The following is a 57,671-nucleotide window of genomic DNA, read 5'->3' on the forward strand; positions in this document are numbered from 1 at the left end:
CTGCGGACTCGTCGTCACAGCGCCGGGTAGGCGTTGCGCATGAGCTCCTGGAACTGCGCGGAGAACCACTTGCCCGACAGCGGGGCGTCCGCCAGAGCGCCCGACATGCTGTTGCCGTTGCGGACGTTTCCGGTGTAGGCCGGGTCGCACATCTTGTCCGCGCCCTTGCCCTCGTTGTTCGGGATCTCCTTGCTCGCACCGTCCGACTCGCCCGGAGGCTTCATCCACACGTACGCGTCGATGCCGGACGCGGGTGCCGCCTTCGGCCGTTCGCCCAGACCAGCACCTGACTGGTTGCACCAGTTGCCGAGGTGGATGCGCCGGTCGAGCTTGCCGCCGTTGACGTAGGCGTCCACGGTGGTCTTCGGTCCGGGTCCGGTGGGACGGGCCGCGCCGCCCCAGCCGTTGCGGCTGGTGTCGATCAGCATGCCGACGTTGGCGTCGAAGCCCGCCTGCACCGCCCGCTGCCGGAACGCCTGCGCGTACGACTGCTCGTCGACGTAACGGTTCCAGTCCACCCACTTCGACTGGCGCACGGAAGTACCGTTCACCGTGTCGTCGATGGTGAAGTTCGGCTCACGCAACGCGCCGTAGTTGGCGGTGTTGGCGATGAAGCCCTGGACGTTCGCCTTGGTGCTGCCGGACGCGTTGGCCGCCTGGAACAGCAGCTCGGCCGTAGCGCCGAAGTTGTCGTCCCAGCCGATCCAGCCGTGGTGACCGATGTCCAGGTAGTTGTAGACGTTCGGGACCGCGCCGAGCTTCGCCAGTGCGTAGCCGACACCGGTGACGTAGTTCCCGTTGGCCTTCATCACGTCGCACTGCGGCACCGCGGTCGGGCGCGGCGTCACGTTGGTGACCAGGTTCGGCAGGGAGTCGATCTCCACCGTGGTCACGATCCGCAGGTCCTTGTACGCGGGCCTGGCGAGGATCGCCGCGATCGGGTCGATGTACTCCGTCTTGTACCTGTCGATCTCGGTCGCCTTGAGCTCGCCGTTCGAGGCGAGCGCCGAGCAGTCACGCCCCGGCAGGTTGTAGATCACGAACTGGATGACGAGTGGTGAGCCCGCCGCCTGGCGCACCGCCTCGTCCAGATGTCCGGCGATGCCACGGGAGTCGACGGTGCCGGTGATCGCCGCGATGCGGTCGATCCACACGCCGGTCGGCTGGTTCGCCACCCGGCTGCCACCGGGCTCGGCGGCCGCCTTGGCCGACCAGTCCGGGTTGACGTACTGCTTCGCGCCCGCGTACGGGTTGTCGACGCGGTTGCCGGGATCGGGGTTCGGGTCACTCGTCGTGGTGGTGGTCGTGGTGGTCGGTGGCTGCAGGCCCGTGCAGACCGTGCCGTTGAGCGTGAACGTCGCAGGGTCGGCGTTCGTGCTGCCGGTGTAGCTGCCGTTGAAGCCGATGTCGACGGACGCACCGGTGCCGAGGCTGCCGTTCCACGACGCGTTCGCCGCCGTCACGTCCGCGCCCGACTGCGTCCAGGTGGCACTCCACCCCTGTGTCACGCGCTGTGCTCCGGGGAAGCTGAACTTCAGCGTCCAGTTCGACACCGCGTCGCCCAGGTTGGTGATCTTCACGGCGGCGCCGAAGCCACCGCCACCCCAGTTGTTCGCCTTGTAGTCGACCCGGCAGCCAGGTGCGGCGCCCGCGGGTGCGCTGAGCGCCACCCCGAACGTCGCCACCGCGATGGCGACCGCGACTCCCGCCGCGGCCCACCGCCTTTGTCCGTTGAGCCTCATTGCCACGGATCTCCTGTCTTTCAATGGTGTTTGATCTGGACGAGAGTGCACGCGGCAGGCGTGCACTCGAGTCGTTTCAGGCCGAGGTGCTCCATGCCGGTCGAGCCCGTGATCGCGAACCCGTCGCCGAACACGAGGTCCGGGTCGCCCCGGACCTCACCCCTGGCCAGCGCGCCGCGCCAGGCTTCTTCCAAGCCCGGTCGCAGCACGAGGAGCCCCAGCTGTTCGTAGGGCGGTTTGGTGCAGGTGCCCCACTCCACGACGAACGGCCCGTAGACCTTCGCCCGCACCGGACCGGCGAACGCGGCGAAGTCCTCGCCCCTGCGCACGTCGGTGCAGTCGCCGGCGACCTGGTTCAGCCAGGCGGCGATCCCGTCGACCCCCCTGGCCGGATCCGGGGCCGGTCCGGCGCGCGCGACCACAACGGCGAGCGCGACCGAACCGGCCACGAAGAGGGCGAGGAGGACCCTCATCACGGGACGGCGCAGGAGACGCCGCTGAGCTCGAAGTTCACCGGATCGGTCACCGCACCGGTCATCGCCACGTTGAACCCGAACTCCACCGAACCGCCGGCGGAGATGTCGGCGTTGTACGAGGCACCCTTCGCGGTGGCCTTCCCGTCCGCGACGGTGATCGTGGACGACCAGGCCGACGACACCCGTTGCGTGCTGGGGAAGTCCCAGACGAGCTGCCACGCGCGCACAGCTTCCGCACTACCGTTGGCGATCTTCACGTTCGCCGTGAAGCCGCCGTTCCAGGTGCTCGGCTTGGTGTAGGTCACCGTGCACGCCCCGGCACCACTGCCGGTGCGCACCGTGGCGCTCGGCGACAACGGCGAGACGTTGCCCGCCGCGTCGACCGCGACCACGCGGAAGGTGTAGTCGGTGTTCGAACTCAGCCCTCTGACCGTGACCGAGTTCGTCGTCGACGTGGCGACCAACAGGTCACCGCGGTAGACGCGGTACTCCGACACACCGAAGTTGTCCGTCGCCGCCGGCCAGTCCAGCCGCACCGAACTGCCGGTGACCGAGGACGCGACCGGGGTGCCGGGAGCGGACGGTGCCTGGGTGTCCGGCACGCCACCGCCGAACAGCACGTCCGAACAGCTGTAGAACGCTTCCGGGCTGTCGGAGCGCTGCCAGAGCGAGTAGATGATGTGCCGGCCGGACTTGTTGGGCAGCTTGGCCTGCCAGCTGTACTCGCCGTTGCCCAGCGGTGGGTTGGTGACCTTGTCGAACGGCACGGCCTCCAGATCGGACCACTTCAACGGCTTGGTGACGTCGAAGCCGTCCTTGGTGACGTACTGCTCCCACGTGCCGGGGTGCGGCGCCCATGCGTTGTACCGCAACGTGACCGTGGCGTTCGCCGTCACCGAGGTGACCGGCCAGTCGGCACGCGCCTGGTTGTAGGCGTCGTACTTCGTGGTGGGGCCGCAGAGGTTGCCGTCCGGGATGATCTCCCGGTGCCGCCCGGCCGCGTTGCTGATCAGGTTGCCGTACCAGTCCCACAGCGGTTGCTTGCCACCGAGGGCGACCGCCTGGACGCACGCCGGGTTGGTGGGCTGGAGGTCACCGCCGCCGCTGCCTGCCCTGCCGTCCTGGTAACAGGCGTAGGTGCGGCTGGCCGGCCAGACCATCGAACCGTGCGCGAGGGCCGTCCCGCCGGTGTGCACGAGAACAGCGCCGGTGGTGGCGGCGACGAGCAAGAGCGCGATGCGTTTTCTCATCCCGATACTCCTCACCCGTAGATCTCGGCGTGCAGGGAGAACGCCGTGGCTATCTCGGCTTGCGCCCAGAAGCGGTGGTAGGTGAACGTCGGTGCCGGTCCACCGTCCAGATAGGACTGCACCTTCGGCCACTGCGGGTCGTTGCGGAACATCGACCGCATGGACAGGAACGTCGAGCTCTGCCCGATCTGGTCGCCGTTCGGCATCCGCCCGGTCCAGCCCGGCGGCACGTACGGACCCTCACCGGTGGTGGCGTTGTACGTGTCGTCGAACCGGTTGTAGTCGCTGCGGGTCTCCGGTGTCGCGATGCCCAGACTGTCCTGCTTGGACAGCAACGACGTCAGCAGCGCCTCACCGGTGGTCTTGGCCTGGGCGTTGCCCGACCTCGACGCGTAGTTCAGCAGCACCTTGGCGTAGGACGCGGCCACACCGACGTCCTGGTTGTGGTTGAGGACGCGGACCCGCAGGTTCGCGTTCGCGCCGGGGTTGGTGGCGTTCCACGTGTCCGGCGAGCCGGACCACTCGAGATCCGCGGGGATCTGGAAGTTGGTACCGGTGGTGGTGTTCGCGATGGCCCACGGCACCCACTTGTCGAGGATCTTCTTCGCGCGGGCGTCCCCGGTCATCCGGTACAGCGCCGCGGTCCGTTCGATGCCCCACACCTGGAAGCCGAACCAGCGGTTCGACGGCGGGTCGCGCCACACCGGGTGGGCGTCGTAGTACATGCCGTAGAACGTCGGCGTGCCGGAGGGAGGAGCGGCGTACTGGCCTTCCCAGCTGTTCGTGACACCACCGGCGAGACCACCGTCGGCGGACTGCAGCCACTGCAGCAGTTCCATCTGCCGGTCCAGGCTCTTCGCCCAGTCCTGCTGCCCGGTGGCGGACAACGGCTTGAGCGCCGGGACGTTCGCCAGCGCGTGTGCCGCCAGCGGGTTCTGGTAGCCCTGGTGCGAGGCGCTGTCACCGATGCGCCACGCCCAGCCGGCGCTGGTGTCGGTCGCACCGCCCCATGCGTAGTACCAGGACATCAGGTAGTGCTCGCTGCTCTTGCCCGTACCCGCGGGGCACGAGCTCGGGCTGGTGCAGTTGCCGATACGCTTGAAGTACTTGTCGAACATGGCGTACCGCAGGTAGTCGCCCATCTTCGCGGCCTTGGCGATCTCGGGCGCGACCTGGGACTCCTTGCCCTGCGCGGTCGCCCACTGCTGGGCGAGCAGTGCCACCTGCACCGCGCGGGCGTCCGCGTCCGGTGCGTTGGTGTACTTCCACTGCTTGGCGTAGGAGGAGTCCTTGGTGAACAGGTCGAGGTAACCGTTGGGGCCACCGTGCTTGAAGGTGTCGCACGACGGCTGCGGGATGGTCTCCCACACCGACTCGGACGAACCGCGCTGGTAGGTGTTGATGTAAGCCGGCGCGGTGGTGCCGTCGCCGCAACGCCCGAAGCCGTAGGTGTTGTCGACGTCGATCAGCCAGTGCATGCCGTAGACGTCATCGCTGCCGTAGGCGGCCTTCAGCTCGGCCGCGATCGGGTCCTGCCCCACCGGGATGGCGCTGTCCAGCACCGCCGGGTAGCGATCCATCCGCGGGTGTTCCGGCGCGTAGGTCGCCGGCTTCGCCGCGTTGTACTTGTCATTGGTCGGCTGGTCGACCTTCGCCGGGATGATGAACTTCTCCATCGACGCCCAGGCGGACTTGAACGGCGCCCAGTCACCGCTGATGCGGCCGTAGCTCGCTTCCAGCCACAGGTAGTAGCTGAACGCCTCGGACGTGGTCTGGTGACCGTGGTCCGGCGCCTCGACCATCAGGGTCTCGACCGAGTGGTACGGCACGAGCAGGTCGCCGAACTTGCGGAAGTACCCGCTCGCCGGGTCCTTGATCTTGTTGTACTGGTCCAGGAACGCCTTGTTGAAGTCCGAAGTGGACGGATCGAGCTCCTTGACCGTGACGCTCGCCGGGTTGTGGCCGGGCGCCGACGCGGTGAACGTGGCCGTCGCGAGCTCACCGCCGTTGGCCGCCGACGTCACCGTCACCGTCTGCTTCGCGGTGCTGGTGAACGTGAGGGTCGTCGGTGCCGCCGTCAGGTCCGCGCTGCCGGTGCGAGCGAGGGTGACGGTGACCGGCTGACTCGGTGCCGTGGCCAGCGAGACGTCGAACGTGGCCGTCGAGCCCTGCTTGACCGACAGCGTGCTCGGCGTCGCCAGCACGGCGGGTCCGGCCAGCACCTTGACCGTCGCCGGTGCGGAGATGGTGGTGGCGCCGAGGTTGTCGGACGCCCTGGCGGTGATGCGGTGATCGCCCGCGGGTGCCGTGGTCCAGCTGCCGCTGAACGGAGCCGACGTGTCCGTCGCGATCAACGTGTCGCCCGCGTAGAAGTCGACCTTCGCGATCGTGCCGTCGGTGTCCTGCGCGGTCGCCGCCAGCGGAATCGTCGCCGGAAGCGTGTAGGTGCTGCCTGTGGCAGGCGCGGTCAGCGCCACCGAAGGCGCCTGGTTGGGACCGGTGCACGCCACGCCGTTGACCGCGAAGTCAGTGGGCGGACGGTTCGCCGAACCCTTGCTGCCGTTGAAACCCACCTGCGCCGAACCACCCGCGGGAATCGTGCGGGCCCAGTCCGGATTGGTCACGGTCACCACGGCGCCGGATTGGCTGAAAGTACCGTTCCAGCCCTGCGTGACACGTTGCCCGTCGGGGAACGACCACGTCAGCCGCCAGCCGTCCATCACGTCGCCGTCGTTGCGAATCTTCGCCGTGGCACCGAACCCGGTGTCCCACTGGTTGGTGATCTCGTAGGTGACGGTGCACGCGACCGCCGCCGGGGCTGCCACAGCGGGCGCACCACCGACCACAGTCGCCACCGCGACCGCCAATGCCATTGCTCGTCGTCGAGCCATGCCGCCGCCTCTCGACCCTGGGAGCGCTCCCAGATTTCACGGCACTGTAACGCGAGTCACTTGGGCCAACCGAGGCCCGGTGTAACCGCACACCCCCCTAATGACACAGCGCAAGACACCACATGGCGCACAAACGGTTCGTCTGCCCGATTCTCTTACTGCTCTGTTCGAGTGGAATTCTGGGAACGGTCCCAGAACGAGATAGATCCCCGTAACGCCCGTTCAGCGTGGTGCGGCGACGAAGATCGGGTTGGAGTAGAACCAGAGGTCTTCCCACGGGTCCGACCTGCCGATCACGTCCAGCGCGGGACCGGCCGGATCGACCGCGGCACCGTGGTAACCGGGCGCGCTTCGCTTGCCGTCGGTGCCGCGGACCCGGATGTAACACGGTCCGTCCACGGTGATCCGATGGACCAGCTCGACGGTGCCGGTCCGCTGCCGGACGTCCCAGGACCTCACGACCTTCGTCCGCGGGGCGTGCAGCGCCGACCGGTCCGAGGCCGCACCGGTGATCGCGCCGACGATCAGGTCGACCCTGGCGAGCTCCGGCACGAAGCCCGCGAAGTTCGGGCGGTCCGCCAGATCGATCCTGATCACCGCCTCCACCACGTCGCCGCGACGCGCCCGCAGGGTTCCGCCCATCGCCACGCCCGACCCGTGCGACCCGCGCGGGCGCAGCCGGACGTCGACACCCGACACCAGATCGCCGAGGCCGACCCACATCCGGCCGGCCCGCATCGCCCGCATCACCTCGCGGTACCCGCGCTGGGAGACGCCGACCCAGGTCTTGTTGTAGGCGCCGGGCGGGAACGAGCTGTACTCCGTGATCGGGCGGCCGGCGTTGACCGGATCGGGAAAACGGCCGGTGCTGGTGAACGTGTGCCCGGCGCTGTCGTACGGGATCTCGTCGTAGGCCTGCTGGTCGAGGCGGTCGACCGGGTTCTTCACCCAGTCCCCGCACCCCTGGTGGCCGTCCGAGGTGGTGGTGATCCACCACGGCTTGCCCTCGGCGAGCATGCTGTCCCAGAGGCCGCCGACGGTGGCCGCGGCCCAGTCGAACCCTCCCCAGGTGCGGTAGCTCTCCGCGGGATAGCCGGGGAAGGAGAACTTGCCGGGGGCCGAGTCGTACAGTCCGCGGCCACGAGCCATGCCCGGTGCGGGCAGGCCCGCCGCCTGGTGGCCCGGTGCGCCCTCCATGCCGATCACGATGCCGGGCGCGGTGTCCCGCCAGTTCCTGGTCTCCTGCGGGGAGTTGATGCCGAGCCGCGACGGGTGGTTGGGCAGCACCAGCGCGTCGTCGACCCGGCGGCCGGCCACCGCGTCCTTCAGGAAGTTCAGGGCCTGCAACGCGATCGCCTCGTTGGCGGGCGTGCCGTCACGGGTGCCGTTCACCCGCGCGTCGAATCTGGTGACGAACTCCTGCAACAGGCTCGCCTCGCCCCGGCCGGGAGCGAGCATCAGCGTGGTGTGCTCGCCCGCCGGGATGTTCCACTCCAGCCCGGTGAACACCAGCACGTCCTCGTACGCGCGGCGCGCGGCCGCGATGTCCGCCGTCAGCGGAGGAACGCTGAACTTCGCGAACGGCACGTTGCCGTGGTCGGTGATCGTCAGCCAGCTCAGGCCGTGCCTGGCCGCCCGCGCCACCTGCGTGGCCACCGGGTACATCGCGTCGTTGCTGTACTGGCTGTGGACGTGGTGGTCGCCCGCGAGCCACAGGTAACCGCCTCGCCGCTCGTCGTGCGCGTGGGCCGGCGTGCTGCCGAGCACGGATCCGGCGGCGAGTCCGGTGCCGATGAGGAACCCGCGACGGTCGGTCCGCGGCGCCATCACGCGATCCGGCTGTAGATCACGCCGAGCGAGTCCACCTCGTCGCCGGAGCGGCCGTGGAAGCCGGCGATCTGCCAGCCGTCGGGCGCGGTGCAGGTGACAGAACTGGACGTCCGGCTGCCACCGGACAGGGTGCGCCCGGTGTTCGTCGCGAAGTCGGCGTAGAAGACCCTCGTGCGTCCCTTGTACTGCGCCGAGTGGAGCGTGACCGACTTCAGGTGCTCCCCCGCCGCCAGCGTCAGCTCTCGCGCGGTGCCGCCGTTGCCTCCGTGGGTGAAGGAGGTGCCGTCGGCGAACGTGAGCCCGACCTGGTCGACGCGCGATCCCGCGCGGAGGCTCACCTTGGCGACGCGCTGCGCCAGCGGAACCGAGGCGAGGTCGGTGAAGGCGTCGCCGTGCGGTCCGCCCCACGCCTCGCTGAGCGACAGCCCTGGGTTCAGCGTCCACCGGAAGTCCGCCGCGATCGGGTAGTGGTCGGACAGCATCTTGTTGTCGGCCGTGCGGAACGCCGCGTTGTCGTTGCCGTACCGGGTCAGGTCGAGCGTGATGTACCTGTTGCCGCGGAACAGGATCTTGTCGACGACCTCGCACGCGTCGCTGACGTTCTGCTCGTTGCAGCCCAGCGTCGTGCTGCCGGCGGCCGGCGGCACGCCACCCCGTTCCTCCTGCACCCAGGCGTCGGTCAGGCCGTTGGCGGCGACCAGCTCCCGGATGTTGTCGCCGGTGCGGGTGTAGCGCGTGTTGGTGTCGCCCGCGACCACCACCGCGTTGCCGGCCGAGTAGTCGGTGATGAACCGGGACAGCTGGCTGATGTTGGCCCGCCGTGCGGCCAGGTCGGCCTCGTTGTCACCCGCGTTCGTGTGCACGTTGTAGAAGTCGACCAGCACGCCCTCTGCGAGCCGCAGCCGCGACCAGGTGAAGCCTTTGGGGGTCAGGCAGTCCGTGCCGTTGCACTTGTCCCACTTCTTGCGGGCGAAGTCCGTGTCCGCGTACGGGTGGACGGACAGGGTGTTGAGCCCGTCGCCGAACGGGACGCCGCCGCTGGTGGGCGTGCGGAACGGGTGCGTGTTGTTGGCGTAGAGCGACGCGTGGTAGTTGAAGTCCTCCTGCACGTGCACGATGTCGTACGGCCTGATCCGCTGGCCGATGATCGGCGTGTTCGCCTTCGGGCTGCCGCTGGACAGTCCTTCCGGGAGTCCGGCGACGTTGTAGCTCAGCACCGAGAACGTTCCGCCGGACGGTGGTGCCGCCACGGAGGGCAGAGCGGCCGCGGACACCACGCCGGCGGCCAGTAAGCCGACAGCAGCAACAGTTCTGACCAATCGGACCATTCTCACCGCACGACTCCTGACGCGACTTCGAGCACGATGCCGCGACGCTAGAACAACGCGAGAAAGTTTCATATATCTTGGACATGACAACAAAGTGTCCACATAGCAACGGAAACCACCGAAGGTCATGCGAGCCTTCGGTGGTTTCCGTTCTGGGTGAACCGGATCAGGCGGTCGTGCCGGTGACCGCGCCGCCCGACTTGGTGACGTGGTAGGTGACCTTGGCACCACTCCAGTAGTGGAACGTGAGCGTCACTCGCTGGTCGTCCTTCACGGCGCCGAAGAAGTCCGGCGTCAGGGTGGTCTTGCTGTCCGCGTAGTTGGGCGTGAAGGTCTTGTCGAACTCCTTGAAGGACGTCCAGTCGTTCGGGCCGGCGAAGGCGCCGTCGTCGTACTTGGCCTCCATCGTGGCGAGCTGGTCGCCGCGGAAGGCGGTCGGGATCTCGAACTTCGCCGTCGTCCCCGTCGCGCCGGACAACACCGGCGTGTCATAGGTGATGACGTAGAACCGCCACGGCACGCCGTGGGAGAACTTGGCCGTCAGCACCGCGTTCGTGCCGTAGCCGCGCGAGCCGCTCAGCTTCGTCAGCGCCGAGGCGGTCAGGGTGAGCCGGTCGCCGTCGACCGTGTAGTCGCGGCCGCGCGTCAGGGCGATGTTTCCGTTGTACAGCCCGGTGAACGACGTGCCGTTGAGGTTCAGCGCGATCGTCTTGGCGGTGATGTCACTCGACTTCGCGTTGAACACCTGGTCGGTGAACGCGGTGCCGGACCGGGTCGTCCAGCTCGACCTGATCTGCGCGAAGAGCTGCGGATCGCTCCACTGGAACGACGTGCGGCCGAGGTGCTGGCCGTTGTCCCACAACATCGTGGTGATCTTCTTGGTACGCGCGTAGTAGCCGAGGTACTCGAAGAACTTCAGCTTCTCGCCCTGCTCGATGGTCCCGGTGTGCCGGTCGAACCCGAGCAGGCCGTACTCGCCGAGGATCACCGGGATGCCGCGCGCGATGAAGCTGGTGTGCACGCGGTCGAACGAGTCGGTGATGTCCTTCTGGACTCCCGCGTCGAAGCGCGTCCCGCCCGCGATGTTCACGCTGAACGGCCAGTAGCCGTAGTAGTGCACGGTCGCGGCGATGTTGGGGTCGCCGAACCCGCGGATCTGCTCCACCACCGGGTCGATGTACGCCTGCTCGGACGACGTGTGCATGGTCGGCAGCACCAGCAGGCGGGTGGCGTTGTTGCCGCCCGACCGGCGCACGATGTCGCGGAACGACGCGTTCAGCTCGTTGTTCAGCTGTATTTCCTGCGGCTTGCCCGTGCTCCCGGTGAACTGCGGCTCGTTCCAGCTCTCGAACGTCAGCTTGGGCCCGAACTCGGCGAAGGCGCCCGCCAGCTGCGTCCAGATCTTGTTGAACCGGGTGAGCACGAGGTCGTGCTCAGCAGGCATCTTCCAGATCCACTGCCACGAGTCGTGGTGAATGTTGACCAGCACGTACAGATCACGCGCCAGCGCCCAGCGGACGACCTCCTTGACCCGGGCCAGGTACCCCGGCTCGATCGTGCCGTCGGACGCCAGGTGCGCGCTCCAGGTGACCGGAAGGCGGATGCTCTTGAAGCCCTGCGCCTTCACGTTGTCCAGCAGCTCTTCGGTGATGCGCGGGTTGCCCCACGACGTCTCCTCGCTGCCGGTCGAGTCCAGCGTGTTGCCGAGGTTCCACCCCGGTTCCATCGCCGCCACCTGCTCCGTCGCGGTGAGCTGCTTCCCGCCGTGGACGCACGTGACACCGTTGAGCGAGAACGACAACGGCGCCGTGTTGGCGTGGTCCCAGGTGCCCGTGAACCCGAACTTCACCGTGGCCTGCGACGCGATCCTGGCGTTCTGGGCGACGTTGGCGGCGGTGACCTGGCCGTCCTCCTCGGTGATCTTCGCGTTCCAGGCGTTCCCCGCCTGCTGGCCGGACGGCCACTCCCAGCGCAGCTTCCAGCCGTCGACAGCGGCACCGAGGTTGGTGACGGCGACGTCGGCCTTGAAACCGCCCTGCCACTGGCCCGTCACCGAGTAGGTGACCTTGCAGCCGGTCTCCGCTGCGACGGCCGTCGCCGGTGCCACGGCCGTCGCCAGGACCGTGATCCCGGCCAGCGCGGCACCGAGAACTGTTCGTGTGTTGCGGCGTGCTCCGAACATGAACCCTCGCAATCAGTTGGACGGCTGGTAGTCGAACCAGTCGAAGTGGACGGTGCCCTCGGCCGCGTACATGCCGATGACGCGGCCGGTGAAGCCGCCGGCCACTTCGGTCGAGAGGTACTTGCCGTCGAGCGTGGCGAGCTCGACCGAGGTGCCGTCCTGTTCCTCCACGCCGAACGAGAGCGTGTCGGGCCCGGAGCGCGCGTCCCGCAGCTCGCGCGCCTCGTCGACCCGCACGACGAGAACCACCGGCCCGGCCGGTGCGGGCCGGGACGCGACCACGGTGCGCACCGGGCCGATGCGGGCGAGCACCCGAACCTCGCCGGATGCCACCTCGATCTCGTAGTGGTGGTCCTCGTCCAACCGGACCGCGAGGCCGCCGCTGCCCTGCGCGGGATCGATCAGCGCGCGGGCACGGCACGACAGGTGCTGCTGGCGCCGGCCGGCGAACACGGCGGCGGGATCGTCCAAAGAGGACCCTCTGGCGTGCAACGTCAGCCAGCCGGAGCGTTCCTTCGTGGTGCAGTGCTGCTCGGAACGGTCGCGCAACGACACCCAGCCCGGCTTGAGTTCGTTGTCGTCGAAGTCGTCCCGCTCCGGCACCGCGGGACCGGGGGCGGACACCAGTTCCCCGACCACGGGCCAGTCGTCGACCCAGCTCACCGGTGCCAGGAAGGTCTCCCGGCCGAGCACGTGCCAGCCGGGGGTGCCGCCGCCGGGCCGCACGCCGAGCAACACCAGCCACCACGCCCCGTCGAGGCCCTGCACCAGATCGGCGTGGCCGGTGTTCTGGACGGGCTCGTAGGTGCTGCGGTGGCTGAGGATCGGGTTGGCAGGGCACGGTTCGAACGGGCCGTCCGGCGCCGGGCCGCGGGCGATCGAGACGGCGTGACCCCGTTCGGTGCCGCCCTCGGCGATCAGCAGGTACCAGTGGTCGCCGATCCGGTACAGGTGCGGCGCTTCCGGTGCCTTGGCGCCAGGCGTGCCGGACCACAGCGGGCGCGGCTCACCGAACGTCTCACCGGTGGCCGGGTCGATGCGGTACTGCCGCACCCCGGCGACCGTGCACCAGCAGTTGCCGTCGTCGTCCCAGGCGAGGTCGGGATCGATGCCGCCGACGTCGGGCAGCGGGATCGGGTCGGACCACGGCCCTGCCGGATCGGTGGCGGTGAAGATCATGTTGCCGCCGCCGTGGCTCACACTGGTGACGATCAGCCAGAACCGGCCGTCGTGGTGGCGCAGGGTCGGCGCGTAGATCCCGGCTGAGGACGGCGTCTCCGCGGTCAGGACCAGCTGGCTCGGCCGGTCCAGCGCGTTGCCGATCTGCGTCCACCGCACCAGGTCCCTGCTGTGGAAGACCGGGATGCCGGGGAAGTACTCGAAGCTGGAGCACACCAGGTAGTAGTCGTCCCCGACCCGGCACACGCTGGGGTCGGGGTGCATTCCCGGGATCACTGGGGTGGTCACCCGTCAACTCCTCTGGTCGTGAGCCGGTACAGGACGGCCGAGGGCGCGGCGGGCATCGTGACCGCGAGTTCCGCGGTCTCCGAACGCCACTGCGCGACCGCGGGCGATGCGGCCGGGTAGAGCCGCTCCACCACGACGTCCACATCGGACAGATGCGGCAACGCCAGCGTGGTGGAGTCCTCGCCGGACCGACGCCAGACGGTGAGATAGGTCGTGGTGGAAGTGCGCATGGCGAGGGCCAGCCACGGGTCGTCCCAGCCGGGAAGGCCGAGCGGCCAGGCAGGAACCGCCCGCGGCAGATCGGCGCGGATGGTCCGGTAGACGGCCACGGCTTCCTGGACGAGCGCACGCGCCTCGGGTTGAAGCTCCGTGATCCGCCCCGACAGGTGGATCCGGCCGAGCAGCGCGCTCGCCATGGTGAAGGCGACCTCGTCGAGCGAGTCCTCCGGCTGCGGGTAGGCCCAGACCGCGACCTGCTCCGGGGTGACGGCGGTCGGCGCGGAAGCCGCGATGGGCGCGTAGCGGTCGAGGTTCTGCTGGTCGCTCGTGGACTGCAGTTGCAGCCGCGACAGCAGCGCGTGGTCCATGCGCATGCCGCCGGACGCGCAGTTCTCCAGCACCAGCTGCGGATGGCGGTCCAGGACGCCGTCGAGCCAGTCGAGGTGGGCGCGGTTGTGGCCGAGCAGGCCGTCGGCAGGGGCCTCGCCGGCCCGCGAACTGGTGCCGGAACCGGGGTTGATGTTGTGGTCGAGCTTCAGGTAGCCGACGCCGTACTCCCCCACCAGGCGGTCCACCACCTCGTCCAGGTGGGCGCGGGCGGCGGGGTGACGCAGGTCCAGGTGATAGCGGACGCAGTCGTTGACCCGCACGCCGTCACGGCGGAAGAACGCCTCCTCCGGCAGGGTCGCGGCGAGCGGGCTGTTGACGCCGACGACCTCCGGCTCCAGCCACAGACCGGGAATCATGCCGCGCTCGCGGATGTGGTCCAGGACCTCCTGGAGGCCGCCGGGGAAACGGGTGCGGGACGGCTGCCACGCACCGACGGTGTCCCACCAGCTCTCGTTCTCCTCGGCGTACCAGCCCGCGTCGATGACGAAGTACTCGGCGCCCGCACCGGCCGCGGCGTCGATCAGCGGCAGCAGCTCGGCCGTGGTGGGGTCGCCCATCAGGCAGTTCATGTAGTCGTTGAAGATGACCGGCAGGCCGTCGTGGTCGGGGTGCGGCCGGCGGGTCGCTCGGCGGTAGCGGGTCAGCGCGGCGAACGCGTCGTCCGGGCCGCCGTCCGCGCTGAACGCCAGCGCGGCGGGCACGGTGCGGAACTCCTCACCTGGTGCCAGCACGCGGCTCCAGCCGTGGTCGTGGTCTTCCGGGCCGAGCAGCGCCACGTAGCCGTTGCCGTCCTCCTCACCGCACTCCCAGCGCCAGCCACCACCGTTGTGCTCGATCTGCCACACCCACGTCCGGCCGGTCCGGCGATCCGTGAGCCCGCCCATCGGCAGGTGGCCACAGCTGGACCAGACACCCCGTCCGGCGAGGACGAACGCGCCCTTGGGGCGGGCCGCGTGGTGCCGTCCGCCCCGGTCCGGCGAGGTCAGGCGCATCGGCTCGCGCCGCCACCGGCATTCCGCGAGCCAGTCGTTCTCCGCCCACAGCACGTCGGCGCTGTCCGGCCGCAGACCGCATGCCACGAGGGAGGTGACCGACTCCAGGCGCAGCGGAGCACTCCCTTCGTTGCGCACGACGACTTCGCTGCGCAGCACCGGAACGCCGTCCGGCGAACGGTAGGTCACCTCGGCGACCAGGCCGGTCTCCTCGTCGCCGAGCTCGACGACGAGCACCCGCCAGTCCTTTTCGGACAGTGCGCGGTGGTCCCGGTACCGCAGCCGCCCGCCGATGGCGGTGCCGACCAGGCGGCTGCTCGACCAGATGCTCCCGTGGTTCGCGGTCATCACGTCCACCAGCGGCAGCGGTGCGGCGGACCCGTGCTCTCCCGGCAGGGTCAGCCTGACCACGCCGTCCTCGGCGATGTCCAGCACGCAGTCCAGGGCCTCGTGGCCCCAGCGGATCGTGGTCACCGCGGCTGTCCTTCCCGCAGCACGGCGCATCCGCCCGGCGGCAGTTCCCGCACCGGTCCGCCCGTGAGCAGGTCGTGCGCGTTTCCGGGCAGGGAAACGGGTTCGGCGCTGTGGTTGAGCACGACGTGCCAGCGGCGGCCGTCCTCACCCCGGCGGGTGACAGCTTCGGCGCCGGACGGCAGTCCCGGCAGCACCGGCCTGACGCCGGCGGCGTCCAGCAGCCTGGCGACCAGCGCCGCGTAGTCCGCGTCGTCGAGTCGGGTGGACAGGTACCAGCCCTCTCCCCCGCCATAGCCGTACCGGGTGAGCGCCGGGGAGTCGGCGAGCATGCCGTGGGTGTAGGCGACGACCGTCTCGGCGCCCACGGTCCGGACGGACTCGCTCCAGGCGGTGGCGTGCGAGCCGTCGGAGAGGGTGACCCGCTCGTCACGGCCCAGTGGCCGGTACTCCTCAACGCGGATTCCCAGCGCCTCCCGCAGCGGTGCGGCCGGATAACCACCGAGCCGGGCGTGCATGCGGTCGTCGACGACCCCGCCGAAGTGCTGGAAGAGCAGCGTGCCGCCGCCCGCGACGTAGCGGCGCAGGTTCTCCGCTCCGTTGTCGGACAACAGGAACAGCGCTGGGGCCAGCACCAGCCGATACGGGCTCAGGTCTGCTTCCGGGTGCGCGAAGTCGGTCACCACGCCGGCGTCCCACAACGCGCGGTGGGCGCCCCGCAGCGCGGAGTGGTAGTCGAGCTCGGACGAGGGCAGGCCGTCCGAGTTCATCGCCCACCACGCGTCGGAGTCGTGCAGCACGGCCACCTGGGCCGTGACGGTCGATCCCGCGAGTTCGGCGAGCCGGGCGACGGCCGCGCCGGTATCCGTCACCTCGGCGAAGACCCGGCTGTCCGGACCTGCGTGCGGGACCATCGCCGAGTGCCACTGCTCGGCGCCCGCCTTGGACTGGCGCCACTGGAAGAACAGCGCACCCTCCGATCCGCGCGCGATGTGGCCGAGGGAGTGCCGCAGGATGTCGCCGGGTTCCTTGGCCAGCGTCCGATCGCCGACGTAAACGGTGCTGGTGCCCTGTTCCATCAACAACCACGGCGCGCCACCCGCGAGCGAGCGGGCGCGGTCGGCCGCGAAGGCGACGTCCGCGGCGGCACCCAGGCCCGGCCGGTCCGGGTAATGGTCGATCGCGACCAGGTCGACCTCGCGGCCCAGCGCCCACAGGTCGACGTTCTGGTAGCCGGGCTGCATCATGTTGGTCGTCACCGGCCGGTCGCTGTGCGCGCGGATCGCGTCGCGCTGCTCGGAGTAGGCGGCGATCACCTCGTCGGAGAAGAACCGGCTGAAGTCCAGCGTGAGACCGGGATTGCGGTGCCACTGGGTGGCGCGCGGCGGCAGGATCTGTTCCCAGCTGCCGTACCGCTGGCTCCAGAAGGCCGTCCCCCACGCCTCGTTGAGCGCGTCCAGCGAACCGTGCCGCGCCTGCAACCAGACCCGGAACGCGGCGGCGGTGTGCTCGCACCAGCACAACGTGACGTACTCGTTGTGCACGTGCCACAACGCCAGCGCCGGGTGGTCGCCATAACGTTCCGCGAGAGCGGAGGCGATGCGCCGGGCCGCCTCGCGGTAGGCCGGAGCGCTGAGGCAGTAGGTGTCGCGGCTGCCGTGGACCAGCCTGGTGCCGCCGGGGGTGACCGGCAGGGCGTCCGGGTGCGCCAGGGTGAACCACGGGGGCGGCGAGGCGGTCGGTGTCGCCAGGTCGACGGCGACACCGTTGGCGTGCAAGCGATCCAGGTGCGCGTCGAGCCACCCGAAGTCGTAGCGGCCCTCCTCCGGTTCGAGCAGCGCCCAGGAGAACACGCCGACCGTGGCCAGGTTGACCCCGGCCCTGCGCATCAGCTCGTCGTCCTCCTTCCACACCGGTTCGTCCCACTGCTCCGGGTTGTAGTCGCCGCCGAAGGCCAGCCCCTGCAACCGTTCGACCAGACGACGGGTCGTCATGCGTCCTCCTCTCGCACGGGCAGACGGGCGCCGTCGCGCAGGAACAGCGGGATGCGCTCGATCGGGGCGGCGACGGTGACCGTCCGCCCGCCCTCGTGCTCCTCGCCGGTCCACGCGTCGGTCCACCGGGAACCGGCGGGCAGGTAGACGTCCCGCTCCCTGCCGCCCGCCTCGGTGATCGGAGCCACGAGCAGATCGGGACCGAGCAGGAACGCGTCCTCGACGTCCCACGCTCCGAGGTCGCCGGGGAACTCCAGGAACACCGGCCGCATCGGCGGCACACCGGTGTCGGCTGTCGTACGCATCTGCTCCATCACGTAGGGGCGCAGGCGTTCCCGCAACCGGAGGTGCCCGGCGAGGATTTCGTAGGCCTCTTCGCCGTAGGACCAGACCTCGTTGGCCAGCCCGGTCATCGCGGGCTCGAGCACCTGCTCGTCGCCGCGGAAACCGTGCAGGCGGAACAACGGGCAGAAGGTGCCGTACTGGAACCAGCGCACAAGGACCTCGCGGTAGGCGGGGTCGTCCGGATCGCCGCCGTGGAAGCCGCCGATGTCCGTTGTCCACCAGGGGATGCCCGACATCATCACGTTCAGGCCGGCCTTGATCTGGGTGCGCAGCGAGGCGAAGTCCGTGGCGATGTCGCCGGACCACAGCGCGGCGCCGTACCGCTGCGCGCCCGCCCAGGTGGAGCGGTTGAGCGAGATGATCTCGCTCTCCCCCGCCGCACGCAGTCCGTCGTGGACGGTGCGGGCGTTCTCGCGCGGGTAGAGGTTTCCCACCTCCAGGCCGGGACCCTCGTGATAGCGCAGGTTGTACTGGTGGCCGGGCTTGAGCTCGGGTTCACCGGCGTCCAGCCAGAACACCTTGACGCCGAGCTCGTGGTAGCCGCGCCGGATGCGTTCCCACACGTACTCGCGGGCCTCGGGGTTGGTCGCGTCGTAGAAGGCGACCTGCGCGGAGTACGCGCCGAGCCCCTTGTCCGGCCAGTCGGCGTGCGCCATCGGCCCGAACTCGGTGCCGATGAACAGACCCTGGTCCAGCATCGGGTGGTAGTTCTCGCTCGCCGGGCTCACCGACGGCCAGACCGACACCATCAGCTTGACGCCCATCTCGTCCAGCTCGCGCACCATCGCCGCCGGGTCGGGCCACTCGGCGGGGTCGAACTTCCACTCGCCGAGGTGCGTCCAGTGGAAGAAGTCGCAGACGATCACGGACAACGGCAACCCGCGCCGCTTGTACTCGCGCGCCACCTCCATCAGCTCGTCCTGGGTGCGGTAGCGCAGCTTGCACTGCCAGAAACCGGATGCCCACTCCGGCAGGTCCGGCGAGTGCCCGGTCGCGTCGGCGTAGCGGCTCAGCACGTCCGCCGGCTGACCGGCGGTGAACCAGTAGTCGATCTGGCGGGCGCTGTCGGACACCCACCGCGTGCCGGTCTCCGCCAGTTCCACCCGCCCGATCGCGGGCGAGTTCCACAGCAGGCCGTAGCCGCGGTCGGAGATCAGCAGCGGGATGGTGACCTCGGCGTTGCGCTGGACGAGGTCGATGACCGCGCCCTTCTGGTTCAGCATGCCGTGGGTGTGCTGGCCCAGACCGTAGAGCCGTTCTCCTCGATAGGAACGGAAACGCTGCTCGAGCCGGTGGTGGCCGTTGCCGGTGGCGGTGGCGAGGCGCGGTCCCGGCCACCAGAAGTGGGCGGGCTGCTCGGCGAGGAGCTCGGTGCCGTCCTCAGTGCTGAGGAACGTCAGCCTGCCCGCGGACGCGCCGAGCTCCGGGGTGAGCTTGCCTTCGGTGTCGGCGTCGATCCGGACGGTCAGCCTGCCGTTGACGAGCGTCGCGTGGTGCTCGGCAATCTTGATCTCCGCCGCGCCACCCTCCGGTGGTGTGGCGAGCAGGGCTCCCGGCAGGCCGTCGAGCAACGGCCCGCCCGGCGTGGCCCTGACCCGGACGGCGTCCTGGCCCCACACCTCGACGCGGAGGGTCTCGCCCCTGGCGCGCCACTCGAGTGCGTTGCCGAGGTCTCGGAAGTGCATGGGCATGCGCCACTCCTCGCGGATTGTCTTCGGTGTGGGTGAAGGGGACGGCGGTCGTCAGGCCGGGACAGCGGTGGTCAGGGCCGGCATGGCGGTCGTCAGGCTGGCCCGGCGGCGGTCAGGGATCGCCACGGGCCGGCCCGGCGGTGGTCAGGACAGGGACAGCGGTGGTCAGGGCCGGCACGGCGGTCGTCAGGCCGGTACGGCGGCGGTCATGGATCGTCACGGCCGGCTTGGCGGTCTGTCAGGGCCGGCCGGGACAGGCGTGGTCAGGTCGTCACGGCCGGCTCGGCAGCGGGCCGGCGCCGGTCAGGGCCGGCGCGGCGCGGGCCCGGTGCTGTCCCGGATGGTCAGTGCGGGCGTGAGCAGGACCCGTTCGTCGGCGGGACGGTCGCCGCCGGCCGCCGTGATGAGCCTGCGCACGACCTGTTCGACGGCGACCCTGCCGAGCGTCTGCGCGGAGCCGGTCACCGCGGTGAGCCTGGGCGCGAACTGCTCGGCGAGCTGGTCCTGGCAGAGCGCGATAACCGAGGTGTCCTCCGGCACGGTCCGTCCGCTCATGCGCAACAACGTGAGCAGCGGCCCGATCGCACCCTCGTTCTGCACCACGAAACCGGTGGTTCCCGGCCGGTCCGCGAGGACGCGGGCGAGCGTCCCCGCGGTGCTCTCGTAGGTGCCCTCGCACGACCGGTGCAAGAACCGCAGACCGCGCTGCTCCGCCCGGTCGCGGAAGCCGGTGAGCGTGCGCTCGGCGTAGCCGGCGTGCCGGTGGTAGACACCGGAGCCGTAGCCGATGAACGCGATCTCGCGGTGGCCCAGATCGGCCAGGTGGTCCGCGCACACCGCACCGGCGGCGGCGAAGTCGTGGTCCACACAGGACAGTCCGCGGCCGTCCTCCGCCAGGCCGATCAGCGCCGCCTGGGTGCCCTGGGCCCGCAGCACCGGGATGCGCTCGTCGTCCAGTTCGACGTCCATCAGGATCACGCCGTCGGCCAGGCCGCTGGCCGCGATCCGCTTCACCCCGGCCGGCCCCTCGTCGTTGGTGATCAGCAGGACGTCGTAGCCGTGCTGACGGGCCGCCATGGTCACCGAGATCGCGATCTCCATCATGACCGGGACGTAGACGTCGGTGCGCAACGGCACCATCAGCGCGACGACGTGCGACCGCCGGGCGGCCAGTGCCCGCGCACCGGCGTGCGGGTGGTAGCCGAGCTCCCGCACGGAACTCTGGACCCGGCGCTGGGTCTCCTCGGAGATCGAGCGCTTGCCGCTCAGCACGTAGCTCACCGTGCTGGACGAAACGCCCGCGTGCCTGGCCACATCGGCAATGGTCACCATGTGCGTCAACCCTTGATCGCGCCGGTCAGGACACCCGTGCGGAAGTGCTTCTGCACGAACGGATAGACGATGAGCAACGGCACGAGAGTCAGCACCACCACGGCCATCTGCAACGCCAGCGGCGCGGTCTGGGACAACGCGGTGCCGAAGCCCGAGTTGACCGAGCCCGGCATGCCGTTGCCGCGGTTGACGTACGTGTAGAGCACGTACTGCAGCGGCCATTTCTCGCTGTCCGTCGGCATGTACATCATCACGTTGAAGAAGGAGTTCCAGTAGCCGACGCCGTAGAACAGCGCCATCACCGCCGTGACGGCACGCGAGGTCGGCAGCACGATCGACCACAGGATCCGCCAGTCGCCCGCACCGTCGATCCGCGCGGCCTCGATCAGGTCGAGCGAGGTGCTGGAGTAGAACGACCGCAGGATCAGGATGTTGAAGACCGAGATCGCGCTCGGCAGGATCAACGCCCACAGCTGGCCGTAGCCGCCCAGCCCGGTGACGACCAGGAAGGTGGGGATCAGGCCGCCGTTGACGAACATCGTGACGATCAACAGCGTCAGCAGGAAGCGGTGCGCGAACGAACGCGACCGGGACAGGCCGTAGGCGCACATGACCGAGACCACCATCGACACGAGCGTGCCGACCGCCGTGATCCCGAGGCTCACCACCAGAGCGGTGCGCACCGTCGCGTCCTGCAGCATGACCCGGTAGGCCTCGAAGGTCAGCTCGTCCGGCCAGAGCACGAGACCGCCCGCGCGGTTGACCGCGCCCTGGGTGGACAGGCTGGTCACCACGATGATCCACAACGGCACCAGCATGATGAGCAGCACGCCGGTGAGGGTCACGCCCTTTCCGGCCTCGCCGGCGAGCGTCGGCGGTTCCTCCCAGGCCGGGCGGCTGCCGCGGCGCTTGCGGCGCACGGGTGGTTCCGGCGCGATCGCAGCCTCGCTCATGCGTTCGACAACGCTGAGTGTGTCGGTCATTTTCGGTACAACCCGTCTTCACCGAAGGCGTGCGCCATCTTGTTCGCACCCCAGATGAGCAGCAGCGAGATCACGCTCTTGAACAGGCCCGCCGCCGCGCCATAGCTGTAGTCGCCGGTGGCGATGCCGTAGTAGAACGAGAAGGTGTCGAGCACGTCGGCCGTGTCGTAGCCCACCGCGTTGCGCTGGATCAGGAACTGTTCGAAGCCCACGGTCAGCGCGTTGCCCAGGCGCAGCACCAGCATCAGCACGATGACGCCGCGCAGACCGGGCAGGGTGATGTGCCACAGCCGCCGCCATCGTCCGGCACCGTCGGCCGCCGCCGCCTCGTAGAGGTCGGTGTTGATGGCGGCGAGCGCGGCCAGGAAGACGATGATCCCCCAGCCGGCCTCCTTCCAGATCACCTGGGCGGAGACCAGCAGCGCGAAGGTGTCCGGGTTCGTCATGACGTCCCAGGTACCGATGTCGTTGTTGCGCAGGACGTGGTTGAGCGCCCCCGCACCGCCGAGCATCTGCTGGAAGATCGTGATGGCCAGCACCCACGAGAAGAAGTGCGGCAGGTAGACCACGGACTGGATGAAGTTGCGCACCCGCAGCGACAGCACCGAGTTGAGCAGCAGCGCCAGCGCGATCGGGACCGGGAAGAACAGGACCAGCTGGACGAAGCTCAGGTACAGCGTGTTCTGCACCGCGTTCCAGAACAGCGGGTCGCCGAACAGCCGCTGGAACTGGTCGAGACCGGCCCAGGTGCTGTACCAGATCCCGGCCAGCGGGTCGTACTCCTGGAACGCGGTGACGAGCCCGAACAGCGGGACGTAGTTGAAGACCACCAGCAGCATGACGGCGGGCAACGTCATCAGGATCAGCGACCGGTCGCGGCGCAGCCGCACCCGCCAGCTCAGCCGCGCCGGTCGCCTCGTGCGGTCCGGCGGCGCCGTGGTCGTCGTGGTCGCGGTGGTCACTGTCCGGTGCCGTGCTTCTGCAGGACGTTGTCGTTCGTCCACTGGATCAGCTTGTCGCCACCACCACTGGACTTCCAGCTGGCCACGGCGTCCTTGACCTCGGACACCTTCTTCTTGCCGTGGTAGCAGTCCTTCATCGCGTCCTCGACCTGCTGACCGGCGTCGGCCGTGGCCTGCGCCTGGGGCATGCTGATGTTCATGTTCCAGAACACCGGCTTGACCAGCGCCTTCACGTTGGCGGCCTGCCAGGAGGTGTAGTCCCTGGTGACGATGTCCGCGCCGGGGTTGTTGACCACGTTGGACGCCGCGGCGAGGAACGGGTAGGTCTTCGCCTGGACCTCCTTCTTGCCCGCCTCGGTGGCCGTCGGCACGCCGTCGACCATGGTGAAGTGGGTGCCCTCGACGCCGAAGTTGACCATCGTGAACTCGGCGGAGCCGAACGGCGCGGCGAGGTAGTTCGCGACGGCGAGGCACTCCTCGATCTGCTCCGGCTTCAGGTTGATGTTGAGGTAGCTCATCATGTCGGCGCCCGCGCCCATGTAGACCCGCGGTTCGCTCTTGCCGTCGGCGGCGAAGATGTTCAGCCCGCCACGCCGGTAGCTCGGGTTGGCGGCCTTGCCGGCCTGGGCGTCGGCGAGGTTCCACGCCCCCGTGCCACCACTCGTGATCAGCGTCTTGCCGCCGTAGAACCGGGTGTTGCCGTTGGCGTTGTCACCCGCCAGCGCGTCGGGGTGCACGTACCCGGCGGCCGCGAGCCGGTTGCACCAGTCGAGTGCCGCGAGGAACTCCTCGGTCTCGTACACGTGGACGAGCTTTCCGTTGTCCACCCGCCACTTCAGCGGCGCGCCGAAGGAGGTGTAGATGTAGCGGTAGACGTCGTCGAACGCCCACACGCCGTTCTTGGCGTCGGTCAGCTCCTTGCCGAGGTTCATCAGGTCGTCGGCGGACTTCACCTGGTCGGCCTTGATGCCCCTGGCTTCGAAGACGTCCTGGCGGTAGTAGAGGAGGCCGGCGATCTGGAAGCCGGTGGCGAACGACGGGATCCCGTACAACTTCTCGCCCCAGGCACCGGTCCGCCACGCGGAGGTCGGGATGGCCGCGAGGTTGGGGTACTTCTTGATGTTGTCGCCGGACAGGTAGGGCGTCAGGTCCGCGAGCTGGTTCCCCACCAGCCCGCCGACGTTCATCTGGGAGTTCCACCAGGCGGGGAGCTGGATCCAGTCGGGCAGCCGCTTCGAGGCCGTCATCGTCGGGATGATGGTGTTGTAGGTGTTGCCGTCGGCCGGTTTCATCTCCAGCTGGACGCCCAGAGCCTTGTTCATGGCCTGGTAGAACGAGTTGTCGGCCGGCGGAATGGTCCCCCACAGCGGCGTGACCGCCGCGTACTTGCCGCCCTTGCCGGGAACGCCGGACACGGTGGCGACCCGGTTGGCGGGGTAGCTCAGGAAACCGGGGTTCGTCATCACGTCGGGGCCGCCCGCGATGGACGGGATGTCCGGTTTGATCGACGTGTTCGGCACGTAGGCCGGCAGCACGGCCTTGAGGGCGGCCTCGGAACCCACACCCGCCCGCTGGGCCGGTCCGCTGCCGCAGGCGGACAGCAGCGGCCCCAGCGCGACGAGCCCTGCAGCCGAGACGGCGGCGTTGAGGAAGCTTCTGCGGTTCAACTCGTTGCCCATGACGGAACCCGATCCTTCGTCGTCGAAGTGTCGAAGCGCTTAAACAGATGCCGGGGAGGCTAGTGACGCACGTCGCACTTAACAAGCCCGTTGACAGCGGAAACCTGTTCGTGCCACCGTCGAAACGCTTCAACGCTAGCTCCGACCTGAGGGGTTACCACGTGGTTTCCGAGTCTGTGCCCGCCGTCGATCGGCTGCCTTTCCACGATCCGGCGCTGCCGACGCGCAAGCGCATCGACGACCTGCTCGGGCGACTCACGCTCGACGAGCGGATCGGGATGCTGCACCAGTACTCGCCGGCCGTGCCCCGGTTGGGAGTCGCCGCGTTCCGCACCGGGTCGGAGGCCCTGCACGGCGTCGCCTGGCTGGGCGTCGCCACCGTCTTCCCCCAGGCTGTCGGGCTGGGCGCCACCTGGGACGAGGAGCTGGTGCACCGCGTCGCCGAGGCCACCTCGGTCGAGCTGAGGGCGTTCCACTACCACCGGTCGCCCGCCATCGGCACGGGCGCGAACAGCCTGCAGGCATGGGCGCCGGTGCTGAACCTGCTGCGCGACCCGCGCTGGGGCCGCAACGAGGAGGGCTACTCCGAGGACCCGGTGCACACCGCACGGCTCGGAACGGCGTTCTGCCGGGGACTGACGGGCGACCACCACCGGTTCCTGCGCACGGCCCCGGTGCTCAAGCACTTCCTGGCCTACAACAACGAGGACGACCGGTGCGTCACGTCCTCCGGCGTGCGCCCGCGGGTGCTGCAGGAGTACGATCTCGCGGCCTTCCGCCCCGTGGTCGCCTCCGGCGCGGCCACCGGTGCCATGGCCGCGTACAACCTGGTCAACGGCCGTCCGTGCCACGTCACCCCGCTCATCGAGACGGAGCTGCGCCGCTGGGCGGAGCCGACCGGCCACGAGCTGTTCGTGGTGAGCGACGCGGAGGCACCGTCCAACCTGGTCGACCCTGAGCACTACTTCGACGACCACGCCGAGTCCCACGGGGCCGCGCTCAAGGCCGGCATCGACAGCTTCACCGACCACGGCGAGGACAGCGCCACCCCGTTCCGCAGGCTGCGCGAGGCACTGGACCGCGGCCTGATCGACGAGGCCGACGTGAACCGCGCGGTGCGGCGGCAGCTGGAGATCCGCTTCCGCCTCGGCGAGTTCGACCCCGGGCTCGACCCGTACGCAGGCATCGGCCCGGACGTCATCGACTGCCCGGAGCACCGCACCCTCGCACTGCGGGCCGCGACCGAGTCCGTGGTGTTGCTGCGCAACGACGGACTCCTGCCGCTCGACCCGGACCGCACCCGGCGCATCGCCGTGATCGGCCCGCTCGCCGGCGTGCTGTGCGAGGACTGGTACAGCGGCACGCTGCCGTACCAGGTCACGGTCGCGAGTGGACTCGAGGCGGTGTTCGGCGGCGAGGTGGTCGTCGCGGACGGCGCCGACCGGGTGGCGCTGCGCTCGCGCACCAGCGGCGAGCTGCTGGACAAGACCGCGTTCGACGTCGCCGACTGGGGCGACGGGGTGCTGACGCTGCGGTCCGCGGAGACCGGCCGCTACCTGAGCCTCAAGAGCGCGGACGACTCGCTCGTCGCCGACCAGGACCAGATCAAGAGCTGGGACGTCCGCGAGACGTTCCGCCTCGTGCCGTCGGAAGATTCCGTGCTGCTGCAGAACGTGCTGACCGGCCGGTACGCCGTGGTCGATCCGGTCGACGGCCGGGTGAGCGTCAATGCCGACACACCGGAATCCGCCGAACGCTGGGAGCGCGAACTGCTGCGCGACGGCACCGCCGAAGCATTGGCCGCCGCCGTGTCCGCGGACGTCGCGGTGGTCGTCCTCGGCAACCAGCCGCTGATCGACGGCCGCGAGACCGAGGACCGCGCGGGCATCGCACTGCCCGCGGCCCAGGAGTCGTTGCTGCGCGAGGTGGCCGGAGTCCGCAGGGACACCGCGCTGGTCGTGATGAGCAGCTACCCCTACGCCCTGGACTGGGCCGACGAGCACCTGCCCGCCGTGGTGTGGACCTCCCACGGCGGGCAGGAAACCGGCAGGGCGGTGGCCGCCGTCCTGCTCGGCGAGGCCGACCCCGCCGGGCGCCTGCCGCAGACCTGGTACCGCGGCGACGACGAGCTGCCGCACCCGCTCGACTACGACATCATCAAGGCGGGCTGGACCTACCAGTACCACCGCGCCGCGCCGCTGTACCCGTTCGGCCACGGCCTCTCCTACACCGACTTCGCCCACCGCGACCTGATCCTGTCCGCGGACACCGTCACCGGGAACAGCGCGATCGACGTCTCGGTGACGGTGTCCAACACCGGCACCCGCACCGGCAGCGAGGTGGTCCAGCTCTACGTCCGCGCCCTCGACGCCCGCTACGAGGCACCCCGGCTGCGACTCGCCGACTTCCGCAAGGTCTCCCTGTCCCCCAAGGAAAGCCGCGTGCTCACCTTCCGGCTGTCCACCGACCAGCTCACACACTGGGACGTGGCAACGGGTGCGTTCACCGCCGACCCCGGCGCCTACGAGGTGCTGATCGCCCGTTCCGCCGAGGACGTCGTGCTCACCGCGCCGCTCACCGTTGCCGGCCCTGCTCCCGCACCGCGCGCCGCCGTGGACCGCCGCGTCCTGGCCGCCGACTTCGACGACCACGACGGCGCTACCTTCGTCGACGCCACCCGCACCACAGGTGACGCGATCACCCCTGCCGACCCCGCTCAGCCCACGACCCTGTGGTTCTCCTCCGCAGACCTGTCGGGCGCGGTCCGGGTCGAGGCCGAGGTGTCCCGGGAGAGTGATGCTCCCGGCGACCGCCTGGAGTTCTGGACGGACGAGGGGCTGCTGGCGGAGATCCCGGTGCCGGTCACCGGTGGCCGCTACGAGTGGGCGACCGCGTCGGCCACGCTGCCCGCGCCGTTGTCCGGGGTTCACGACCTGCGGGTGAGGTTGCACGGCACCTTCCGCCTGGCCGCGTTCCGCTTCTCCCGCTGAGACCGGTGGCCCGCCACTCCGGCGACGGCGGGCCACCACCCAATCGATCCAGGTCGCACCGCACCTGGCCGAGACCGGTGGCCCGTGACCGGCGGGAAACGGGCCACCACCACCTTCAGGCGTGTGCAAGTACCACCGACTGCGAGTCGGCGGTACTTGCACACGGCCACATCCACCCCAGCCGAGCCTCAGCGGCCGGCCGCCGTGGCGAGGCCGGGCACCACCCCTTGAAGGAGTCACCCGATGCCGTTGACGGACGCCAGCCTCGACGAGCTCACCGGCTACCGCCCACATCTGCCGGCGCCACCGGACTTCGACGCGTTCTGGACCCGGACCCTCACCGAGGCGCGGGCGGGCGGCGGCGCCGTGAAGGCCGAGCGGGTCACCGACCGGCACCTGCTGCGCACCGTCGAGGTCAACGACGTCCGATTCCCCGGCTGGAACGGCGAACCCGTGGCGGCCTGGCTGCTGCGACCACGCGAAGCAGAGAGATCGATGCCCGTCGTCGTCACCTACGCCGGCTACACCGGCGGGCGCGGCCTGCCCACCGACCACCTGCTCTGGTCCGCCGCCGGGTACGCGCAGCTCGTCGTCGACAGCCGCGGCCAGGGCCACGAGACGCCTGACCGCGGTGAGGGCGACGGCACGCAGTGGGCCAAGGGCTTCATGACCCGCGGCATCGACTCCCCCGAGAACTACTACTACCGGCGGCTCATCACCGACTGCGTCCGCGCCGTGGACGCGGCCGGCGAGCTGCCAGGGCTGGATGCCGAGAGGGTGATCGTCGCGGGTGGCAGTCAGGGCGGCGGGCTGGCGATCGCGGTGGCCGGGCTGACCCGTGTCGCGGCGGTGCTGGCGGACGTGCCGTTCCTCTGCCACTTCCGGCGGGCGGCGGAGATGTGCGGCGACGGGCCCTACCAGGAGCTCGCCGAGTACCTGCGCTGGCACAGCAGGCATCGGGTGAACGACACGTTCGCCACGCTGTCCTACTTCGACGGGGTCCACTTCGCCCAGCGCGCGCTGGCGCCGGCGTTGTTCAGCGTCGGGTTGATGGACCCGGTCTGCCCGCCGTCCACCGTCTACGCCGCCTTCAACCGGTACGCGGGCGGGGACCGGACCATGACCGTGTGGCCGTTCGCCGACCACGGTGGCGGGCACGGCTCGAACTCGGTCACGCAGCTGGAGTGGTTGCGCGAGCGCGGTTTGGTGCCGGAAGTGCGGTAGCGGCCGGAGCCTCCCCAGCACGAATGGCGCTGTCCGCGGGAATTCCCGTGGACAGCGCCATCGATGCTCAGCCGAAGGAGACGGAGTAGCTGTTGGTGGTGAAGTTGAGGCCACCGCTGGACGAGGTGATCTCGTAACCGAACTGCACGGAGCCCACGGTGACGTCACCGAACCAGCCCTGGCCCCGGATCCAGTTCATCACGGCTTTGATGTCGACCGTGCCGGAACCCGTGTTGGACGTGCGGACGAACGAGAACACCGCGTTCGAGCCGTTCGAGCCGCGGTGGACGTCCCAGGTGTGGCCGCCCACCGAGATCGTCGTCAGCCGGGAGCCGATCGGTCCCACGGCGCCGACCTTGTTCATCCACAACATGATCTCGTAGGCGTTGTTGTCAGCCCAGATGTCGTAGGCGGTCGTGTAGGCACCGGAGCCGGGGTACGAGACGTTGAAACTGCTCGACAGGCTGCCGAGCGAGCTCAGCCTGCGGTTCACCTGCCTCTCCGAGTGCGGATAGGACTTGATCCCGCCGGTGTTGGGGTGGTTCGCCCAGACACCCCAGTTGCTGTAGGAGTTGGCCCAGACCGTCTGGGGTCCGTAGCCGTTGCCCCAGACGTTGTTGCGCACCGTGTATCCGCCGTTCGACCAGGTTCCCCACCTGTCGGAGGAACTCCAGGTCGCCGCCAGCGCGCTGCCGGTACCCAGTGAAACCGTCAGCACGGCCACCGTCGCGACAATCAACGCACGCATCATCTTGATCATTGATTTTGCCCTTCCGCACATCATTGAACGGAATTCACACCACACCACTGCGAACCGAATCGAAACGCTTCGACCAGCTATTCAGAATCTGGCACAGCCGAAATCCCGGCGTCAAGAGAACTTCCGCAGTTCGACGAATTCGCTCAATCCGGCATCGATTTTCGACGGATGTTCGACGGCGTCCGGCCACAGGGGACACCGCCCGCGCCCGGCGCCGGGCTCCGCGCCGCCGTACGAGAACTTCCCGCGCCGCACTACGATGATCGCCACTTGCCGACGCGCGATCCGAGGGGCGGGCATGATCACGATCAAAGAGGTCGCCCGCCACGCCGGCGTCTCGATCAGCACGGTCTCGTACGTGCTCAGCGGAAAACGGAGCATCTCCGAAGAGACGAGACGGCGAGTCGAGCAGAGCATCGTCGAACTCGGCTACCACCCGAACGCCGGTGCGCGTGCGCTCGCCTCGAGCCGGTCACGTGTGATCGGCCTGATCGTGCCGTTGCGGTCCGACCACAACATGCCGGTCATCATGCAGTTCGTCTCGTCGATCCTGGCTTCCGCGCGCGACTACGACTACGACGTGTTGCTGCTGACCAAGGAGGCGGGCCCCGGCGAGGCACATCGGGTCACCGCGCGGTCCATGGCGGACGCGATCATCGTGATGGACGTGGAGAGCGCCGATCCGCGCGTGCCCGAACTGCGCACGGTCAACGCGCCGGTGGTCCTGCTCGGCATGCCCGACGACCACCAGGGCCTCAACTGCGTCGACCTCGACTTCGCCTCCGCCGGTAGACAGATGGTGGGCCATCTCGCCGATCGAGGGCACCGCTCGATCGCGCTGATCGGCTCACCGCCCGCCGTCTACGAACGCGGCACCAGCTACGCCGCCCGGCTGCTGGCCGGTTTCCAGCAGGAGACCGCCCAGCGGAACCTGCCTGCCTCGGTGCACTCGTGCGCCGCGGACTACGAGGCGGTCTCGGCGTGCCTCGACGACGTGCTGAGTCCCGAACGCGGCACCACCGGTCTGGTCGTGCACAACGAGGCGGTGCTCGGCCCGTTGCTGCTCGAACTGCGCCGCCGATCGCTGAAGGTGCCGGCCGACCTGTCGGTGATCACGCTGTGCCCCGATGACATCGCGCGGAACCTGGCCGTGCCGCTCACCTCGATCTCCGTGCCCGCCGACGAACTGGGCGCGATGGCCGTCGAGATGGTGACGGGCCGCCTCGAGCGGGAGCAGGCGCCGGAGATCCGCCTGCTCCAGCCGCGGCTGACCGACCGCGGCAGCACCTCCACCCGCTGACCACGGCCGCTGCTCAGCCCGCCGCGACGATCCGCCACTGCTGGTTGGTGCTGTTGCTGTCGCTCCACTGCCCGAGGTTCGCGGTGCCCGACGCACGACCCATGCCGTCCAGGTAGAGGCCGGTCGCACGGTTCCTGACGCGCACGTCATTGCCCCTGCTCTTGCCGGTCACCACCATCCACTGCTGGCTCGTGGCCGTGCTGCCAGGGCGCTGGCTCGTGTCGGAGCCGTTGGACGTGCGGCCGGCGCCGTCGAGGTACAGGCCGGTGACCGCGTTCTTGAACCGGACGTAGGAGCCGGTGTTCTCGACGATCCACCGCTGACTGGCGCTGGTGCCGCCGCTGCCCTGACCTGCCGTCGAGTCGGTGGTCCTGCCGAGACCGTCGACGTACCAACCGGTTCCGATGTTGCGGACCTCGACCGTGGTGCTGCCGCCCTCGCCCACACCCCAGGCGTAGCGCAGCTGCTGCAGCCCCGACGGGTTCGTCAGCGACAGCGCGATGTTCTGGCCGCTGCCGCTCCTGCTGGTCATGCTGTACCAGTCACCGTCGCGCAGGCCCGGCCAGTACACGCTGCCCATCCCGAGGCTGCGCAGCTTCGCGCTGACGCCCCTGATGTAGTCGGCCATGTAGGACCCGCTGGGGATGCTGTAGTCGACCGCGTCGAAGGACACGCCGTTCTTGGAACCGGGACTCATCGGTCCGCCCCACTCGGTGGCGATGGTGCGGCTGGCGTAGTTGCCGATGTAACCACCGATGTGGTTCGCCCACTCGGTTTCGCTCTCGTAGCCGGCGAAGAACGAGTAGTCGTGCACCGCGAGCAGCGTGCCGTTCAGCCTGCTGTCACCGCCGACCGCCGGAACGTTCTGGGCGAGGCCGGCGCCGTCGAGGATCACCCTGCCGCGCGGGACAGTGGAATACCTGCCCAGCCAGGAGTTGTACATGTTGTTCAGGTCGCCGGTGCTGTAGCCGTGCGGTTCGTTGATGACCTCGAAGTAGGCGTTCGGGTTACCGCCGTACTTCGCGATGACCTTGTCCCACATCTGGTCGAACGCGCTCGTGCTGGGCGGCCGGCCGCCGGTGTGCGCCCAGTACGCGAAGATCACGTTGCCCTTGGCGAGCGCGGTGTCGATGGCGCCGGTGTAGGTGCCCCAGTAGTTCGCCACGGTCGGCTCGTTGATCGGGATCCGCACCGTGTTGGCGCCGGTGATGGAGTACATCTGGCCGACGACGCGGTCCGCGACGGTGGCCGCCGAGGAGTAGGTGTCCGACGCGCTGAGCCCGGACGGGTACAGCACACCGTTGACGAAGTTGTCCCTCTGGTCGGCCCAGTTCACGCCCCTGAACTGACTCGTGGAGGCCTGGGCCTGGGGCGAGACGGCGGTGACCAGGCCTGCGGCGAGCAGCAGCGAGGCCAGCAACCGCAAGATGGTAAGCGCTTTCCAACGACTCATCAGCTGCTCCACAACGTTGTGTCACTCATCGCTGTCGTGCGAACGCGGGCCGTGCCCGGCGTGCACCATGAGAGCAGCCAGGTGAAGTCGACGTCAACAAGATGAGCATGCTTATCTTGTTGCCAGCTCAATACCTCTGGCACCGCCCGTGACCTTGGACGATTGCCTGTTCGACGGGTTGTTCTGCTCGTTCGATGCGCATGTACCCTGGTTTCGACAGGCGAAAAGTCGTACTCATGAAGGAGCTGTCTCGGTGGATGCCGATGCCGCGTACGCCCCGCCCGCCGCCTACCGGCCGGGCTACGAGCTGGTGGCCGAGCGGATCCTGCAGCTCATCGCGGAGCTGGAGCTGCGCCCCGGTGACCGCATGCCGACCGAGAACGAGCTGGCCGGCCGGATGGGGACCAGCCGGACCGTGGTGCGAGAAGCGGTGAAGATCCTCTCGGCGCTCGGGCGGGTGCGCGCGCACAAGGGCCGCGGGCTGTACGTGGCCGACGACGAGGGCATGCTCGGTTCCTCGCGGTGGGGCGGTTTCTTCCTGCCCACCGACCTCGACCACGTCTACATGCTCTTCGAGTTCCGCCGGGTCCAGGAGACCGCGGCCGCGCGCCACGCCGCGACCCGTGCGACCCCCGCCGAGCTGCGCGCCATCGAGCTCGCCTCCGACCTGTGCCGCGAGGGGCACGTGACCGGGCAGCCGGCGCTGTTCGACCGCGGGGACGACGAGTTCCACCTGGCCGTCGCGGCCGCGTCGCACAACCAGTTCCTGGTCGCGTCGGTGCGCGAGGCCCGCCGCCTGCAACGCCAGTCCAACATCATCGGGATGAACGGCGCGGTCGGCAGCCACACCGCGGAGGCGGTGGAGGAGCACACCGCGATCTACCAGGCCATCCGCGACGGCGACCCGGAGGCAGCCGCCGCGGCCGCCGCCGTGCACGTGGACAGGACCCTCGAGGACTACCGCAGGGAGATCCAGCGCCGCGTCTTCGGCTGACCTGGACCCGCCTTCCGAATGTGTGCTACAAACTTTCCGGTGTTCAGTGCAATGAATCGCACTAACCGTCACCGGACGTACGTGCCTGACGCCGTGAACGTGCCGTCGCCACCGGCCGCTCCCGGACTCATCCCGGCATTGCCGATCGCCACCGCACCGCGCCCTCCAGGGCGAAGATCCTGACTGTCCACTGAGGACCAACCGGAGCCGCACCGCCGTCGGCGCCCGGTGATGACGCACGACCGGTGTGCCTCAACGCCGGAGAACTCGATTAACCCCACCTTTCAATGATGAAACGAGGGTTGCGATGTTCAACAGCCACTCCCTGCGACGGCGGGCTCGTTCGGCGGCAGCCGTCCTGGCTGCCGCAGGACTCACAGCGACAACCCTCGCCGCCTTTCCCGGCCCTGCCGCGGCGGCGGCGAGCACACTCGGTGCCGCGGCGGCACAGAGCGGCCGGTACTTCGGGGCCGCGATCTCCCAGAGCCACCTCGGCGAATCGGCGTACGTGAACACGTGGAGCACGGAGTTCAACAGCGTCACGCCGGAAAACGAGATGAAATGGGACACCGTCGAGCCCAGCCCCAACCGGTTCAACTTCGGACCGGCCGACCAGATCGTCAGCCAGGCGCGCAGCCGCGGCATGTCGGTCCGCGGCCACACCTTCGTGTGGTACCAGCAGATTCCCGACTGGGTGAGGAACCTGAACGGGAACGACCTGCGCGCCGCGATCGCGAACCACATCAACCAGGTGGCCGGTCACTGGAAGGGCCAGATCCACTCCTGGGACGTGGTGAACGAGGCGTTCGAGGAGAACGGGTCCCGCCGCCAGTGGTTCGTCCAGCAGCGGCTTGGCGACGGCTACATGGACGAGGCGTTCCGCACCGCCCGTGCCGCCGATCCCAACGCGAAGCTGTGTTACAACGACTACAACACCGACGGCATCAACGCGAAGAGCACCGGCATCTACAACATGGTGCGCGACTTCAAGTCCCGCGGGGTGCCGATCGACTGCGTCGGCTTCCAGAGCCACCTGAGCTCCGGCGCGAACCTGAGCAGCTACCAGGCGAACCTGCAGCGCTTCGCCGACCTCGGCGTCGACGTGCAGATCACCGAACTGGACGTCGGCGGCTCCGGCGCCGGCCAGGCCGCGACCTACCGCACGGTGATCCAGGCGTGCATGGCCGTGACCCGCTGCACCGGCATCACTCCCTGGGGCGTCACGGACAAGTACTCGTGGCGCAACGACACCCCGTTGCTGTTCGACGGCAACTACAACAAGAAGCAGGCGTACACCGCGGTGCTCGACGCGCTCAACAGCGGCGGCGGTGGTGGCGGCAGTGGAACGCTGCGTGCCGTGGCCGCCGGCAGGTGCGTGGACGTGCCGAACTCGGCGACCGCACCCGGCACGCAGCTGCAGATCTGGGACTGCCACAGCGGCACGAACCAGCAGTGGACCCGCGCGTCGTCCGGTGAGATCACGGTCTACACCGGTGGCTCCAAGCGGTGCCTGGACACCTCCGGCACAGCGGCAGGCTCGAACACGATCATCGCGAACTGCACCGGCGGCAACAACCAGAAGTGGAACGCCAACAGCAACGGCACGATCACGAACGTCCAATCAGGACTGTGCCTCGACGTCAACGGCGCCGCGACCGCCAACGGCACCAGGGTGATCATCTGGTCCTGCAACGGTGGCAGCAACCAGCAGTGGACCGGCCTGACCGATCCCGGACCCGGGCCCGGCCCTGGCCCCCTGCCGTCGCGCTACACGTGGAGCTCGAGCCAGCAGCTGATCTCACCCAAGTCCGACGCGACGCACAACATCGCCGGCATCAAGGACCCGTCGGTGGTCTACCACAACGGGAAGTGGCACGTCTTCGCCAGCGTGGCGAACGCGGCGGGCTACAACATGGTGTACCTGAGCTTCACCGACTGGGCGCAGGCGAGCGCGGCCTCCCACTTCTACCTCGACCGGTCGGGGATCGGCGCGGGCTACCGGGCGGCGCCGGAGGTGTTCTTCTTCGCACCGCAGAACCTCTGGTACCTCGTCTACCAGGACGGCAACGCCGCCTACTCGACCAACCCGGACATCAACAACCCGGCGGGGTGGACCGCGCCCAGGCACTTCTACCCGGAAATGCCGAAGATCATCCGGGACAACATCGGCAACGGGTACTGGGTCGACATGTGGGTCATCTGCGACACGGTGAACTGCCACCTGTTCTCCTCCGACGACAACGGTCACCTGTACCGGTCCCAGACCCCGGTCGGGAACTTCCCGAACGGCATGAGCGAGCCGGTCATCGCCGCCCAGGACCCCGACAGGTACAAGCTGTTCGAAGCGGCCAACGTGTACAAAGTGGACGGTTCCGACCAGTACCTCCTGCTGGTGGAGGCGATCGGGGCACAGGGCAGGTACTTCCGCTCCTGGAAGTCCGGCAGCATCTCCGGACCGTGGACGGCGCTGGCCGACGCGGAGGCCGCCCCGTTCGCGGGCCCGGCCAACGTCACGTTCCCCGGCGGCGCCTGGACCCGCGACATCAGCCACGGCGAGATGATCCGCACCGGCACCGACCAGACGCTGACCATCAGCCCGTGCCAGATCCGCTACCTGTACCAGGGCCGCGATCCGAACTCCGGCGGCGACTACAACAGCCTGCCGTGGCGGCTGGGCCTGCTCACGCAAACCAACTCCGCTTGCTGACCGGCTAGGAGACGACGTTGTCCAACACCCCAGACGCCCCGGACGAACGCGCGCCTGCTCACCGGCGCAGGATCCGCAGGCGCACGCTGCTCGGCGGCGGACTCGCGGCGCTGGCCGCCCCCTCCCTGGCCGGGCCCGCTTCAGCAGAAACCACGGCGACCTCAGCGACCTCGGCTACCGGTGACGTCGGCGCGGCGGCGTGGGTCGACCCGCCCAACGGCTATCCCGAGTGGAACAACAACATCGGGTACTTCCAGGTCAACTCCCAGCCCGCGCACGCCACGTTCATGCCCTACGCCGATCTCCAGCAGGCGCTGGCCGGAGACCGCACGAACTCGCCGTTCCGGCTCGACCTGACCGGCACCTGGCGGTTCAAGCACGTCACCCGCGCGGCCGACCGGGACCAGAACTTCTGGCGCACCGACTACAACGACAGCAACTGGGCCACTCTCCCGGTGCCGTCCAGCTGGCAACTGCACGGCTACGACAACCCGATCTACACCAACGTCCCGTACCCGTGGTGGGGCAACAACGGCCAGAACGAGAACACGCAGCCGCCGTTCGCGCCGTCGCGGGTCAGTCCCGTCGGCCAGTACCGCAGGACGTTCACGCTGCCGCCCGCCTGGCAGGGGCGCCGGGTCAACATCCACTTCGAGGGCGTCAAGGCCGGGTTCTACCTGTGGGTCAACGGCACGAAGGTGGGGTACCGCGAGGGTTCGTACACGCCGTCCGAGTTCGACATCACCGATCAGGTCAGGGCGGGCTCGAACCTGATCACGGTCGAGGTCTTCAAGTTCCCCGACGGGGACTGGCTGGAGGACCAGGACATGATCCGGCTGTCCGGCATCTTCCGGCCGGTCTGGCTCTACTCGCTGCCCGCCGCGCACCTGCGCGACTTCACGATCACCACGCCGCTGCGGGACAACTACACCAACGCGGACCTCGCGGTGGCGGTGGCCGTCCGCAACAACGGCGGCCAGCAACCGGGCACGTTCACGGTGGAAACCCAGCTGTACGACCACAACCGGCAACCCGTCTGGCCGGAACCGTTGCGCACACCGGTGAACTCCCCCTCGCCGGGCCAGGAAGCGACCGCACGTGGTTCCAAAGCGGTGCAGGGACCGAGACTCTGGTCGGCCGAGCACCCGAACCTCTACACCGCCGTGCTCACGTTGCGCGACCCGTCCGGCGCGGTGACCCAGACCGTGTCGGCACGGGTCGGTTTCCGCGAGTTCGCCCTCAAGAACGGCCTCATGCGGATCAACGGCCAGCCGGTGTCGTTGCGCGGCACCAACCGGCACGAGATGGACCCGGACCGCGGGACCGCGCTGACCCGTGAGGACCAGATCCGCGACATCACGGTGATGAAGCGGCTCAACATCAACTCGGTGCGCACGTCGCACTACCCGAACAACACGGTGTTCTACGACCTCGCCGACGAGTACGGCCTGTACGTCGTCGACGAGGTCAACCTGGAGACACACGGGATCCGCGACAGCTACCCCGCATCGAGGTCGGACTGGACCTCGAACGTCCTCGACCGCGCGGCCCAGATGGTCCACCGGGACAAGAACCACGCGTCGGTGATCATCTGGTCGCTCGGCAACGAGGCCGGTGGTGGCAGCAACTTCGTGACGATGCGCGACTGGATCCGCGCGGCCGACCCCACCAGGGTCATCCAGTACGAGGGCGACAACCGCCCCCAGGTCAGCGACATCCGCTCCGCCATGTACGAAAGCCCGGCAGGGGTGGCGAACCGGGCGCGGAACACCTCCGATACCCGGCCGTACGTGATGATCGAGTACACCCACAGCATGGGCAACTCGACCGGCAACCTCAAGGAGTACTGGGACATCATCCGGGCCAACCCGATCCTGCAGGGCGGCTGGATCTGGGACTTCGTCGACCAGGCCCTGACCTGGAAGGCCTCGTCCGGCGCCACGTACCTCGCCTACGGCGGCGACTGGGGCGACAACCCGAACGACGGTGCCTTCTGCGGCGACGGCATCGTCACCCCCGACCGGCGGATCAGCGGCAAGGGCGTCGAGGTCAAACAGGTCTACCAGGCGATCAACGCCGACAACGCGGGCGCCGCGGGCACCGTCCGGATCACCAACGAGTACCTGTTCACCAACGTCAACGAGTTCGTCTGCACCTGGGCACTCGTCGCCGACGGCGCCGTTGTCCAAAGTGGAGAGCTCACCGCCGAGCAGGCCAACATCCCGCCGCTGTCGAACAAGACGGTGCAGGTACCCATCCAGCGCCCGGCCAACCCGGCGCCCGGCGAGGAGCACTTCCTGCAGCTGTCGTTCAAGCTGCGGACGGCGACGTCGTGGGCAGGCGCCGGTTTCGAGGTGGCCAAACAACAACTGCCGGTCAACTTCAGCAGCCCACCGGTCGTGCCGACGCCGGTCACGTCGGTGCCGGTGGTGACCGCCACCGAGACCGGCGACCGCATCACCGTCACCGGCCAGGACTTCAGCGTGGTCATCGCCAAGGCGTCCGGCCTGATCACCTCCTACGACGCGATGGGCATGCGGCTGCTGAACTCCGGCCCGCAGCCCAACTTCTGGCGGGCGCCGACCGACAACGACGTCGGCAACGGCCATCCGAACCGCAACGGCACGTGGCGCAACGCCGGCGCCAACCGGACGGTCAGCAGGGTCGTTCTCGACCGGCCGTCCGACCGCGCGGCGCGGATCACCGTCAGCGGCACCCTGCCGACCAGCACCGTGTCGACGTTCACGACGACGTACACGATCTACGGCAACGGTGAGATCAAGGTCGACAACCTCCTGCACCCCGGATCGTCCGGCCTGCCCTACATCCCCGAGGTGGGCACGATGCTGTTCGTGCCGGGCGAGCTCTCCCGGCTGCACTACTACGGCCGCGGCCCGCACGAGAACCAGTGGGACCGCAAGACCGGCTCCGACGTCGGCGTGTACTCCTCGACCGTCGCCGAGCAGTGGACCGGTTACCTCCGGCCGCAGGAGAACGGCAACAAGACCGACGTCCGCTGGGTCGCCCTGGTCAACGGCGCCGGCCGCGGCCTGCTCGCGTCCGCCGAACCGCTGCTGGAGGTGAACGCGTCCTACTTCACCCCGGAGGACCTCTCCAAGGGCGTCCGGCACGACTACCAGCTGACCAGGCGGCAGGACGTGGTGCTGCGGCTGAACCTGCGGCAGACGGGCGTCGGCGGCAACGACAGCTGGGGCGCGCACCCGCTCGACACCTACAAGCTGTTCCCCAACCGGGACTACACCTACACGTACCGGTTGAAGCCGTTGCCCGACGTCGGCCAGGCGCTCGCGCTGACCCGCAAGCCGGTCGGGACCGCCGGTGGTGGCACCGGCACGGTGCAGCCAGGGGTGGACTACCGGCTCGTCGCCCAGCACAGCAACAAGCTGCTCGACATCAACGGCGGTTCCACCGCGGCGGGTGCCGCCGCGATCCAGTGGGCGGCCACGGGCGGGCAGAACCAGGTGTTCGACTTCCTCGACTCCGGCGGCGGCTTCTACCGGGTCCGCGCCCGGCACAGCGGTCTCGTGCTCCAGGTCGCGAGTTCGAGCACCGGCGCCGACATCACGCAACAGACCGACAGCAACTCGACCAGCCAGCAGTGGCAGGTCGTCGACCAGGGCCTGGGCGTGATCAGCCTGGTCAACCGGCAGAGCGGTCTCACCATGGACGTGTGGGAGGCCTCGACCGCCGACGGTGCCCGCATCTCGCAGTGGACCGCCGGCAGCGGACTGAACCAGCGGTTCGGGCTGCAACGGTTGTAGCGCCGGTCCGGACGTCCGGGAACGCCCGCCGCACGAGCTCTTGGCCGTGCGGCGGGCGATCTCACCTGCTCGTGGTGTGGGCGCCCTGCCGCGCTTCGTGATGGGCCGCCATCCGGACGGGCGCGTTGACCACGCCGAATCCGCGGTAGTCACCGATGCGCTGGACCACCTCGAAGAACACCCGCGCGCCTGCCAGTTCGGTGTAGAAGTGCAGGTACTCGCCGCGTTCGTCGCGGTCGTAGAGCACGGAATGCTTGCGCAGCGCGCTGATGCGATCGGACGGCAGGCCGGTGCGTGCGGCGAGGTCGTCGTAGTAGTTGCCCGGGATCTCCAGCAGTCGCGCACCCAGCTGCCGGAGCGCCTCGGCGGACGCGATCGCGTCGGCGGTCGTGAACGCTATGTGCTGGGGCGATTCGACCGCGGGCGCCCAGCCTCCGCGCCGGACGAGAGCCGCGTCCAGGGTGAGCCGCACGCCTCCTCCGCTCACACCGCGGCCGCGCACCAGGCCGAACGGTGCCGCGAACTCCGCTGTGGCGCCCGGTTCCAGGCCCAGCACGGAACGGTAGAAGAGCGTGGCCTCGTCGAAGTTGTCGAACGGCTGGGTCAGCGCCACGTGGTCGATGCCGGTGATTCCCGCGTCCGGGGCCGATTCCCGGGTCGCCACGAAGTCGCCGCGCCAGTCGTTGTCGGCGCACAGGAAGATCTGCGTTCCGTCCGGGGTGGCGATGGCGGTCAGCGGGGCTTCGCCGGGGCCGGCCGTCCGGGACAACGGTGGTGCGAGCAGGACCTTCGCCCGCTGCGCCGCGGCGGCCGGGTCCGGCACGGAGATGCCGAGTGCGCCGATCGCGCCGGGCTCGCCGTCCGCGTTGACCAGCACGCGTGCTTCGCCCTGCGTCCACAGTTCCACCGGCTTCGAGCGGTGCACGCCCGCTCGGGTGAAGCCCAGCGCGGCCAGGTTCGTCTCCCCCACGACCTCGGCGAAGGCGTAGCCGGACGGGACGGGTGCGGCAGGAACGTCCAGCAGGCCCAGGGAATCCCGCAGGCTGATCAGCGACCGCATCGCGTCGACCGCAGCTCGGTGGGGGTCCGACTGGCGGAAGACGTCGTTGAACACCTCGAGCGAGAGCGGTCCGCGATAGCCGGCGTCGAGCACGTTGCGGGTGAACGTCGTCAGGTCGAAGTCGCCCTGTCCCGGGAAGAGGCGGTGGTGGCGGCTCCATTGGAGGACGTCCATCGGCAGCGTCGGCGCGTCGGCGAGCTGCAGGAAGAAGATCTTCTCGCCGGGGATCGCGCGGATGGCCCGCGGATCGTCCCCTTTGGACAGGATGTGGAAACTGTCCAGGCAGACGCCCAATGCCGGGTGAGCGGCGCGGCGGACGATTCGCCACGCGTGTTCGTAGCCGTTGACGAACCGGCCCCAGGCGAGCGCCTCGTAGGCGATGCGCAGGCCTCGTTCGCCCGCGCGCGTCGCGAGCAGGTGCAGTTGTTCCGCAGCCAGATCGTCGTCGTCGATGGCGTCCTGCGAGACCGACGAGCACACCAGCACGGTGTCCACGCCCAGTTCGGCCATGACGTCGAACTTGTGCTCGGCGCGGCGCAGGTTGGCGGCGAGCACGTCCGGCGGCACGGCCTCGAAGTCGCGGAAGGGCTGGTACAGATCGATTTTCAACCCGAGGTCGGTGCAGCGCCGCCGGATCTCCTCCGGAGCACGGCGGTCCGCGAGCAGGTCGTTCTCGAACAGCTCCACGCCGTCGAAGCCCGCTTCGGCGGCCGCGGTCAGCTTGTCGTCCAGGGTGCCGGAAAGGCACACGGTGGCGATGGCGGTGCGCGGGTCAGGACGCATGGGCGGGTTCCCCCTCCAACTCCTCGAAGTGCGCGAGCATCCGGTCCGCGTCCGGCTCGACGCCGGTGAACAGCCGCAGCGACTCGGCAGCCTGGAGCACGACCATCCCGCCACCGTGCAGCACCCGGCAGCCCCGCGCCCGCGCTGCGGCCAGAAGCGCGGTCTCCAGCGGCCGGTAGACGATGTCGGCGACCCAGAGTTCGGCGCGCAGCAACGACTCGTCGATCGGCAGTCCGGGATGTGCCGCCATGCCGGTGGGAGTCGCGTGCACCAGGCCGTCGGCCGTCCGGACGGCATCCGGGGTGCACAGGACGGCCCGCTCGGAGCCGAACGTGCGCCGCAGCGCCGTGACCAGGCTGTCGGCGCGGGCCGGGTCGACGTCGCAGACACCGAGGCGGCCGGTGCCGAGCGACAGCAGCGCGTGTCCCACCGCGGCGCCCGCCCCGCCCGCTCCGAGCAGGACGACGTTCTCCATCCGCGCGTCCGGCAGGCCCCGGCTCAGGCTGCGCGCGAAGCCCGTCGCGTCGGTGTTGTGGCCGATCGCCCTGCCGTTCTCGAAGACCACGGTGTTGACGGCGCCCAGCGCGGCGGCCTCCGGGACGATCTCGTCCAGGTGCGGCAGGATCTTCTGCTTCGCCGGGTGGGTGATGTTGAGCCCGTCGAACCCCTCTGCCCTGGCCGCGGCCAGCACCTCACCGATCGGTTGCCCGATGACGTCGAGGTCGAGCAGCCGGTAGCTGTAGCGCAGCCCGAGCTCACCGGCCTCGCGCTCGTGCAGCGCCGGGCTCAGGGACGGACCGATACCGGAGCCGATGAGACCGATCAGGTAGATGGACACCCGACCTCCCACTTAATGTACGAACTAGTGAGTTAACGCTAGCGCACCGAGTCGCCCGCAGGAAGGGTTCGACTAGAGTTGGCTGGTCATCCGCAGATCGAAGGGGGCCCGGTGGCAGCACCGTCGTCCGACACCGAGCGCCAGCGAGACAAGGACCGCACGCGCGCGGACATCCTCGACGTGGCCACCCGGGAGTTCGCGGACAAGGGCTACACGGGCGCGCGTGTCGACGAGATCGCCGAGCGCACGAGCACGACCAAGCGGATGATCTACTACTACTTCGGCGGCAAGGAACAGCTCTACATCGCCGTGCTGGAGCAGGCCTACCTGGCGATCCGGGCGCTCGAGGCCGAGCTCGACGTCGAGCACCTCGAGCCGGAGGACGCCATCCGCCGCCTCGCGGAGCTGACCTTCGACCACCACGAGGCGCATCCCGACTTCATCCGGCTCGTCAGCATCGAGAACATCCACCGCGCCGAGCACATCGCCCGCTCGGAAGTGCTGGCGGGGCTCGCGAACCCGGCGCTCGACGGCCTGACGCAGATCCTCGAACGCGGCCGCGCGGCCGGGCGGTTCCGCGACGACGTCGACCCGCTCGACGTGCACATGGTGATCAGCTCGTTCTGCGTCTTCCGGCTCGCGAACCGGCACACGTTCGCCGCGATCTTCGGGCGGGACATGCTCGACCCCGGCCGCCGCGAGCACTACCGGCGGATGCTCGGCGACCTGCTGATCGACTACTTGACCAGCTGAAAGCAAACCCTTGACACGCGGGGGTGGCGTATCCCATTTTGTGTTAACTAACTAGGTCGTACATGGGAGTACGCCGTGACCACATCGATGGCCCGCAAGACTGCGCTGGCAGCCTGGATCGGCAGCGCCCTCGAGTACTACGACTTCTTCATCTACGGCACCGCCGCGGCACTGGTGTTCAACAAGGTCTTCTTCCCCGCGGCCTCGCCGGCGACCGGGACCCTGCTCGCGCTCGGCACGTTCGGCGTGGGCTATCTCGCCAGGCCCCTCGGCGCGTTCATCCTCGGACACGTCGGCGACCGCTTCGGGCGCAAGAAGGTCCTGGTGTTCACGTTGCTGCTGATGGGCGTGGCGACGTTCGCCGTCGGCTGCCTGCCCACCTACGGTTCGGCCGGCGTCCTGGCGCCGGTCCTGCTCGTCGTTCTCCGCCTGCTGCAAGGACTTTCGGCGTCGGGCGAGCAGGCGGGCGCGAACTCGATGTCGCTGGAGCACGCCCCGGAACACCGCCGCGGGTACTTCACCAGCTTCACCCTGAGCGGCACGCAGGCAGGGCAGATCCTCGCCACCGCGATCTTCCTGCCGGTCGCCGCGCTCCCCCAGGAAGATCTGCTGACGTGGGGCTGGCGGGTGCCCTTCTGGTGCAGCGCGGTCGTCGTGGTCGTCGGCCTCGTCATCCGCCGCCGGATCGACGAGACCGCCGAGTTCAAGCGCGCCAAGGTGGCCAAGCTGCCGGTCGCGACGTTGTTCCGGACGCACTGGGCCGACGTGCTGCGAGTCGTCCTCGCGGCCACCATCGCCTCGGTCAGCACGATCTTCACCGTCTACGCCCTGAGCTACGCGGTGAACACGATCGGCCTGGCACGCACGTCCATGCTGTGGGTCGGCGTCCTCGCCAACGTCGTCGCGCTGGCCGCGATCCCGTTGCTGGCAGGGCTTTCGGACCGGATCGGCCGCAAACCGGTGTTCCTCGCCGGCTGTGGCGCGTGCGCGATCCTGATCTTCCCGTACCTGTGGTCGATCTCCATCGGCGCGTACGGCCTGGTGCTCGCCCTCGGCATCCTGATGTTCGGGGTGGCCTACTCCGCGATCAACGGCATCTGGCCCTCGCTGTACGGCGAGATGTTCAGCACCGAGGTCAGGCTGTCCGGCATGGCGATCGGCACGCAGTTCGGGTTCGCCATCGCGGGCCTCGCCCCGAGCGTGGTGTCGGCGATCGGCTCCGGCCGCGACGACTGGATCGGTGTCGCGATCTTCACGGCGGCGGTGTGCGCGCTGAGCGCGGCCGCGATCGCGACGGGGCGTGAGACGTCCAAGGTCCCGACGGCGGAACTCGGTCGCCTGCCGCAGGAGTCTTCCGCACCCGCGGCTGCTCGCGTCTGACAACGCAAGCCGGGTTGCGGACCACGTTCCGCAACCCGGCTACACGTCCGCACAGCTGGACTCGCCCGGCAGCAGCGGCCGGAACACGACGATGAACGACGTCTCGCCGATGCGGAACCGCGTCCCCTTCGGCACGTCGCGCGCGAGCCCCTCCACCTCTGCCGCGTCCAGCACCACGCAGGAGCCGGGATCGACCCGCACGTCAGGCCGCGCGAACGGCCACGGGCGCGCGTTCTGTGACGAGTCGGGTGCCCACGCCACGGCGGCGATCTTCGTCGGCCGGTAGGGCGTCGCCTGGCCGTCCACGTGCAGCGTCGAGTGGAAGTCGGCCAGCTCGCCCTCCGGGTTCACGGCCCTGGTGACGAACCGGTGGCCGCCGGAGTTCAGGACGAAAACCTGCGTGTACCCGTCGATCACCGAGTTGTTGGGGATGTCCTGGTCGCGGTCGAGTCCCGCGTCGTGGGCGTCCTCGTAGAAGTCCACCGCCTTCTCGTGTCCTATGTGGACCACCTCGGCCGTCTGCAACGCACCCGCCGGCGGTCCCGGCCGGATCACCGTGTCATCGCCGTAGAGCGTGAACTCCGGCAGCTCCGCGGGCCTCGGGCCGGGCATGCCGACCAGTTGCTTCGCCTGCAGCGCAAGCCCGTCCGGCACGGCGGGAGCGTCCGCCCCGCAACCGGCCAGCACGATCGCACACACCGCCAAGGACCACCGCATTCCCCTCATGGTCAGGAGACGGAAAATGTCCGCCTTCCGTTGCGCGCATCGCGGGGCATGATGGGGACATGACTGAACCGGACTACACCGAAGACGGCGTGCCGACGTTCGACTTCGTCCGCGACAAGATCGAGGGCCGCCACTTCACCAGCGAGGCCGCCACCGAGCTGGCCGGCGATCCGCAGCACACCCAGGACCAGTTCGAGCAGCGCGAGGAGGCCGGCCGCGACCGTCTGGAGGAGATCCGCAAGTCGATGCGCGGCGAGTGAACGGGGGTGCCGGATAACGCCCGGACATGGGGAAATGGCATTGGCAGGGCCTGGCGGACCGCGCCGAGACTGGCCGGACCCTGCCCCTGCCCCGAGAGGTCCTCCCGATGGCTGTGCGGATCCGGCGAACGTTCTCGTCGGCCACCCTGTTGCTGTGCGGTCTGTCCCTGTGCTGTCCGGCTGCGGCGCGCGCGGACGACACGATCGGCTCCGACGGCTACGTGCACGTCGCGCCCAACGGTGTCGTGCTCGGCGTCGACCCCTACTACCCCACCGACGGCAACGGCGGTTATGACGTCGCCGACTACACCGTCGACCTGTCCTACGACCCCGCCGCCCGGTTCCTCAACGCCAGGGCAGTCGTCCGCGCCACCACGACGCAGCGCCTGAGCCGGTTCAACCTGGATCTGCGCGGCCTCACGGTGGCCTCGGTGAAGGTCGACGGGGTGCCGGCGTCCTTCGCGCGGGCGAAGGAACACGAGCTGGTGATCACGCCCGCCACCGAGCTGGCGGCGGACGCGTCGTTCACCGTCGAGGTGGTCTACTGCGGACGCCCGCAACCGGAGTTCACGCCTCGGGGCGCCACCGGGTGGCGCACGACGTGGTCGGGCGGTGCGGTCGCGGCCGGCGCGCCTCACTCGGCGGCCACGTGGTTCCCGGTGAACGACACGTCGGCGGACAAGGCGACGTTCCACCTCAACGCGGGCGTTCCGGCCGGGTGGAGCGTCATGTCGACCGGCGTGCGCACGTCCGTCCACAAAGGAGTGCACTCCTGGGTGGAGGACGTGCCGATCACACCGTCCGCCACGATGATCGCGATCGACCGGTTCACCGTGCGCGAGTCGGCCCTTCCGGCGGGCACCGCCGTGCTGGACGCCTTCGCGAACGGCGCCGGCACCTCACTGGCCGGGAAACTGCCCGCGGTGATGGAGTTCCTGACCGGCAAGCTGGGCCCCTATCCGCTACCGGCCACCGGTGGCGTGTACCTGCCGGACCGGCTCGGCTACTCGCATCCGTCGCAGGGCCGCCCGGTGCACAGTGGCGCCGCGGACCAGTTGGCGCTGGTGCAGGCCCTGGCATCGCAGTGGTGGGGCAACCAGCTCGCCATCAAGATGTGGAAGGACCAGCCGATGGTCGAGTCGTTCGCCCGGTACGCGGTGTGGTTGTGGGACGAGGCGAACAGCGGCCCCGCCGTCGAACAGCGTTATCAGGACGCGCTGCGCCGGGCGGGCTCGGACACCAGGTTCTGGGGACGCCAGCTGGCTGATCCGGGCGTGGGCCGGGAGTTCTCGGTCACCGACAAGGGCGTGCTGATGGTGCACGCGCTGCGCAAGCACATCGGTGACGAGAAGTTCTTCACCGTGCTGCGGGAGTACCCGGAGATCGCGGTGCTGCTCAACCAGGGCTGGCACGACTGGGAGCTCTACACGGCGGCGGTGGCGGACCAGGACCTCACCGCGTTCCACGAGGCCTGGGTGCACGGAACGACCCTGCCACCGGCAGAGCTCCGCTGACGGTTCCGGCGGCGGTGTGCCCTCCGTTCGCGGAGGGCACATCGCTTCGCGAAGTCAAGCCAGGTAACGGGAGTAGACCGGCGAGGCCTCGCACTCCAGCCGGTAGGCCAGCGCCGCTTCCGCGAGGACGTCACGGGCGAAACCCGCGACCTCGCTCTCCTTGTGCCACACCAGCAGGAATCGTCGTGACAACGCGTCGTCCGCGAGCAACCGGGCGGCGACCTGCTGATGGCCTTCGCACGCCGCCTGCGACAACCCCACGGCGCCGTTGCGCACCGCGGCCACGGTCGTGCCGTAGGACTCCGAGACGTACCGCACGCGGGGCGTGAAACCCTTGCGGCGACAGGACCTGTGGAAGTACTCGTGGAAGCGGGACGAGTCGGGCGGAGGCAGCACCCACTGCTCGTCCGCCAGCTGCTCCAGGCCGATCACCTTGTGCCGGGCCAGCGGGTGGTCCTCGCGCAGCAACACCAGCGTGCGATCGTGCGCCACCACCCCCAGGTCGACCGACGCGGGCGCGATCGCCTCGAACCCGGGATAGTCCTTGACCACACCCACTTCCAGTCGCCGCCGCGCCACCATCTCCACGACGAGATCCCGGCATTCGCTGTCGAACAGGGACGCGCCGGGCGCGTGCGGCCGGTGACCGTCGACGATCGCGGGCAGGTGGCACAGCACCGGTGAGCACACCCCGCCGACCCGCACCGGCTCGGCGGGGCTGGTGCGGACCTCGATGTCCCGCACCAGTCCCTCCATCATCGGCAGCACCGCGCTGATCCGGTCGAGCAGCAGTTCGCAGGTGGGGGTCGGGGTGACCGCGGTGCTGTGGTGGCCGCGGTCGAACAACCGTTGCCCCAGCGCGTTTTCGAGGCGTTTGAGGTTGCCGCTGACGGCCGGTTGGCTGATGCCGAGCCGCACCGCCGCCTCGGACAGGCTGCCGGTCTCGCCGATCGCCCGCACGAGCCGCAGGTGGTGGACGTCGAGTTCCATGCCGTCACTTCCCCGTCAGCGGTGAGTGTCGACCCGGGATCCGGGCACCGGCCGCATGATCCCGGCCGTCCTGCCGATCGCAGCGTACAGCGCGAAGGCGACCACGACGGAGTTGATCGTCGGGATGCCGACCGGCACGAGGAAACCGACGGCCGTGCCCGCCGCCCAGCACACCAGCGCGGCCGGAACCCAGTCCGGCGGGGCGGCGGGCAGCTCTCCCCTGCGCCGCGACTCGTCCAGCTCCGCGCGCCAGGTGCGCACCACGAAGTACTCGGCGATCATGACGCCCGCGACCGGAGGGGTGATCACCCCGATCCAGGTCAGGAACACCGTGAAGTGGTCGAGGATGCCGAACGCGGACAGCAGGGTGCCCAGTCCGCCCAGCCACAGCGTCGCCGCCGACCGGCTGATCTTCTTGCGCAGCAGCACGTCCACGGTGTTCACCAGGCCGAGCGACGCCGAGTAGAGGTTCCAGTCGTTGATCTTCAGGATCGCCGAGATCATGATCAGCGTGCCGACCACGCCCGAGCTCGACATCACGATGCCCACCACGTCCGCGCTCCGGGAGGCGTGCGCGAGCAGCACCCCGGTCAGGCCGATCAGGTACTCGCCGAGGGTGACGCTGATCAGCGTCTGCTTCACGACGTCGGCGGTGCGCCGGTTGAACCTCGTCATGTCAGGGGTCATGACCGCGCCCATGATGAACGCGCCCGCGACCAGCGTGGTGCCCTGGGCGAGGCTCAGCGCCGGGCCCGGTGCCGGCATGCCCACCAGGTCGCCGAGGTCGTGCCGGCGCAGCTCGGACACGATCGTCCAGCCGGTCAGCAACAGGAACGCGGGCACCGTGAGGTAGGCCGTCCACGCCATGGTGTGGAAGCCCGCCACCACGATCACGGTCACCGCGAGGCCGCCGAGGATCGCCCACGCCCAGACCGGCGGGCCGCCCATGAGCCGGTGCAGGCCGTGCGCGAACACGTCGTTCTGCACGCCGAACCAGCCGGCGAGGCTGAGCGTCACCAGCAGGCCCACCAGCGCGGACCCGCGGGCACCGAACCCCGCCCAGCGGGCCAGCACGGACGTGGACACGTTCTCCCGCACGCCCGCGACGCCCATCAGGACGGTGACGATCTCGAGCATCACCGACCCGAGGGTGATCGCGAGCACCGCGTCCCAGAACGTCATGCCGAGGCCGAGGGTGGCGCCGAGCAGGAACTGGTGGAACGCGGACACCTGCCCGAACCGTTGCACGGCAACGGAAACCCACGACCTGCGGGCCTCGGCGGGGAGCCGGCCCAGCGAGTAGTCGTCGTGTGCCACCGTCACACCACCTCGTCGCCGGGCCGCAGCACGACGAAACCCTGTGCGGGGTTCGGCAGCCAGGCCAGTTCCCTGGCGTAGAGCCGTTCCAGGAACGCGACCCGCTGGTGGTAGGCGAACACCGAGCTGCCGACGCCCGCGATCGCCGGGGTGTCGATGAACATGGGCAGTTCCGCCAGGAAGTACCGCACAGCGCAGCGCAGCTGGTCGTCGGTGGGCGACTGTCCCTCGGGCAACCGGCGGTCGAGCACCCAGCGGGTGGCCTCCAGGCAGTCCGCGGCGAACACGTCGTCGGTCATGAACCAGGCGTGCGCGTCCCGCAGCAACTCCCGGTACACGTCGTTGCGGGCGAGGGTGGCGCCGTCGAGCAGGTGCTCCTCGGGGTCGGTGACGCCGGCCTCGCGCAGGGCGCGGCAGATCTTGTTCACCACGTACTGGCCCTGCCGCGCGGCCTTGTGCTGGGCGCGGCCGGGGGCGTACCCGAGTGCCTCCAGGGTGTGCACGGCCGCGCGATCGGGCACGAAGAAGTGGAACCGCTCGAATTCCCGCAACGCCCACCGGGCGAGCGCGGTGATGCGTTCCACCGTGAAATAGCTGTTGAACGGGCTCACCCCGACGCACACGTGCCTGCCACTTCGCAAAGGGGCGGCGCAGTGCTCGGTCAGCGGAGTTGTCAGCAACACCGTCGACTCCGAACAATAATTCACAGGGACAGGGAAATCCGGATTCGACCACTATCGGCAGCCCCGGAACCGGTGGGTACTGCCGGAAGGTCATGCCACGGCCTTATGTGACAGCGCGCGTCCGGTCGTGCCTAATGAGTGACATGGAGCTTCAGGTCCGGCATCTGCGGGTGCTGGTCGCCATCGCCCGCGCCGGCAGCCTGAACCGGGCGGCGGGCGAGCTGCGGCTGGCCCAGCCCGCGCTCAGCCACCAGCTGCGCCGGATCGAACAGCTGGTGGGTGAGCGGCTGTTCGACCGCGGCACGCGCGGCGTGCACCCCACCCGGATCGGGAAACTGGTGCTCGCCCGCGCCGAGGCGATCATCCCGGCGTTCGACGAGCTCGACCGCGACTTCCGCCGGCAGGAGCCGTCCGGTGGCGGCCTGCGGATCGGCTGGAACGACAGCGGGCTCGTGTCCGGCCTGCTCGGCTGTGTCGAACGGCTGTTGCCGGAGCACGAGCTCACCAGCCGTGCGGACCTGTCACACAGCAGGCTGGTCACGCAGGTCGCGGGTGGGTGCGTCGACCTCGCGCTGGCGATGATCTGCGGACCCCGGACGCTGGCCGTGCCCGACGAGGTGCGGGCCGAACGAGTGGCCACCGAGCCGTCGTTCGTGGCACTGCCGGCACGGCACCGGCTCGCCGCCTCGTCCGTCGTCGACCTGACCGAACTGGCGCAGGAGCGGTGGATCGTGTCCAGCTGCGGCGACGGCTGCCGCGTGGTGTTCCGCGAGATGTGCCTGGCGCACGGGTTCACCCCGCACATCGCGCACGACGTCGACGCGCTGCGGCACCGGCTGGTGACCGGCGCGCACGGGGTGTGCCTGGTGCAGCCGACCACGCAGGAACCTCCCGGCATGGTGATCAGGCCGCTGGCCGGAGATCCCATGACCGTGCAGCACGTCCTGCTCTGGCGGGCCGACCACCCGCTCGACGACCGGTTCGCCGAGGTGCACCGCGCGGTCATCAGTGCCTACGAGCAGCTCGTCGCGGAGAACGACCGCTATCGCGAGTGGCTGGATAACGGCACGGCATAGCCCACTGACAGTGGGAGCGAATCCTTGGTCCGGCCACACTCGGAATCGGCGCAGAATTCTGCGCGAACCGTGCCGGAAAGGGACCTCTTCGATGTTGTCGCTGATCTCGCGAGAGGAACTGCGAAAAGGAATCGACGCGGGCACGCTCGTCGTGGTCGACACCATGCCCGCGGCGTACTACGAGATGGAACACCTGCCCGGCGCGGTGAACATCCCCGGATTCCCCTACGACCAGGCGGCCGAGCTCACCGACCGGCACGCACCCGACGTCCTGCCGGACAAGGCCGCCGAGATCGTCGTCTACTGCGCCAACGTGCCCTGTCGCAACAGCGAGCTCGTGGGGTCCCGGCTGCTTCAACTGGGTTACTCGAACGTGCGCAAGTACCGCGAGGGCATCGAGGACTGGGTCGGTGCGGGCCTCGCCACCACCTCCGGTTGAGCACGCGCACCTCCCTGCACACCAAGGAGTTCTCATGTCCCTGCTCAAGAACTGGCTGCGCGCGGGCGTCGCGGCCGTGGCCGTCGTGGCCTCGGTCCTGCTGGCCGCGCCCGCTCAGGCCGCCTCACCCGTCCAGATCAGCGCGGAGAACGTCGTCCAGGTGACGTCCGCCAACTACAACGAGGTGATGGAGGTGTCCAGGACCAAGCTCGTCGTCCTGGACTTCGGCGCCACCTGGTGCCCGCCGTGCCGCCAGCTCAAGCCGGTGATCGAGAAGCTGGCCGCGCAGTACGGCGGCAGGTTCCTGCTCGGCGAGGTCGACGCGGACACCAGCCGTGATCTCGTGTCCCGCTACCGCGTCCAGTACCTGCCCACGCTGGTGCCGGTGCGCAACACGGCGGAACTGCCGGGCTCACGCATGATCGGCTTCCGGGGCGAGGCCGCCGTGCGGGCGTGGATCGACGCCCAGCTGGCCAAGGGCTGATCTCCCTCTTCCGCCCCGGCACGGGCCCTGCTCACCGTGCCGGGGCGGTTCCCACGTGAGAGGAAACCCTTGTCCCAGCACACCTTTCCTCGGAGAACCCTGCCATGGCAAGCGTTGCTCGCACTGACCCTGACGGTGCTGCTCGGCTGTCTCACGGAGGTGCTGCCCGCGGGGTTGCTCCTGGCCATGTCCGAAGACCTGCGGGTGTCCCCGTCCGCCGCCGGGCAACTGGTGACCGGCTACGCCGTCACCACCGCGATCACCGCGATCCCGTTGACCGCCCTGACCTCCCGGCTGCCGCGCAAGCGGGTGCTGGTGGCGCTGGTGCTCGGGTTCGTCGCGACGAACTTCGTGATCGCCCTGTCCCCGGGCTACGGCCTGATCCTGTGCGCGCGGGTGGTCTCCGGCGCGATCACCGGCGTGATGTGGTCGCTGGTCGCCGTGTACGCGATGCGGATCGCGCCACCGGGACAGGCCGGGCATGCGCTGGCGATCGCGATGGCGGGCACGCCGGTCGGGTTCGCGGTGGGGGTACCCGCCGGCACCGCGCTGGGCGAACTGGTCGGCTGGCGCTGGTCGTTCGCGGCGATGGGGTTGATCGCGGTGCCGCTGCTGTGCTGGATCCTGCTCGCGGTACCGGCGGTCACCGCCGAGCCCTCTTCCACCGCGCGGGCAGCTCTGCCGATGCTGCGGCCGATCCTGCTGATGGTGTTCGCGTACTCGTTGGGACACAACGTTCTTTACACCTACCTGGGGCCGGCGCTGGCCAGGCTGGCGCAGGAGGAGCTGCTGAGCACGGCGTTGCTGGTGTTCGGTGCCGCCGCCGTCGGCGGAATCCTCGCGGTCGGATCCACAGTGGACCGGACACCCCGCGCGGTCCTGGGCTGGTGCCCGTTGCTGACCGCCGCCGGGATCGTCGTGCTGGCGGTGTCCGACGACGCCGCCACGACCCTGGTGGCCTGCGCGGTGTGGGGCCTGGCGTTCGGCGGCGCCCCCGCGGCGTTCCAGTCGGTCACGGCCCTGATCGCGGGACGGGACGCCGATCGGGCCCAGTCGCTGACCATCGCGGCCTGGAACGGCGCGGTGGCAGGGGGTGCCGCGGTGGGAGGAGTGGTGCTGGACACCGCGGCACCCGCGTTGACGTGGACGGCGGCCGCGCTGATGGCCGTGCCGTTCTGGGTGGCGACCCGGCTTCCTGTTCCGGGGAGCGCGTGGCACGCGCACGACCCTCGCGCCGTCAGAAGACCGAGTCGTCCCAGGTGGCGGTCAGGTCCTTCGCGATCACCGTGATCGTGCCCGCGTGGAACGCGAGCTCGTGACTGACGCCGTGGTCGTGCGGCAGGATCTCGTCCAGTGCGAGATCACCCAGCCGCACGCCCGCCGGTTGCCGCTCCCCCACGTCGATGGAGAAGCTGCGCACGTCCTCGTACCGGATGACCAACGCCGGCGGGTACGGGCCCGGCTGCGGCTCGAAGCGGAAGGCGATCTCCACGCCGACGGTCTGGTAGTCGTCGGAGTAATTGATCCGGTCGACCAGCAGGTCCTTGACGCAGCGCGCCGCGGAGAAGTCGTAGTGGTCCGGATCCGTCGCGAACCGGCGCGCGCCGTCGGGCAGTTGGGCGGCGAAGTCCGGGAGGTGCTGTTCGTACGGGAGATAGTCGTACGGGAAGACGATGTACTTCACTTGTTTTCACACTTCTTCGACAGGCGGGGCCGCTTCCACTTGTCGCCGGTGACGTCCGCCGAGCCCTTCTCCGGCAACCTGTCCCCCTTGCGCAGCAGCTCGATGGACATGTTCTTCAACCTACCCTCGATGTGCGGCGGGACCTCGCCGGGATCGGGGATGCGGCTGAGCCGGTGCTTCAGGAACCAGCCTTCGCTGCCCCAGACACCGATCTCCTGCCCGTTGCGGTAGACGTGGAACTCGAAGTCGTGTGAACCGGCGATCGGGAACACGTCGAGGCCCAGCGTCCAGCCGTCGTTGTGGTTGTACCACTTCCTGGGCAGCGCTCCGCCGAGGCCGTAGGGGTCGATCCACGTTCGCGGGTTGACCACGTAGGCATGGCAGTCGTCGCCGCCGTTGATGCCCAACGGGTCCGTGGACGTGAAGCGTCCCGAGGCCGGGTCGTAGTAGCGGGCGTAGTTGTAGTGCAGGCCGGTTTCCTCGTCGAAGTACTGGCCGGGGAACCGCAGCGGCGTCTGCGCGTCACCGGCGGGCGGGCCGATCGGCTCACCCCACACGGTGGACCGGGCGCGCCAGGCGATCCTGCCGTCCGGGTCGACCAGTTCTGTCGGTGTGCCCACGACGTCGGTCACGATCGCGTAGAACCGCTCGTCCACCCATTCCTGGGAGGGAGCTGCCCTGCGTTCGGTCTGCGCCACCGGTTCGAACCTGCCCGGCGCGAAGTCCCAGCTCGTCGCACGGCCGTCGGAGCGCACCTCTTCGGCCACCACCGGACCGTCCCAGGCGAAGTCGGTGCGTTCAGCCACGGTGCCGTCCGCGGCGAGCTTCTCCTTGGCCACCCGGCGTCCCAGCGCGTCGTACAGGTAACGCCAGCGCGTGCCGTCGGGGGTCGTCACGGCGATCAGCTGGTCCTCGGCGTTCCACTCGTAACGCCACGTGTCCGGCTTGCGCGACAACCGCTTCTTCTGCCGGATGACCATCCGGCCTTGCGGGTCGTAGGAGAACCTCATGTCTCCCACCACCATCACGAGCGTCTCGTCGTATTGCCTGGCTCCCCGTGAGTCCACGCTCGGAGATGTCGCGGACGTCACGCAACCAGTGGTGTCGTAGGCGTACGTCTCCTGCCAGCCCTTGCCTCGTACGGCGGTGACGCGGCCGATCGGGTCGAGGTCGTAGTGGCGGGTGCCGGCCGGGCCGTCGGCCATCACGGTGACGTGACCGTCGGCGCGGTAGCGGAAGGTGCGCTGCTGCACGGCTTGCCGCCCCTCCGGCGTGTGCACCACCTGCGACACCAGCCGGTTGTTCCGGTCCCAGGTCTGCGCCATCGCCACACCCGTGTCCAGCAGGCGTTCGATCTCCCGGCCCGCCGGGTCGTAGTCGAACGTCATGACCCGTCCCGAGGTGCGCAGCCGGGCCGGCTGGTCCGCGTCGTGGTAGTCCCACCGGCTCAGGGCACCGGTCGGGGTGAGCCTGCTGGTGCGCCGGCCGAAGGTGTCGTAGGTGGACCGCACGGTGCGGCCGTTGACCGTCTCCGCGACCACCCTCCCGGCGGCGTCGCGTTCCAGTTCCAGCACCACGTCGCCGTTCGTGGCGCGGATCAGCCGCTGCGCCGCGTCGTAGGAGAACGTCGCCATGGCACCGCCCGTGCTCCGCTCGACCACATCGCCGAGCGGGTTGTGCCGGTAGGAGGTGGTCTGGCCGAGCGCGTTCGTCCTGGCCGTCAGCTGCCCCGCCGCATCACGCTCGTAGCGCAGTGTCCTGCCGTTGAAGTCTGTCTCCGCCACAAGCGCGCCACGTGCGTCGTACTCGTAGCGCCACACTTCTCCCTTGGCGTTGGTCACCGACACCAGGCGCAGCTCGCTGTCGTACCCGTACGCCATGCGGGACCCGTCCGGCGTCGTCTCCGCCGAGACCAGGTCGAAGTGCGTGGTCTCGATCCGGGTGATCCCGCCGATCGCGTTGGCGTGTTCCACGGCGTTGCCCTCGCCGTCGTACTTCCACCGCTCGACCGTGCCGTCCGGCATGGTGTGCGACAGCAGCTGTCCTTCGACGGTCCACGTCAGCTGCCGGGTGTTGCCGGCGGGATCGACGACCTGGCTGACCCTGCCGAAGGCGTCCCGCACGTACCGGGTGGTCGCGCCGTCGGGGCCGATCAGCATCAACGGCAGTCCGGCGGCGTTGCTCACGACACGGCGGACCGCACCGGACGGATCCACGACCTGGCTCACGGTCCCGCGGGCGTCGCGTTCCATCGTCGTCACGGAACCGCCGGAGTCGGCCAGCGCGACGACGTTCCCGCGCTCGTCGTAGTCGATCCGCCGGGTCAGTCCGTCGGGGCCGGTCACGGTGATCGGCTGACCCCACTCGTCGTACGTGGTCCTGGTCTGCCGGCCGTCCGGGCGGGTCAGCGTGACGAGGTTGCCCATCTCGTCGTACTCGTACCGCGTTTCGCGGCCGAGCCCGTCCCGGGAGACGAGTGGCCGGTCGTAGCGGTCCCACTCGTTTGACGTCGTGTTGCCGAGAGCGTCGACGACGCTCGAGAGCTGCATCCGCTCGTTGAAGTGGTAAACCGTCTGGTGTCCCAACGAGTTCGTGTACGTCGTGACGCCCGGCGAGTACTCGACGGAGCACGCCAGCGCGTCGCCGGAACCTTCCGTGCGGACACATCGGCCGTGCTCGTCGTAGGAGTAGCGATACCACTCGCCGTTGCGGTCCTGCCAGCGCACGATTCGGCCGGCCGGGTCGTAGTCGAAGCGCATGGCCCGCCCGGACGAGTTCACGACCTCGGACAGCCTGCCGTTGTCGTCGTAGCGGTACCGCAGGAGATCGATGCTCTCGCCGCCGGACTCCAGGCTGAAACCGGTGATCCGGCCGCCATCGCCGGCCACGGCCACCCGATAGCCGCCGGAGTGCGTGATGCCGGTGACCACGCCGTCCGCGTCGCGGGTGAACTCGATCCAGTTGTCGTTGCGGTCCACAACGGACCTCAAGCGCGCCACCGGACCCGTCGCCTGGAACCTCAGCGTCAGTCCCGGTGGCAGGCTGAGCGCGTACTCGTCCGCCGAGATCCGCTGCAGCGCGTGCCGGGCACCTTCGACGGGCATGACCGCGGTGCCGTCCTGGGGCGGCGTCGGGTACACGAGGAGAACGCCGTCCTCCGCCGCGAAGCACACGCCCAGGTCGTCGATCTCCAGCCGCTGGTCGAAGGTCGACGACCAGGAGCTGCCCAGGGACTGCCCGGTGAGGTGCGAGGACAGGTGGGTGCGCCGCACGACGAGCGGCAGTGCTCCCGGCAGCTCCAGATCCGTCTGGGTCATCAGCATCTCGCCGGTGGCCAGGTCGATCGGGTCGGCACCGGTGCACTTGCCGTCGTTGGACCGGCCGGTCTCCCGCGGGTCGTCGGCCTTGCCGCGCAGATCGGAGTCCTTTGTGGAGGGACGATCCGGATCGGTGCCGGTCTTGGTGCTGCTCGGCTTGGTGGTGTCGTGGTCCGTGCCGCTCGGTGAGGTCGTGTCGGTCTTCGTGGTACCGGGGCTGTTCGGGTCGGGTGACGTCGTGCTCGACGGCGTGGTCGTGCTGGACGGCGAGGTGGTGTCCGGTGGGCGGTGCACGTCCGGCGTGGACGACGGTGTCGTCGTGTCCGCGCTGGAGGCACTGGTGCCATCGGGTTTGTCCGGGTGTTTCGTGTGCGGGTCGACGCGCGGTTTCGCGGACGGCGAGCCGGCCTTCGAACCACGCGGCGGCTTGAGCCGCTTGGCGACCTTGGCCAGCATCCGGATCAGCTCCGGCAGCTTCTTCGCCAGCTTGGCCAGCGAGCGCACCAGCTTGCCGATGACCTTCACGACCTTCTGCAGGACGTTGCGGATCAGCTTCACCGCCGCCCGCGCCGTTCCGGGGCCGGGCGGCAGCACCGCTTCGATCAGCCCGGACACCAGCGCCGCGATCAGGTCGCGCACCATCACCCGCACCGCGGCGACGACCTCGCCGGCCATCACCACCGCGGACGACACCCCTGCGCACGTCTCCGCGGTCGTGCGCAGCGCGTCGACCCGATCCGTCGCCGCGGCCCGGTAGGCGTCGGCCGCGGCGCCCGACCACTCCGCCAGGTCGGCGGTGACAGCGGCCTGCAGGTCCTCGGCGACCGCGTTCATCCGGTCGGCGACGTTCTGCCACGTCTGCCCGAACGACTTGACCGTCTCGGGGTTGCCCGCGAGCTTGTCCAGCGCCTCCTTGAGCGGCTCGAGGTGTTC

The 57,671-nt window shown here is 69.4% G+C and carries 39 protein-coding genes (1 of these 39 running past the window's edge); 14 read left to right on the forward strand and 25 right to left on the reverse strand.

The genetic code is table 11. From position 1 onward, the window contains the following. Positions 1–14: 14 nt before the first annotated feature. The 15 genes from ACWGE0_RS38355 to ACWGE0_RS38425 form a co-directional block, all read right to left on the reverse strand. Positions 15–1,742: a glycoside hydrolase family 6 protein gene (locus ACWGE0_RS38355; RefSeq protein ID WP_452265779.1), complete on the reverse strand. Its 1,728-nt coding sequence runs from the start codon at positions 1,740–1,742 to the stop codon at positions 15–17. Between the two features lie 20 nt (positions 1,743–1,762). After that, positions 1,763–2,215, reverse strand: coding sequence for a hypothetical protein (locus ACWGE0_RS38360; RefSeq protein WP_452265780.1), 453 nt, complete (start codon positions 2,213–2,215; stop codon positions 1,763–1,765). After that, on the reverse strand, positions 2,215–3,468 hold the full coding sequence (locus ACWGE0_RS38365) for a lytic polysaccharide monooxygenase (protein WP_452265781.1): 1,254 nt from the start codon (positions 3,466–3,468) through the stop codon (positions 2,215–2,217). The genes ACWGE0_RS38360 and ACWGE0_RS38365 overlap by 1 nt, the downstream gene beginning before the upstream one ends. Before the next feature lie 11 nt (positions 3,469–3,479). Further along, complete coding sequence (locus ACWGE0_RS38370; RefSeq protein WP_452265782.1) at positions 3,480–6,341, reverse strand: glycoside hydrolase family 48 protein; 2,862 nt, start codon at positions 6,339–6,341, stop codon at positions 3,480–3,482. Between the two features lie 240 nt (positions 6,342–6,581). After that, positions 6,582–8,186: a PHP domain-containing protein gene (locus tag ACWGE0_RS38375; protein WP_452265783.1), complete on the reverse strand. Its 1,605-nt coding sequence runs from the start codon at positions 8,184–8,186 to the stop codon at positions 6,582–6,584. Next, a complete protein-coding gene (locus ACWGE0_RS38380; RefSeq protein ID WP_452265784.1) occupies positions 8,186–9,508 on the reverse strand; it encodes a jacalin-like lectin in 1,323 nt (440 codons plus the stop codon). The genes ACWGE0_RS38375 and ACWGE0_RS38380 overlap by 1 nt, the downstream gene beginning before the upstream one ends. Before the next feature lie 175 nt (positions 9,509–9,683). Further along, positions 9,684–11,699 (reverse strand): cellulase family glycosylhydrolase, encoded by a 2,016-nt coding sequence (locus ACWGE0_RS38385; protein ID WP_452265785.1) that lies wholly within the window; start codon positions 11,697–11,699, stop codon positions 9,684–9,686. Between the two features lie 12 nt (positions 11,700–11,711). Then, a complete protein-coding gene (locus ACWGE0_RS38390; RefSeq protein WP_452265786.1) occupies positions 11,712–13,166 on the reverse strand; it encodes a glycoside hydrolase family 43 protein in 1,455 nt (484 codons plus the stop codon). After that, positions 13,163–15,241 (reverse strand): glycoside hydrolase family 36 protein, encoded by a 2,079-nt coding sequence (locus ACWGE0_RS38395; RefSeq protein WP_452265787.1) that lies wholly within the window; start codon positions 15,239–15,241, stop codon positions 13,163–13,165. The genes ACWGE0_RS38390 and ACWGE0_RS38395 overlap by 4 nt, the downstream gene beginning before the upstream one ends. Then, positions 15,238–17,232: a beta-galactosidase gene (locus ACWGE0_RS38400; protein ID WP_452265788.1), complete on the reverse strand. Its 1,995-nt coding sequence runs from the start codon at positions 17,230–17,232 to the stop codon at positions 15,238–15,240. Before ACWGE0_RS38400 ends, ACWGE0_RS38395 begins: the two co-directional genes overlap by 4 nt. Continuing rightward, entirely contained in the window at positions 17,229–19,268 is a 2,040-nt protein-coding gene (locus ACWGE0_RS38405) for a glycoside hydrolase family 31 protein (protein ID WP_452265789.1), read from the reverse strand. The genes ACWGE0_RS38400 and ACWGE0_RS38405 overlap by 4 nt, the downstream gene beginning before the upstream one ends. Positions 19,269–19,571: 303 nt before the next feature. After that, positions 19,572–20,600 carry a LacI family DNA-binding transcriptional regulator gene (locus ACWGE0_RS38410; protein ID WP_452265790.1) on the reverse strand — a complete coding sequence of 343 codons (1,029 nt, stop codon included), beginning with the start codon at positions 20,598–20,600 and terminating at the stop codon, positions 19,572–19,574. Positions 20,601–20,605: 5 nt separating this feature from the next. Further along, complete coding sequence (locus ACWGE0_RS38415; RefSeq protein WP_452265791.1) at positions 20,606–21,583, reverse strand: carbohydrate ABC transporter permease; 978 nt, start codon at positions 21,581–21,583, stop codon at positions 20,606–20,608. Beyond that, positions 21,580–22,545: an ABC transporter permease gene (locus ACWGE0_RS38420; protein WP_452265792.1), complete on the reverse strand. Its 966-nt coding sequence runs from the start codon at positions 22,543–22,545 to the stop codon at positions 21,580–21,582. The genes ACWGE0_RS38415 and ACWGE0_RS38420 overlap by 4 nt, the downstream gene beginning before the upstream one ends. Further along, positions 22,542–24,224, reverse strand: coding sequence for a hypothetical protein (locus ACWGE0_RS38425; RefSeq protein WP_452265793.1), 1,683 nt, complete (start codon positions 24,222–24,224; stop codon positions 22,542–22,544). The genes ACWGE0_RS38420 and ACWGE0_RS38425 overlap by 4 nt, the downstream gene beginning before the upstream one ends. 161 nt (positions 24,225–24,385) lie before the next feature. On the opposite strand from ACWGE0_RS38425, the gene ACWGE0_RS38430 reads away from it, so the two are divergent. Beyond that, positions 24,386–27,214, forward strand: a complete 2,829-nt coding sequence (locus ACWGE0_RS38430; RefSeq protein WP_452265794.1) for a glycoside hydrolase family 3 C-terminal domain-containing protein — start codon at positions 24,386–24,388, stop codon at positions 27,212–27,214. 243 nt (positions 27,215–27,457) lie between these two features. After that, positions 27,458–28,438, forward strand: a complete 981-nt coding sequence (locus tag ACWGE0_RS38435; protein ID WP_452265795.1) for an acetylxylan esterase — start codon at positions 27,458–27,460, stop codon at positions 28,436–28,438. A 67-nt stretch (positions 28,439–28,505) separates the two neighbouring features. Here the strand turns inward: ACWGE0_RS38435 and ACWGE0_RS38440 are convergent, their stop codons facing one another. Beyond that, positions 28,506–29,198 carry a glycoside hydrolase family 12 protein gene (locus ACWGE0_RS38440; RefSeq protein ID WP_452265796.1) on the reverse strand — a complete coding sequence of 231 codons (693 nt, stop codon included), beginning with the start codon at positions 29,196–29,198 and terminating at the stop codon, positions 28,506–28,508. 259 nt (positions 29,199–29,457) lie between these two features. Here ACWGE0_RS38440 and ACWGE0_RS38445 point away from each other — a divergent pair, with 259 nt between their 5' ends. Further along, complete coding sequence (locus ACWGE0_RS38445) at positions 29,458–30,498, forward strand: LacI family DNA-binding transcriptional regulator (RefSeq protein WP_452265797.1); 1,041 nt, start codon at positions 29,458–29,460, stop codon at positions 30,496–30,498. Positions 30,499–30,511: 13 nt separating this feature from the next. On the opposite strand, the gene ACWGE0_RS38450 is transcribed toward ACWGE0_RS38445, so the two are convergent. Beyond that, positions 30,512–31,951 (reverse strand): RICIN domain-containing protein, encoded by a 1,440-nt coding sequence (locus tag ACWGE0_RS38450; protein ID WP_452265798.1) that lies wholly within the window; start codon positions 31,949–31,951, stop codon positions 30,512–30,514. Positions 31,952–32,204: 253 nt separating this feature from the next. On the opposite strand from ACWGE0_RS38450, the gene ACWGE0_RS38455 reads away from it, so the two are divergent. The 3 genes from ACWGE0_RS38455 (at position 32,205) to ACWGE0_RS38465 (ending at position 39,434) form a co-directional block, all read left to right on the forward strand. After that, complete coding sequence (locus tag ACWGE0_RS38455) at positions 32,205–32,945, forward strand: FadR/GntR family transcriptional regulator (RefSeq protein WP_452265799.1); 741 nt, start codon at positions 32,205–32,207, stop codon at positions 32,943–32,945. 307 nt (positions 32,946–33,252) lie between these two features. Continuing rightward, a complete protein-coding gene (locus ACWGE0_RS38460) occupies positions 33,253–35,652 on the forward strand; it encodes a non-reducing end alpha-L-arabinofuranosidase family hydrolase (RefSeq protein ID WP_452265800.1) in 2,400 nt (799 codons plus the stop codon). Between the two features lie 17 nt (positions 35,653–35,669). Beyond that, entirely contained in the window at positions 35,670–39,434 is a 3,765-nt protein-coding gene (locus ACWGE0_RS38465) for a glycoside hydrolase family 2 TIM barrel-domain containing protein (RefSeq protein ID WP_452265801.1), read from the forward strand. A 61-nt stretch (positions 39,435–39,495) separates the two neighbouring features. On the opposite strand, the gene ACWGE0_RS38470 is transcribed toward ACWGE0_RS38465, so the two are convergent. Beyond that, a complete protein-coding gene (locus ACWGE0_RS38470; protein WP_452265802.1) occupies positions 39,496–41,277 on the reverse strand; it encodes a TIM barrel protein in 1,782 nt (593 codons plus the stop codon). Continuing rightward, positions 41,267–42,115, reverse strand: a complete 849-nt coding sequence (locus tag ACWGE0_RS38475; protein WP_452265803.1) for a shikimate dehydrogenase — start codon at positions 42,113–42,115, stop codon at positions 41,267–41,269. The genes ACWGE0_RS38470 and ACWGE0_RS38475 overlap by 11 nt, the downstream gene beginning before the upstream one ends. 111 nt (positions 42,116–42,226) lie before the next feature. Between ACWGE0_RS38475 and ACWGE0_RS38480 the strand changes: the two genes are divergently transcribed. Together ACWGE0_RS38480 and ACWGE0_RS38485 are read left to right on the forward strand one after the other, a co-directional pair. Next, entirely contained in the window at positions 42,227–42,868 is a 642-nt protein-coding gene (locus tag ACWGE0_RS38480; protein ID WP_319970342.1) for a TetR/AcrR family transcriptional regulator, read from the forward strand. A 75-nt stretch (positions 42,869–42,943) separates the two neighbouring features. Next, positions 42,944–44,248: an MFS transporter gene (locus tag ACWGE0_RS38485; RefSeq protein WP_452265804.1), complete on the forward strand. Its 1,305-nt coding sequence runs from the start codon at positions 42,944–42,946 to the stop codon at positions 44,246–44,248. 39 nt (positions 44,249–44,287) lie between these two features. Here the strand turns inward: ACWGE0_RS38485 and ACWGE0_RS38490 are convergent, their stop codons facing one another. After that, positions 44,288–44,965: a hypothetical protein gene (locus ACWGE0_RS38490; RefSeq protein WP_452265805.1), complete on the reverse strand. Its 678-nt coding sequence runs from the start codon at positions 44,963–44,965 to the stop codon at positions 44,288–44,290. 68 nt (positions 44,966–45,033) lie between these two features. Here ACWGE0_RS38490 and ACWGE0_RS38495 point away from each other — a divergent pair, with 68 nt between their 5' ends. Continuing rightward, a complete protein-coding gene (locus ACWGE0_RS38495) occupies positions 45,034–45,234 on the forward strand; it encodes a hypothetical protein (protein ID WP_452265806.1) in 201 nt (66 codons plus the stop codon). A 107-nt stretch (positions 45,235–45,341) separates the two neighbouring features. After that, on the forward strand, positions 45,342–46,748 hold the full coding sequence (locus ACWGE0_RS38500; protein WP_452265807.1) for a M1 family metallopeptidase: 1,407 nt from the start codon (positions 45,342–45,344) through the stop codon (positions 46,746–46,748). Between the two features lie 54 nt (positions 46,749–46,802). Here ACWGE0_RS38500 and ACWGE0_RS38505 read toward each other — a convergent pair whose 3' ends face one another. Genes ACWGE0_RS38505 through ACWGE0_RS38515 form a run of 3 tightly spaced genes read right to left on the reverse strand, consistent with a single transcriptional unit; the run spans position 46,803 to position 49,738 of the window. Further along, a complete protein-coding gene (locus tag ACWGE0_RS38505; RefSeq protein WP_452265808.1) occupies positions 46,803–47,738 on the reverse strand; it encodes a LysR family transcriptional regulator in 936 nt (311 codons plus the stop codon). A gap of 15 nt (positions 47,739–47,753) precedes the next feature. Continuing rightward, entirely contained in the window at positions 47,754–49,055 is a 1,302-nt protein-coding gene (locus tag ACWGE0_RS38510; RefSeq protein ID WP_452265835.1) for a purine-cytosine permease family protein, read from the reverse strand. A 2-nt stretch (positions 49,056–49,057) separates the two neighbouring features. Next, entirely contained in the window at positions 49,058–49,738 is a 681-nt protein-coding gene (locus ACWGE0_RS38515; protein ID WP_452265809.1) for a tRNA-dependent cyclodipeptide synthase, read from the reverse strand. Between the two features lie 143 nt (positions 49,739–49,881). On the opposite strand from ACWGE0_RS38515, the gene ACWGE0_RS38520 reads away from it, so the two are divergent. The 4 genes from ACWGE0_RS38520 to ACWGE0_RS38535 all read left to right on the forward strand — a co-directional run bounded on the left by ACWGE0_RS38520 (position 49,882) and on the right by ACWGE0_RS38535 (position 53,027). Next, on the forward strand, positions 49,882–50,814 hold the full coding sequence (locus ACWGE0_RS38520; RefSeq protein WP_452265810.1) for a LysR family transcriptional regulator: 933 nt from the start codon (positions 49,882–49,884) through the stop codon (positions 50,812–50,814). 91 nt (positions 50,815–50,905) lie between these two features. Then, on the forward strand, positions 50,906–51,253 hold the full coding sequence (locus ACWGE0_RS38525) for a rhodanese-like domain-containing protein (RefSeq protein WP_452265811.1): 348 nt from the start codon (positions 50,906–50,908) through the stop codon (positions 51,251–51,253). 34 nt (positions 51,254–51,287) lie between these two features. Next, complete coding sequence (locus ACWGE0_RS38530) at positions 51,288–51,737, forward strand: thioredoxin family protein (RefSeq protein ID WP_452265812.1); 450 nt, start codon at positions 51,288–51,290, stop codon at positions 51,735–51,737. Positions 51,738–51,851: 114 nt separating this feature from the next. Further along, positions 51,852–53,027, forward strand: a complete 1,176-nt coding sequence (locus ACWGE0_RS38535) for an MFS transporter (protein WP_452265813.1) — start codon at positions 51,852–51,854, stop codon at positions 53,025–53,027. Here the strand turns inward: ACWGE0_RS38535 and ACWGE0_RS38540 are convergent. Together ACWGE0_RS38540 and ACWGE0_RS38545 are read right to left on the reverse strand one after the other, a co-directional pair. Then, a complete protein-coding gene (locus tag ACWGE0_RS38540) occupies positions 52,975–53,421 on the reverse strand; it encodes a hypothetical protein (RefSeq protein ID WP_452265814.1) in 447 nt (148 codons plus the stop codon). The two genes, ACWGE0_RS38535 and ACWGE0_RS38540, sit on opposite strands and share 53 nt — an antisense overlap. After that, positions 53,418–57,671: the 3' portion of a DUF6531 domain-containing protein gene (locus ACWGE0_RS38545; RefSeq protein ID WP_452265815.1), read on the reverse strand. It continues 222 nt past the right edge of the window; 4,254 of the gene's 4,476 nt are visible here — the last part of the coding sequence; the start codon falls outside the window, past its right edge — the gene reads right to left on this strand; it ends in the stop codon at positions 53,418–53,420. Before ACWGE0_RS38545 ends, ACWGE0_RS38540 begins: the two co-directional genes overlap by 4 nt.

It is taken from the genome of Lentzea sp. NPDC054927, from assembly GCF_053610285.1.

Bases quoted from the DNA above. Each gene is read 5' to 3' on its own strand.
- ACWGE0_RS38520 (WP_452265810.1), top strand. From the start codon at position 49,882: ATGGAGCTTCAGGTCCGGCATCTGCGGGTGCTGGTCGCCATCGCCCGC.
- ACWGE0_RS38355 (WP_452265779.1), bottom strand. From the start codon at position 1,742: ATGAGGCTCAACGGACAAAGGCGGTGGGCCGCGGCGGGAGTCGCGGTC.
- ACWGE0_RS38400 (WP_452265788.1), bottom strand. From the start codon at position 17,232: ATGACGACCCGTCGTCTGGTCGAACGGTTGCAGGGGCTGGCCTTCGGC.
- ACWGE0_RS38415 (WP_452265791.1), bottom strand. From the start codon at position 21,583: ATGACCGACACACTCAGCGTTGTCGAACGCATGAGCGAGGCTGCGATC.
- ACWGE0_RS38470 (WP_452265802.1), bottom strand. From the start codon at position 41,277: ATGCGTCCTGACCCGCGCACCGCCATCGCCACCGTGTGCCTTTCCGGC.
- ACWGE0_RS38375 (WP_452265783.1), bottom strand. From the start codon at position 8,186: ATGGCGCCGCGGACCGACCGTCGCGGGTTCCTCATCGGCACCGGACTC.
- ACWGE0_RS38410 (WP_452265790.1), bottom strand. From the start codon at position 20,600: ATGGTGACCATTGCCGATGTGGCCAGGCACGCGGGCGTTTCGTCCAGC.
- ACWGE0_RS38450 (WP_452265798.1), bottom strand. From the start codon at position 31,951: ATGAGTCGTTGGAAAGCGCTTACCATCTTGCGGTTGCTGGCCTCGCTG.
- ACWGE0_RS38490 (WP_452265805.1), bottom strand. From the start codon at position 44,965: ATGCGGTGGTCCTTGGCGGTGTGTGCGATCGTGCTGGCCGGTTGCGGG.
- ACWGE0_RS38365 (WP_452265781.1), bottom strand. From the start codon at position 3,468: ATGAGAAAACGCATCGCGCTCTTGCTCGTCGCCGCCACCACCGGCGCT.
- ACWGE0_RS38360 (WP_452265780.1), bottom strand. From the start codon at position 2,215: ATGAGGGTCCTCCTCGCCCTCTTCGTGGCCGGTTCGGTCGCGCTCGCC.
- ACWGE0_RS38445 (WP_452265797.1), top strand. From the start codon at position 29,458: ATGATCGCCACTTGCCGACGCGCGATCCGAGGGGCGGGCATGATCACG.
- ACWGE0_RS38370 (WP_452265782.1), bottom strand. From the start codon at position 6,341: ATGGCATTGGCGGTCGCGGTGGCGACTGTGGTCGGTGGTGCGCCCGCT.
- ACWGE0_RS38385 (WP_452265785.1), bottom strand. From the start codon at position 11,699: ATGTTCGGAGCACGCCGCAACACACGAACAGTTCTCGGTGCCGCGCTG.
- ACWGE0_RS38440 (WP_452265796.1), bottom strand. From the start codon at position 29,198: ATGATCAAGATGATGCGTGCGTTGATTGTCGCGACGGTGGCCGTGCTG.
- ACWGE0_RS38425 (WP_452265793.1), bottom strand. From the start codon at position 24,224: ATGGGCAACGAGTTGAACCGCAGAAGCTTCCTCAACGCCGCCGTCTCG.
- ACWGE0_RS38525 (WP_452265811.1), top strand. From the start codon at position 50,906: ATGTTGTCGCTGATCTCGCGAGAGGAACTGCGAAAAGGAATCGACGCG.
- ACWGE0_RS38435 (WP_452265795.1), top strand. From the start codon at position 27,458: ATGCCGTTGACGGACGCCAGCCTCGACGAGCTCACCGGCTACCGCCCA.
- ACWGE0_RS38530 (WP_452265812.1), top strand. From the start codon at position 51,288: ATGTCCCTGCTCAAGAACTGGCTGCGCGCGGGCGTCGCGGCCGTGGCC.
- ACWGE0_RS38460 (WP_452265800.1), top strand. From the start codon at position 33,253: ATGTTCAACAGCCACTCCCTGCGACGGCGGGCTCGTTCGGCGGCAGCC.
- ACWGE0_RS38505 (WP_452265808.1), bottom strand. From the start codon at position 47,738: ATGGAACTCGACGTCCACCACCTGCGGCTCGTGCGGGCGATCGGCGAG.
- ACWGE0_RS38405 (WP_452265789.1), bottom strand. From the start codon at position 19,268: ATGCCCATGCACTTCCGAGACCTCGGCAACGCACTCGAGTGGCGCGCC.
- ACWGE0_RS38500 (WP_452265807.1), top strand. From the start codon at position 45,342: ATGGCTGTGCGGATCCGGCGAACGTTCTCGTCGGCCACCCTGTTGCTG.
- ACWGE0_RS38495 (WP_452265806.1), top strand. From the start codon at position 45,034: ATGACTGAACCGGACTACACCGAAGACGGCGTGCCGACGTTCGACTTC.